Source organism: Flavobacterium polysaccharolyticum (assembly GCF_038739875.1).
Taxonomy (GTDB): Bacteria; Bacteroidota; Bacteroidia; order Flavobacteriales; family Flavobacteriaceae; genus Flavobacterium; species Flavobacterium polysaccharolyticum.
This window is the reverse complement of the sequence record NZ_JBCGDP010000002.1, coordinates 230,686-288,356: the sequence shown is the minus strand read 5'-3', so window position 1 is coordinate 288,356 and position 57,671 is coordinate 230,686. Positions and strand designations below refer to the sequence as shown.

Genomic DNA, 57,671 nt, shown 5'->3' with positions numbered 1-57,671 from the left:
TCTGTGGGTACGCCACCCGATGAAGATGGTAGCGCCGACTTAAAATATGTATTGGCAGTTGCGAGAGATTGCGGAAAATATATTAATGATTACTTATTAGTCGTAACCAAAAGTACTGTTCCTGTAGGAACTTCTCAGAAGGTAAAAGAGGCGCTGCAAGAAGAGTTAGATAAGAGAAACGTTTCCATAAAATTTGATGTTGCATCCAATCCCGAATTTCTAAAAGAAGGAGCAGCTATCGACGATTTCTTAAAACCTGATAGAATTGTAGTGGGCTTAGAGAGCGAAAGAGCCGAAGAGCTAATGAAGAGTTTATACAAACCATTTACCCTTAATGGTCACCCAGTGATTTTTATGGATATTATTTCTGCAGAAATGACCAAATATGCTGCAAATTCTATGCTTGCGGCAAAAATTAGTTTTATAAATGACATCGCAAATCTTTGTGAAATTGTTGGTGCAGATATTAATAAAGTTCGTAAAGGAATTGGTTCAGACTCCAGAATTGGAAATAAATTTATATATCCAGGAATAGGTTATGGTGGGTCATGTTTTCCTAAAGATGTTCAAGCATTAATTAAAACTGCTGGTGAATACGATTATGAATTACGTGTATTAAAAGCAGTAGAAGCCGTTAACAATGACCAAAAATTAGTGCTTTTTCATAAAATCATGAAGTATTTTAATGGAGATGTCAAAGGCAAAAATATTGCGCTGTGGGGCCTTTCCTTTAAACCACAAACCGATGATATGCGCGAAGCGCCTTCTTTGTATATTGTGAATAATCTGCTGAAAGCGGGTGCCATAGTAAAAGCATACGATCCAATCGCTATTAATGAAGCGAAACATCATTTTGGAGACACCATTTCGTATTACGAAGATCAATACGAAACTCTTATTGATGCGGACTGCTTGGCAATTCTAACCGAATGGCCAGAATTCAAATTTCCAAACCTAAAAATTGTTCAAAAATTACTTCATAGACCTGCAATTTTTGATGGACGTAACATTTACGATAAAGACGAAATGAAGCAAAACGGTTTTGATTATTTCTGTATTGGAGTCAATACTTCAAAATAGGTAATCTCTCGTAAATAGTAATTCGGTTTTAAAAACACAGGTTATGGCAATGAAAAAAATTTTAGTAACTGGTGGTGCTGGTTTTGTAGGCTCGCATTTGTGTGAGCGCCTATTAAACGAAGGCAATGAGGTGTATTGTTTGGATAATTTTTTTACTGGGCAAAAAAAGAATGTGGTTCATTTGTTAAAGAACCCCTATTTTGAATTGATTCGTCACGATGTGACCACTCCATTCTTTATCGAAACGGATGAGATTTACAATCTCGCTTGTCCAGCTTCGCCAATACATTACCAACACAATCCTATAAAAACCATCAAGACCTCTGTGATGGGGGCTATTAATATGCTTGGACTTGCTAAACGTGTAAATGCTAAAATATTACAAGCATCGACTAGTGAAGTCTATGGAGATCCATTGGTACATCCGCAGCCAGAATCGTATTGGGGACACGTGAACCCAATCGGGGAGCGCTCTTGTTATGATGAAGGCAAGCGCTGTGCTGAAACATTATTTATGGATTATCACAAACAGAATAATGTTAAGATAAAAATCATAAGAATATTTAATACGTATGGTCCAAGAATGGATCCTAATGACGGAAGGGTTGTTTCTAATTTTATTGTTCAAGCCTTACAAAACCAGGATATCACTATTTACGGAAAAGGACAGCAAACCAGAAGCTTTCAGTATGTGGATGATTTAGTGGAAGGAATGATACAATTGATGGCTACTCCCAATCATTTTACCGGCCCTGTCAATGTGGGGAATCCAAATGAGTTTACCATTCTTGAATTGGCAGAAAAGGTCATACAATTAACCGGCTCAAAATCAAAACTGATCTACTGGCCTTTGCCTTCTGATGATCCAATGATGCGTCAACCTGATATAACTATTGCCAAAAAAGAGTTAGACTGGTCTCCAAAAATTCAATTGGAAGAGGGCTTAATTGAAACAATAAAGTTTTTTGAATCGATAATTTAATTGTGTTTTTTAAAGAATACTACTAAAAAGTTCCTGTTATGAAATTGTATAGTCTTCAATTGGTTGAAAAAATGTGTCGGGGCAATCAAGAACAAGTTTCACGAATGGTTGAAGTATTTGTTGAACAAATTATGGAATCCATTAACGAGATAGAAGCGGCATATATTGAAAAGGATTTTATAAGAATCGTTAGATTATCACATAAGATAAAACCAACGTTAACTTATTTTGGAACGGATGAATTAGCGGAAGAATTCCTTCTTACCGAAGATTTGTTGTCCAATGAAATTACCGCACCAGAAGTAGATGCAAAAGTGGCATCTCTGAAGTTGGTTGCACAAGAAGTGGTAAGACAAATGAAAAATGATTTTAATATAACTAATACCTAAACTTATGAAGAAAAAGATACTAGTAGTAGACGATGAAATAAGTATTTGCTTGTTGTTACAGAATTTTCTTTCTCAGGATTATGAAGTTATAACAATACACGATCCTATAGAAGCACTTCAATGGCTTGATGAGAGCCTTCCTGATTTAATAATTAGTGATATCCAAATGACCAATATAGATGGATACGAATTTTTAACCAAGGTCAGACAACGTGGATTTACCAAACATACGCCTTTTATTATGCTATCTGGTAAAGCAGAAAGTAAAGAGCGAATAAAGTGTTACAGATTGGGTGCTCAGGATTATTTAACCAAACCCTTCAATCCAGAAGAATTGGAAGAATTGGTCAAGAAAAATATTTACCCGATCCATTTTGCCTTAGAATGGTAAAAACTTAATCGATGTTTTTTGCAATTTAATTTAAGTCCCCATGAGCTCAAATCTAACTATTTTATATATCGGGAGTACAGCAGATTACTTTAACCAAAAAGAATTTGAAAATTGGTCTATAACTGTTTTAGAAAATAGTGTTAAGGCAACGAAATACCTACAGTCTTCCAAAAAAATTGATGCTATAATTTGTAATTATAATTTGCCAGGGAACAACGGATTTTTTTTATATGATTGGATTAGAGCACAAAACGAATACGATGCCATTCCTTTTATATTGCTTGTTAAAGATTTTAATCCTGAGATATATAAAACAGCATTTAGAAAGCAAATTGATGATTTTTATGTGATTTCAAGTACAGCAGCAAGTGCTATTTTAAATAGAATAGAATTTTTATTACAATACAGGAAGCCCAAACACAAAAAAGAAATATTACAGGACTTTAGAGAGGAAGTGTATAAAATGCCACTTTCAAAACGCATATTCGACATTTTTGTAGCCTCATCGGTACTTATTGTAGCTTCACCATTTTTATTACTAGTTATCGCAGCCATTAGACTAGAATCCAAAGGGAAGGTATATTATATTTCAAAACGAGTGGGTAGAAAAACCTTTGATTTTTATAAATTAAGATCCATGCGAACAGGGGCAGACGAATTGCTTAAAAAGCTAGCCGCTGAAAAAAATCAATATAAAAAAGAAGCGGCAAAGACTTCAGATAATCCTTTGGATATTCCTTGCCCTAAATGTAGCGAGCTACCCGAAGGACAAACATGCTCCCCAATGATGTATTTAGATTCCTATGAAATATGTGATTATTGGTTTACTGTTCAAAAAAAGGAAGCGGCTAAAAATAATTCAACTTTTGTAAAAATTGTGGATGATCCTCGAGTTACAAAAGTGGGTAAGTTTATCAGAAACACTAGCATTGACGAGCTACCTCAACTGATCAATGTGTTAAAAGGTGACATGTCTATTGTAGGCAACAGACCTTTGCCGGTTTATGAGGCAGAAATGCTAACAGGTGATGAGTTATCTAAACGGTTTTTAGCACCTCCAGGAATTACAGGTTTATGGCAAGTAGAATTAAGAGGGAAAGGGGGTAAAATGTCTGAAGAAGAAAGAATGCGTCTGGATAATGAATATGCAGATCAATTTAAGGGAGATAATTATTCCTTTTGGTACGATATGAAACTCATTCTAAGAACTATTCCAGCACTGCTTCAAAAAGGTTCTGTTTAATGCCTAAGATCTGACCCTAATTTAATTATGAAAAAACAACTTAAAATAATATCCATTATTAGTGTTTTTGTTTTATGCTTGCATAACACGCAAGCTCAAACCGTTCAAAATAAAGACACTTTACTAACAGGTAGTGAGTTTCATTTTCCGCCGCTAAAAGTGGTTATAGATTCTGTATTGAAAAGAAATGCAATGCTTAAATTCAGGAAACATCATATTGGTGTAAAAGAATCTACATTGAAGTCTGAACGTATTTTTTGGACAAGGAATATTGGGGTGCAGGTTGATGGTAGATACGGTACTTTAAACAATTTCTCCAATAGTGATGATGGGGTTTCTAACACTGCTTTTTCAACTCTTTCAACACAATACAATTATAGTGTAGGGTTGTATTTAAAATTTCCTGTATTTGACATCTTAAATAGAAAAAATCAGCTCCAACTAGCAAAACTAGAGATTGAAGAGGCAAAAAGCATGGCAACATTTCAAGAAGATGAAATACGGCAAACGGTTATTAAACTATACCAAGACGTTATTCTAAAGCAAAAATTATTGTTGATCAAGTCTAAAAACTATGGCAACGGAAAAGTAAATATGGAAATGGTCGAAAAAGAATTTAGAAATGGAATTGTACCAGTAGCAGAATATGTTAGGATCACAAGTATTACTTCAAATTTTGAGGCTGATTACGAATCAGCAAAGTCTGAATTTATTATTGCAAAGCAATTGCTCGAAGACATGTCTGGACTCGTATTCGATTTAATAAATTAAACAAGAAAGATGAAAATAATTGATTTTGTAAGATTGATTTTAAAGCATCTGTTGCTCCTATTATTGGTTCCAATAGTACTTGCTTCATTGGTAGTATTCCTAACCAAGAATCCATCTTTTGAATATTCTTCTCAAACTGTTTTGTACACGGGTATTGCTACGGGTTCTTCAATTGAAATGGATAAAACATTCAATTATCAAGCATCAAACGCAGCCTTTGATAATTTGATTAATATTATAAACTCACGAGAAACCCAAGAAGAAGTTGCGGTCAGATTATTAGCTCAGCATTTAATGCTTCCAAAGGCAAATCCTAAATACATATCCAAAACGTTTTACGACCAATTAAAAAGTAAGGTTCCCGCTTCTTTGTACAAGTATGTGGTGCGTGAAAACAAACCCGTGCCTGCATCATTGGATATAAGTGATACCGATAAAGCGCTATTTCCCCCTGAAATCAATAGATCAGATTATGAAAAGACTGTTAAAAATTTAATGAATTTAATGAAGAGTAGCAATACTAATTATGTATATGAACTATTGAATTACGGTAAAGATGACCATTATTCTCTTAAGGCGATTGCTACTGTAACTGCTATGCGAATTTCAAATAGTGATTTGATAAAGTTAAGTTACACGGTAAATGACCCAGGGATTTGCCAGCAAACACTTGCTATTTATAATCGAGTTTGTATTGTTAATTATAAACACATTAAGGAAAATAGATCCGATGCAGTTGTAAAATACTTCGAAGGTCAGCTAGAAAATGCTAGACAAAAATTAACAGCAGCTGAAGATATTCTTTTAGAGTTTAATAAATCTTCTAATATTATCAATTACTATGAACAGAGTAAAGCTGTTGCAGTAGTAAAGGAAGATATGGATGTGGATTATAATAAAAAAATAGCTGAATTAGCTGGAATCGAAGCTTCGACGAAACGATTAGAAGAAAAATTGAAAATACAAGAAGCAATCCAACAAAAGACTGCTACTATTCTTGATAAAAAGAAACAAATCGGGGACCTTAATTATAAAATAGCCTTGACTAAAGCGAGATTTGAATCTACTAATAATAAGGGAGATTTGGACAAAATAACAGAACTAAATAAAAAAACAGAGGCCTTGTCAAATGACATAAAAAGAAATGTCGCTGAATTGTATTCCTATCAAAATTCAATAGATGGTTTGCCCGTATCCAAAATACTTCCAGAGTGGATGGATAATGTAGTCGAAGCAGAAAATATTAAAGCAAAAATTAAAGTTATAAACGGACAAAACAAAGATTTTCAGACAAAATACGCGAATTATGCCCCAGCAGGTGCAACTATTAAAAGAATTGAGCGAGAGATTTCGGTATCTGAGCAAGGATATTTAGAGATTTTGCATGGATTAAATTTAGCGAAACTAAAACTACAAGATAGTGAGCTTACCTCCAATTTGAAGGCCGTTGATCCTCCTTATTATCCCTTATCTCCAAACCCCACTAAACGAGCGCTATTAATCATTGCAGCAGCTATTTTGGGAGGTATTCTAACGCTGGCAATTCTTTTTATAATGGAGTATTTTGATGATACTTTGAAGAATGCTAAAATTGCAAGTAAAAAGCTAGGCATGAATTCGTTGGGTATGATGCCTAAATTAATTTTGGATCCAGGCAGTATCAATTTAGCATACATTCAAAAAAGACTCATCGAGATTATTACGCAAAATGTGTTGTACTATTTTGAGACACACCCCACAGATAAAAAGACAAATACTATTGTTGTTTTTAGTACTCAAAAATTAGAAGGTAAAACGGTAATAGCGGGGAATATCGCTAAAACATTAAAGCATGAGGGTAAAAAAGTGGTCATGCTTACTTATGAAGGTGCCAAAAAACCAGTAAAAAAGCTAATGAAATTTTCTAGACTAAATAAAATTTTAGGATATACAGATCCTCGCATTGATTATAATAATCCATTTTTAGCAGATGTTTCTAGTTATCTTGATCCTTCAGATTATTATACCTATGCAATGAATAATACTTTTTATAATGCTAAAAACGTCACAGATATTTTAGAGCATAACAATATTATTTTAGATTTTATTCCAGATTTTGTTATTATTGAGTTGCCCTCCTTAATTGATTACATTAATCCAATTGAATTAATAAATAAAGCCGATTTAGAAATTCTAGTATGTCGTTCTAATCGAGTATGGTCAGATGCGGATCAATCTGCTATAAAGAATGTAGTGGCAGCTTCTCAGTCAAAAATTAATTTCATAATTAATGGCGTTGCTATCAATGAAGTTGAAGCGGTTTTAGGGGAGTTGCCTAAAAGACGAAGCTTATTAAGAAGAAAATTAAAAGCGATGTTCAAATTTCAATTTTTTTCTAAGAACCAAATTTAATTCAGGAGCAAATGAAAACATTCAAAGCTATAGTGCGAGAAGATAATTTTCTGTCATTAACAGGGAATCTTGTCATTGCGGTTTTAGGCATTGCTGGTTTTGCATTGTTGGCGAGAAGTTTGTCTTTAGAAGTTTTTGGTAAATGGGTTTTGTTTATTACTGGTGGTTCGTTTGTAGAAATGTTTCGATTTGGTATTACGAACAATGGTTTAATACGTTTTTTATCTGGAGCAGACGCTTCGTCTCGAATTGAACTAATTGGTTCTAATGCTTTGATTGGCTTGCTGGCAACTCTTGCAATAGCAATTATTTTGGTTGTGTGTTATGTACTATTTAATCATGAAATTAATAATTCTGGATACCATCTGTTTTTTAAATGGTATCCACTATTAGCCTTTCTAAATCTTCCTTGGAATAATGCTCTTGTTGTCTTGCAAGCTGACAGAGAATACGGGAAAATACTGCTATTAAAATCAGTAAATAGTGGCCTGTTTTTTCTAGTGATTTTAACTAATTTTTTCCTAGAGTTGTTGACATTAGATCAATTAGTAATAGCAATGTTGATCATTAACACTTTGACATCATTCATAAGTATTGTATTGGGTTGGGATGGTACTAAAAACATTTTCAAAGCCAACAAAAAGACCAATAAGACATTGTTAAATTTTGGAAAATATACTACGTTCACATTAATTGGCACCAACTTGTTGAGAAGTGCTGATACTATAATTATCAGTTTAAGTCCATTAGGTAGTTCCGCTGTTGCTTTGTATAGTATTCCATTAAAATTGACAGAATTACAGCAAATTCCGCTTCGAAGTTTTGTAGCTACCGCTTTTCCTAAAATGTCTAAGGCAAGCGTTCAAGGAAAGGTTGAAGAAGTAAGAGATTTGTTCTACACCTACTCCGGAGCTTTAACGTATCTTTTTGCTGGACTAAGTGTATTCACATTTGTATTTGCAGAATTTTTTGTGTTGCTCATAAGTGGGAAACAATATTTAGAAACGGATCCCCAAACAGGATTTAATGTTGTCAATATTGTTCGAGTATTCTCTATTTATGGATTGTTATTGCCTATCGATAGAATGACAGGTATTGGGTTAGATAGTATCAATAAACCAAAAATTAATGCTATAAAAGTATTCGTTATGGTTATGGCAAATATCATTGGGGATTGTATCGCCATTTTTATATTCCAATCGTTGTTGCTAGTTGCAGTTGCATCTATACTTTTTACTTTAGTTGGCATTTGTATGGGAATGTATTTCTTAGACAAAGAACTGACTTTGAATTATAAAGAAATTTTTTCAAGTGGAATTAATTTTTACAAGACCCTCATTCAAAAAGTGACAAATACGAATCTGAAAGAATCATGAAAAACTAAAAAAAGAGTAAATTGAACACAAGTAACAACAATATAAATCCCTTTGATAAAACATCTGGTTCTGCTAGTTTATCTAGCCCAAAGGGGCTTGTGCTATTGTTTATAGCATTAATGGTAATCGCATTATTAATTGCAAAATTAAAAATAGTGGGAATAGGCCTTTTGATTGCACTTATGTTTTTGGTTTTCTATTTGTATAAATTGTTTACAAATCCTATTCTTGGTTTTTACACAGCTATTGGTCTTAATTTTTTGATTCTTGGTTTAACGCGCTATGTCACTGGCTTACCCTTAGGCTTTGCAATAGACGGTGTAATGATTTTAACTTTTTTAGCGTTAATTTTTTTCAGATTTAGAGAAAGGGTGGATTGGTCTCCGGCTAATAAAGATATTACCATTTTTGCTGGGATTTGGTTATTGTATTGCATATTTCAATTAGTAAATCCGGAAGCCCGAAGTGTTGAAGCTTGGATTGCAGGTAGAGGTCTTGGGTTTTATTTCTTTTTCTTTATTATTCTCACATTTTTATTCATAAATACCCATAAAAAGTTAGATATACTATTGTATGTCTGGGGTGTTTTCTCCTTAATTGCAACCCTTAATGGGATGAAGCAGTTGTTCATTGGGGTAGATGCTGCCGAACAAGCATGGTTAAATGCAGGTGCTGCTCAGACTCATGTACTTTTTGGTAAGTTAAGGGTTTTTTCATTTTTTAGTGATGCGGGGCAATTTGGAGGAAATCAAGGATATACGGGGGTAGTGGCTATTATTTATTCTATGACCAAAAAAGGTTTTGCCAGAGTGTTTTTTATAATCGTTGGAATATTAGGATTCTACGGCATGTTGATATCCGGAACCAGAGGTTCAATTGCAGTTCCATTAGGGGGGCTAATGACTTTTTTTTTACTGAGAAAGAATATTAAAGTGTTGTCATTTGGGGTGCTATTTCTTGCCATGTTTTTTGTTTTTTTCAAATACACGACTATCGCCAATGGGAACGATCAAATACGACGAATGCGAAGCGCATTTGATCCTAATGAACCATCGTTGCAAGTTCGTTTGAACAATCAAAAAATACTGAAAGCTTATTTGGCATCAAGGCCATTCGGAGGGGGTATTGGGCATGCAGGTGACAAAGCCCAACGGTTTTTGCCTAATGCGTTTCTTTCTCATGTAGCAACTGACAGTTGGTATGTTTTGATTTGGGCAGAGTTAGGTATTGTGGGCTTGGTATTTCATTTGTTTGTTTTGTTTTATGTAATTGGGAAAGCATCCTACAAGGTTATGTTTACTATTAGAGATCCAATAACTAAGCTAAAAATGAGTGCGCTAATTTCTGGAATGGCGGGTGTTATGGCAGCTTCCTATGGCAATGCCGTTTTGGGACAAATGCCAACGGCCTTACTCATATATGCAACTATGGCTATTATTTCCAATCCTGAAATTTTTGAAGCAGACCAACAAAAGAATGAACTCGAATTGAGTCCAGCACAAAATCTATAAAATTGAAATTACTATGTAAGGCTAAACTAACGAATCAACCTTTAAACCTAAAAGTTATGTACTATAGAAATATAAAAGATCTAAATAATATCATACTTCAGCGATTAAGTATCATTCCTCGTGATTTTGATTTGATCGTTGGGGTTCCGAGAAGTGGGATGCTTCCAGCAAATTTATTGGCCTTATATCTCAATAGGCCTTATACAGATATTCATTCTTTTTTGAATGGACATATCTATAAAGCAGGAGCGAGAAGTCAGTTTTTTGATATTTCAGAATTTAAAAACATACTTGTGGTCGATGACAGTATTGCTTCGGGTGCTGCTATGGTTGAGGTAAAAGAAAGTTTACAACATCTCAATGATCAATTCAATATAAAATATTGTGCAGTTTATGTCATTCCTGGAAAAGAAAAAATGGTTGATTATTTTTTTGAAGTGGTGCCTTTACCTAGGTATTTTCAGTGGAATATTCTCAATCATACTACTCTAGAAAAAGCTTGCTTTGACATTGATGGGGTTTTGTGTGCAGATCCTTTGCCAGAACAAAATGACGATGGAGAAAAATACATCGATTTTATTTTAAATGCTCCACCATTGTTTATACCCGGGAGTAAAATTGGGACAATTGTTACTTCTCGTCTAGAAAAATACCGTAAAGAAACCGAAACTTGGTTAGCAGCCAACAATATCAAATATAATGAATTGGTTATGCTGGATTTACCCAATATGGAGGCCAGACAGCGAGCCAATAATCATGGCGATCATAAGGCAAAAGCCTATTTAGCAAAACCATACGTACTTTTTGTTGAAAGCGAATACCATCAGGCTGTTGAAATCAATAGGTTGTCCAAAAAGCCCGTTTTATGTACTGCTAATTTTGAAATGATATTCGAATCAGAATCTTTTATGTACAATCTTAAAAGTGGTAAGCACCTTCCTTTCTTAAGAAAATACGCTTTAAAAGCGAGAGATATACTGAGAAAGTTTAAATAATAAAATGAATAAAGCACCAACAATTTTTAATTAAAAATTTAAATTATGCTTCTATTTAATATCATACAAATTGTTCTGCTACTCCTTTTGGGTTTGGCAACTCTATATGTTTTACTGTTTTCAATAGCAAGCTTATTTTATAAACAAAAGAAATACGCTGATAACGGAAACATAAAAAAGATTGCAGTGCTTATTCCAGGTTACAAAGAAGATGAAGTAATTGTTGAAGTTGCAAATGCAGCTTTAGAGCAAGACTACCCATCTACTCATTATGATGTGGTAATCATTGCAGATTCTTTTCAAGAAGAAACAATTTCAGCCTTAAAAACGTTACCCATCATCGTTATCGAGGTAAGTTTTGACAAAAGCACAAAATCTAAAGCGTTGAATAAAGCCATGGCAACTCTCGAAAGAGATTATGATGTTGCAGTGGTTTTAGATGCTGATAATGTTATGGCAAATGACTTTTTGAAGCAAATAAATGCAGCTTTTGAATATGGCTTTATTGCGGTGCAAGGCCATCGTACAGCCAAAAACACGAACAATTCTTGGGCTATTCTTGATGCTATTAGCGAAGAAATTAACAATAATATTTTCAGGAAAGGGCATCGTGTTTTAGGACTATCTTCTGCAATAATTGGTTCTGGAATGGCTTTTCAGTACAATTATTTTAAAACACTTATGGCTACTGTTACTGCCGTTGGGGGGTTTGATAAGGAAATTGAACTCAAAATGCTAAAAGAAGGACATACGATTGTTTATCTCAATGACGCAATGGTTTTTGATGAAAAAATTCAAAAAGCTGAAGTGTTTGGCAATCAACGTCGCAGATGGCTGTCCGCACAATTGCATTACTTTAAGAAAGATATTTTAAATGCTTGCAAGCATTTAGTTATGAAAGGTAATGTCGATTATTTCGACAAGGCAATTCAATTTATTCAGCCTCCTAGAATATTATTGCTCGGAGCCGTTATACTGTGCAGCGTTAGTTTTGTTATGCTAAACTACTGGCTAGATAATCAAAATTCCTATTCGAATTATTGGGTGGTCTTGTTAATAGCCTGTGTGTTGTCTTTTGTTTTCTCTGTGCCAAAATCCTTTTACAATCGCAAAACTTTAAAAGCATTAATGAGTTTGCCAAAAGGAATGTTCATGATGTTGTTGTCTCTACTAAAAATAAAAGGAGCCAATAAAACATTTATTCATACGCAACATACGTCAAGTACATCAAAATGAGGTTGTTGTAATTAAAAAAATTGTTTCAAATTAGCTATGGAAACATCAGAAAAATATAATCGTTTAGAGAAACTCGAAGCCATTCGGGGTTTTAGCGCATTATATGTGATGCTCTTTCACGTGCTGCCGCAAAAGATAAATCTATTTGGAATAAATGTGGGCTTTCTTTTTCGTTTTGGGTCAGAAGCAGTTATTTTATTTTTTGTTTTAAGTGGATTTGTAATCAAGTATTCTTGGGAAAAATCAGAAGATAAATCGTTTCTCAATTATTTTGGGCGTCGTTTTTTGCGAATTTATATACCTCTCTTTTTCATCTTTTTAATCGGCTATTTTTTAAAATGTTATGCCACTGGAAATTTAGCCGACCCAGAATGGAGCACTTTGTGGGGTAATATTTTTATGCTACAAGATGTCATTTCTCTGAAGCCCAATGTAATTGTACCAACCTATATGGGTAACGGATTGCTTTGGTCATTATCTTATGAATGGTGGTTTTACATGTTCTTTTTTGTGTTTACTAAATATATTCATCCCAAAAACATTTCGATTTGGATAAGCAGTAGTATTCTAATAGCAACTGTTTCGTATGTTGTTTATCCATTTATCTTAAATAGAATTGTCATGTATTTTGGAATTTGGTGGATTGGAGTAGAATTTGCCTCAATTTATATAAAAAGCGATTCCTTTAGTTTTAAAGCGGTAAGTTCCTACGTTGGTGTTTTAGCAACTGTCATTGCGTTATTAGTATTGAATTTATACTTGAATTTTTCATACACAAAAATCTATAGTTACCCACTAGTAGCATATCCTATTGTAGAATTACGACATTTTGTTTTTGCCTTTTTATTACTGCTTACTTCTTTAATTTGGAATACATGCAATTGGTTTGGTTTTAATACTTTTTTTTGGGTATTCAAATACTTCGCGCCTTTTTCTTATGTGATATATATCTCTCATCATTATCTAGTTGTCGAAGCTACCTATTTGAAATTTATAAACGATAAAATAGTAGAATATTCACTGTATATCATTTTGATGTTCTTGTTTTCTTATTTCATAGAAGTGGTGATTTATACTAAAATTAAAAATCAGCTTATGGGATATTTTTCAATTCAATCTATTAAAAAAGCAGCGTTATGAAAATAGGTATAGAAGGGCAACGACTTTTTCGCAAGAAAAAACATGGAATGGACATGGTAGCTTTAGAACTGATAAAGAACCTGCAAGAGCTAGACCATGTAAATGACTATTTCATTTTTGTAAAACCCGATGAAGATCGATCTGCTCTTACAGCCACTTCGAATTTTACGATTATTGAATTAAATGGAGGACCGTATCCTACATGGGAGCAAATAGCGTTGCCCAATGCTGCCAAAAAATATGGCTGCGATATCTTGCACTGCACCAGTAATACTGCACCTTTTTTCACCTCTATTCCTCTAATAACGATTCTTCATGATATTATTTATATGGAAAGTAGTTATTTGAAAATACTGAGAAGTAGTGCAAGTACCTATCAAAAATTTGGAAACATTTATAGAAAATTGGTCGTACCTCGTGTAGTAAACAAGAGTAAAAAAGTGATTACTGTTTCTCATTTTGAAAAAAACAGAATTGGGGAGTTCTTTGGGATTAAAGACAATACAAAACTATATGCTATCTATAATGGAGTAAGCGAACATTTTAAACCCATTACTAATAGAGAAGAACTCAAACGTGTTAAAGAAAAATACAATTTGCCCGACAAGTACTTCTTTTTCTTAGGAAATACAGACCCTAAAAAAAATACAAAAGGTACTCTTAAAGCTTTTTCAGATTTTTTAAAACGTACAGCCTCTAATCATAAACTCGTTATGTTGGATTATGATAAAACAGAACTGAATAGCTTGTTGAATGAAATTAACGACCCCAATCTCATTCATCATATTGTTTTAACAGGCTATGTGATTAATTCTGATTTGCCAGCTATTTATTCTCAATGCGATATCTTTCTCTATCCGTCACTTCGCGAAAGTTTTGGGATTCCTATGCTGGAAGCCATGTCGTGTAACGTGCCTGTAATCACATCAAACACTTCATCAATGCCTGAAATTGCAGAAGATGCTGCCCATATTGTCAATCCGTTTCAATCTGAAGAAATTACAGAAGGATTAATTACAATTCTAAATAATGAAGCCTATCGCCAATCGATTTGTGAGAAAGGTTTAGAGCGAAGTAAACAGTTCTCCTGGAAAAATATGGCCAAAGAGTATTTGAAACTTTATGAATCAATTCATGTCGAACAATTAAAAAATATGAAATCATGATAAAAGGGAAAGATATTATAGTGGTAGGCATACAAGCCTGGGATATTGAAATAGGTAGTAATTGCAAGAATATAGCATTGGAGTTTGCTAAACACAATCGGGTTTTATATGTAAATCCACCGATGGATAGAGCTACGATGGGAAAAGATAAGCATAAAGAAAAAATTCAAAAAAGAATCAGAATCAAAAAGGGGCTTGAACCTGATTTATACGAGATTGGAACCAACCTATGGAATCTATACCCTAAAAACAGTGTTGAATCCATTAACTGGTTGCCTCTTCATATTGTTTTTAAAATGTTGAATAGGAGAAATGCTCGTTTATTTTCAGAAGATATTACATCGGCGGTCAAGCGATTGAATTTTAAAGATGTCATTCTCTTTAATGACAGTTCCATGTTTTTAGGAAGACATTTGAAAGAATTTTTACAGCCTAAAGTCTATGCTTATTATATGCGAGATTATTTGGTAAAAGTACCTTATTGGCAAAAACACGGAGAACAAATGGAACCCGAAGTCATACAGCAAGCGGATGTTTTATTGACGAATTCTGATTTTTTTGCAGATTTTGGTTTACAATACACGGCTTATAGTTATATGGTTGGACAAGGTTGCGATGTCTCTCACTTTAGTGACGATGAAGGTACCATACAAGTTCCCGCAGAATTCAATGATGTACCCTCGCCAATTATTGGCTATGTGGGGTCGCTTACCAGTTTGAGGTTAGACATCAATTTACTTGAATATATAGCCGAGCAAAGAAAAAACTGGAGCATTGTTCTCGTAGGGCCAGAGGACGACGATTTTAAAAAATCAAAATTGCATCAATTGCCAAATGTGTATTTTTTTGGGAGTAAAGATGGCTCAGAACTTCCAGCTTATGTAAAAGGTTTTGATGTAGCCATCAATCCGCAGTTGACCAACAACTTAACGATTGGGAATTATCCAAGAAAAATCGACGAATACCTTGCAATGGGAAAACCAGTAATTGCAACGCAAACCAAAGCAATGGAAATGTTTAGTGAGTACGTGTATCTGGCATCTTCAAATGAAGAGTACATTACCTTAACCGAAAAAGCTCTGGAAGAAAACTCAAAAGCACTAGAAGAACAAAGAGCCAATTTTGCTAAAAGTCATACTTGGGAAAACAATGTTAGTGCTATCTATAATGCAATAATTAAAGCAACCAAAAACAGAATGCAATGGGATTAAAAGAAAAAATCAAATCAAATGAACAATTAAAAAAAATGGTTCACTGGTCGATACTTATTCCTAAACAAACAAGACCAAGACTATGGATTAAGTGGTTCGTAAATCCTTTTTATCATAAAAAAGGAAAAGGAGCCCGAATTAGACCCCGAACAAGATTGGACGTTGTACCATGGAATAAATTTGAACTTGGAGAGGATTCAACTATTGAAGATTTTTCAGCAATTAACAATGGTGTTGGTCCTGTCATTATTGGAGATAGAACCAAAATAGGGCTTAGTAACACCATCATTGGTCCGGTCACTATCGGAAATGACATTAGACTTGCTCAAAACATTACCATTTCGGGCTTAAATCATAATTATGAAGATGTAAACCTTCCTATTCATGTTCAGGGAGTATCTACAGCACCTATAACTATTGGCGATGGTACTTGGATTGGTGCTAACGTGGTGGTTTTGGCTGGAGTTACCATTGGTAAAAATTGTGTTATTGCGGCGGGAAGTGTAGTCACAAAAGATATTCCAAACTATGCTGTTGCAGTGGGGAATCCAGCACGGGTATTGAAACAATACAATCCTGAAAAACAAATATGGGAAAAGGTTTAGCGTTAGTATAAATTTTAAGCAAGTAAAAATGATAACACTAAAGATACTATTCTGGATTTTGCTATCGGTGATAGTCTATACCTATGTGGGGTACGGTATTTTGTTGTATGCAATTATAAAAATCAGACGGTTTTTGAAGATGGGTAAAAAGCTAGCAATAGATACCTCTTATGAACCCGAAGTGACCTTGTTTATTGCCGCTTACAATGAAAAGGATTATGTAGCTGCTAAAATGAAAAACACCTTAGCACTCGAATATCCTAAAGAGAAAATCAATATCGTTTGGGTTACAGATGGCTCTGATGATGGCACTCCTGATGTATTAAGAGGATACCCCAAGACCACAGTCTATCATTTAGATGAGCGCAATGGTAAGATTGGAGCAATGAATCGAGGGATGGATTTTGTGAAAACTCCCATCGTAATATTTAGTGATGCCAATACCAATCTTGGGAAAGAATCCATAAGACGCATCGTAAACTTGTTTAGCAATCCAAAGGTGGGCTGCGTTTCTGGAGAAAAACGAATTGTGGATAAGGAAAGCGATGTCGCCTCTGGTGCAGGCGAGGGTATTTATTGGAAATATGAATCGGCATTGAAAAAATGGGATGCCGAATTGTACTCAGTGGTAGGAGCTGCTGGGGAACTTTTTGCCATTCGAACATCTTTGTACCGCCACGTTGAAAAAGACACCTTACTGGATGATTTTATAATATCACTGCGAGTGGCTCAAGAAGGGTATACCATTCAATATGATCCTGATGCCTATGCTATAGAATCAGCTTCGGCTAATGTGAAAGAAGAATTTAAACGCAAAGTCAGAATCTCTGCAGGAGGCATTCAATCTATTGTGCGACTTCGTTCTTTGCTGAATGTTTTTAAATACGGAACGCTTTCCTTTCAATACATTTCGCATCGCGTTTTGCGCTGGAGTTTAACCCCATTATGCCTCATACTTCTTATTCCTGTTTTGTCAATATTAGCCATCAACGAAGGGATTTTCTCTTTTGGTTTGTATTCCACACTCTTTTGGTTGCAGTTTCTTTTTTATGCTTCGGCCTTACTGGGTTGGTTTTTAGAAAATAGAGAAACCAGAGTCAAGATTTTGTTTGTGCCTTACTACTTTTTTATAATGAATGTATGCGTGGTTTTAGGCTTTTTTAGGTATATGAAAAAATCACAATCGGTTAACTGGGAAAGAGCACAACGAGCGAGTTAGCCTAAAATAAAGTTTGTAAACTATTAGATTTCACTTCAAAAAAGTATAATTATGAATAGAAGAAAAGCTATCGGCGGAATTTTAGCCCTCACAGGAATTGGGATTGCTACTTATACTGGATTTAATCTTTTTTATGTGAAATCCAGAAAAGGTCAGCTCCATGATTATAAAAATTTAGTTTCAGCCTTAGTCGATGTAATTATCCCTGCTACCGAAACTCCAGGTGCAAAACAAGCTAACGTTCAGGATTTTGTTATTAATTATATGGAATCCTGTTCTTCTGCAAAAGAATATAATAATTTCTTTGATGGCTTAATTGATCTTCAGGAAACATGCATCAATACCTATGGCTCTAATTTTGAAAAATGCACACCACAACAACAAATAGCCATCGTAAATGATTTTGACAGTAATTACGACGCTTCGAGTTTGTTTTCTAAAATAAGAAATAAGATATCAGGACGTCCTTTTTATACCATTTTAAAAGCATTAACTGTAGAAGGATATTGTACGTCAGAATTGGGAGCGACACAACATTTAGTGTACGAACCTATTCCTGCTAGATACAAAGCAATCACCACCATACAACCCAATCAAAAAGCTTGGGCAACAAAATAGCTATAGTATGAAAAACCAAACAGAAACAAACACCTTTGATGCTATTGTTGTAGGGTCAGGAATCAGTGGAGGATGGGCTGCGAAAGAACTCACAGAAGGCGGCTTAAAAACCTTGGTGTTAGAAAGAGGCGGAAAAGTTGAACACGTAACGGGCTACACAACCGCTTTTCTGAATCCTTGGGATTTTAAGAATAGAAAGCATTTGACCAATAAAGAACTCGAGGAACGACCCGTACAAAGCAGTCATTGTAATGCCGCCGACAAGCATTTTTATGTAAATGACAAAGAGCATCCCTATATTCAGGTGGATCCATTTAAGTGGATTAGAGGCTATCAAGTTGGGGGACGTTCACTCACTTGGGGTCGACAAAGCTATCGTCTTTCAGATTTAGATTTTGAAGCCAATAAAAAGGATGGTTATGGAGTCGACTGGCCTATACGCTACGCAGATTTGGCTCAATGGTACGATTATGTTGAAGATTATGTAGGTATTAGTGGAAGTTCAGAGTCCATAGCTCATTTACCAGATGGTGTTTTTTTGCCTCCGATACCACTCAATGCAATAGAACAGTATTTAAAACAAAAAGTAAAAGAGCATTATTCCGATCGGGTTATTATAAATGGTAGAGTAGCAAATTTGACCCAAGCCAAAAAAGGAAGAGGCCCTTGTATGTATCGCAATTTATGCAGCCGAGGTTGTCCTTTTGCGGGCTATTTTAGCAGTAACTCGGCAACATTGATAGATGCGCAAAATACTGGGAATTTGACTTTAAGAGCCAACTCTATTGTGAAAGAAGTGCTGTATGATGCCAATACTAAAAGAGCCATTGGGATAAAAATTATTGATGCTATTTCAAAAGAAGAGCAGACGTTCTATGCCAAGCTAATTTTCTTAAATGCCTCGGCAATTGCCACAGCTGCTATCTTATTGAATTCTGTTTCACCGTCTTTTCCTAATGGTTTAGGGAATTCTAGTCAACAAGTCGGGCACAACTTAATGGATCATATCGTCAATGAAGGCACCTACGGGACTTTTGATGGATTGTTGGATAAATATTATGAAGGAAGGTCGCCAGGAACCATTTATATTCCAAGATTTCAAAATATCAATAAGCAAACGCAAAACCCTGATTTTGTCAGAGGATATGGAATTCAGGGAAAAGGAGAACGGGAGAATTGGGAATCAAAAGCTACGCAAGGTTTTGGCGCATCTCTAAAAGCACAATTGCAAACTCCCGGTAAATGGACGATCTCTCTTGGTGGTCGAGGTGAAGTATTGCCAAATTGTGAAAACAAAATTTCTCTTGACACCCAAAATCTGGACCAATGGGGATTACCATTGGTTAAGGTTCATTTTAAATATGGTGATAACGAACTGGCAATGATGGAACATATGACCAAATCAAGTGAGGAAATTTTAACCAAAGCAGGGTTTAAAAATGTAGGAAGTTATAGAACGAGTCCGCCCCCAGGATCTGCTGTACACGAAATGGGAACGGCAAGAATGGGGAATGATCCAAAAACATCCGTTTTGAACAAATACAACCAAATGCACGATGTGAAAAATGTATTCATTACAGATGGTAGTTGTATGACGTCATCTGCTTGTCAAAATCCTTCTTTAACGTATATGGCACTTACTGTAAGAGCTTGCCGATACGCAATCGATCAACTTAAATCTAATCAGATATGAAAAAAACAAAATACATAGTGTTCTTTTTTGCTTTGCTATTTGCAGGCTCCATAATTGTTATATCATTTCTGGTTAAACAGCCTTCCTATACCATTCATACTAGTGGGAAACTGTACATATTTAGTAAATTAAGCAGTGATTATAAAGTTATTGATTTAAAAAACGGAGAAGAATTAGCAGAATACCCTATTCAGATTGAACCGCATGAAGCAGTTGCAATACCAAATCAAAATAGAATTGTTGTCACTAATTATGGTAATCCTGAAGAGCCTGGAGATTGCATAACAGTTATTAATACAAAAACAGATAAAGTCGAAAAAACAATAAATCTAAAAGGGAGTTTACGGCCTCACGGTATTGCTTCTCTTCCAAATTCTAATAAGGTTGGAGTGCTAACTGATGTAGGGAATGATTTGTCAATCGTTAATATTAAAACAGGTCTTGTAGAAAAAAAAATACAAACACAGCAGGAAGTTAGTCATCTTATTGTACTTCATCCTTTTAAATCAGTAGCTTTTGTCACGAATATAAAATCGGGTTCAGTTAGTGTTATTGATCTCGATCTGAATAAGGTAATTCAAATTATACCTTGTGGTTTAGGAACAGAAGGTATTGACATTACACCCGATGGTTCGGAACTTTGGGTAACTAATAATAAAGACAATTCTATCAGTGTAATTAACACCTCTATTTATAAAGTTACAAACACTTTAAATACGGGAAAGGAGCCTTTACGGCTTAAATTCTCCATAGACGGAAAGTATTGTCTGGTTGCAAATTCTAGCGGAGGAACTATTTCTGTGTTTGGTCAGCAATCTAAAAAACTAATTAAGACCATAATTATTCGGGGCAAAAATAATAGTATAGAACGATTGCTTTATCATACACCACGTCCGGTTGGAATTTTAATGCATCCTAATGGTTTATTTGCTTTTGTTTCGAACTCAAATGCAAATGAAGTTGAAGTAATTGACATGAAAACTTTCGAGATAGTAAGCACCATTGGCACTGGGAAAATTCCAGACGGTCTGGCTTTTGTAAATTAATTTGATACTATGAATATGAAGTATTTAAAATATATTTTACTGTCGTTTGTTGTTTTCTTCATAGTCATAAAGCTGGCACTTTTGATTTTCAGATTACCTGCTTACACGATAAAAACTAGTGGAAAATTATATATTGTGAGTAAGGTGAGTAAGGATGTTCAGGTATTTGATTTGTCTGCTGGTAAAGAAATAGAAGAAATTCCTATTGACATATTATCTCACGAAGCTGTAACAACTTCGGATGAAAAAAGAGTGGTGCTTACTAATTATGGGGCTAGTGATGGCAATGTTATTAAAGTCATAGATACGAAAACCAGTACAGTAAAAGAAATAGATTTAAAGAGAAATATAAAAGTAAATGGGATTGTTGCTTTTCGTGAACCAAATAAAGTAGGTGTTATTGATTTTGTTAGTAATAATATATTAATCATAAATATTGATACCGAACATATTGAAAATCAACTACCAACTAAACAGAAAAAGAGTCATCTTATAGTACTTCATCCAACTAAGGCAATTGCTTATGTAACCAATATCGATTCAGGTTCAGTAAGTGTTATTGACCTGAAGTTAAACAAAGTTATTGCAATTATTCCTTGTGGATTGGGAAGAAAAGGTATCGATATAACGCCTGATGGATCAGAATTATGGGTGACCAACAATAAAGAAAACAATATTACTGTAATAAATACCTCGACTTATAAAGTTACGAATACTTTGATTACAGGCAAAGATCCGTTAAAACTTAAATTTTCTATAGACGGTAAGTATTGTTTAGCTGTCAACGCTATTGATGGTAATATTTATGTATACAACCAAGAATCTAAAAAGAGAGTAAAAAATATTATACTTCACGGCAAAACAACGCTATTAGAGAAAATACTTTATCATACACCACGCCCTGTCAATATTTTGATGCACCCTAATGGTTTATATGCTTTTGTCGCTAATTCCAACGCGAACAAAATTGAAGTGATTGATATGAAAACTTTTGAGATCGTAAGTACTATTGGAACAGGAAGAGTCCCAGATGCTATAGTATTTGTGGAGTAATGTATTGTATTGATTTTTAGTTAATTAAAATTGTTTTTGAAATAATAAAGTTCCAAAAAATGGAAAAAAAATCTAATTTATGGAGATCAATAAATCTTCGTATGGGTTAAAAAACGCCTAATTATCAGCGTTTTAGAAGGATATTTTTTTTGGTGTTTTTTTTGAATCGTAAAACATCAAAATAAAGCACATTGCGATATAAAGATAAAACTCAACCTAAACATTCTAAATTATAGGATATGAAAAAGTTAAACCCCTTCATTAAAAAGACACAAAAGAATAGTAATCCATTAGTAATGATATTGTTATTCATAATATTGATTTTGCTCAACTCTTGTAGTAAAGATCCAGAAGATTTTGCTCCAGATTCTCCTACGGATCCAGGACAAGTTACAATTGACAATTTAAAAGCTTCTTCAACATTTAGCTGGAAAAATACGCAGGATACCAAAGTAACCATTCGAGCAAAGGACAATCAAGGGAATGCAGTTCCTGATGTTAAAGTTAGTGTTTGGACGAATTTTGAAGAAGAAAATGGTAAAGAAATTATCAACGGTATAACGAATCAGCAAGGTGAATTTGTAGTTGATTATACTTTCGAAGCTGATATGAAAGAAGTTGTTTTAAAAACCAATTTTGTTGGATTCGTATCAGAAACAAAAGTGCCAATAGAAAACGGTTCTGTAAATTTTACTTTTGGAGGTACAAGAAATACACAAAAAAGTCAAAAATCTAGTGAGAAACCCTTTTATGCAAAGCTTGAATCCGCCATTAAGAGTAAAATGAGCGCTAGTGTAAAAATTAACTATATCGGGACTTATAACAATAATGGGGTGCCAAATTATTTATTAGCCAAACCTGATGTAATAAGCAAAGATTTCCTAACGGATGTAAACAATGCGTTACCAGAAAATATGCCTGTTCCTAGCTATCATCCAGAATACCTTTTAGGGAATAGCCAGCACAATTTAGTGATTTTAGATAAAGCAGAAGTATGGATTACTTTTGTGTCTGAAGGTGCAGGTTATAAAAATGTATTGGCATACTATACTTATGATCGAGATTTTCCGCCTAAAACCCCAGCTGACGTAAAAGAATGTTTTGTGGTTTTTCCAAATGCCTCATTTGCTGGTTCGGGAGGAGGCTTGTATTCTGGAGACAAAGTATCTCTTGGTGTTTTTGAAAAAAATACTGTAATTGGTTGGATGCTAATGCGTAATGGATGGAGTGATACTACTAAAAAATCAACAGAAGGTTTAGGGTTATTATACTCTAACTTAGAGTTAAATCCAGAGGCAGATATTAAACATCGTCAACATACGGTTATGCTGTATGATGATAAAAGAAGCTTATTCTTACTTGGGTTTGAAGATTTAATTCGTCCAGGCGGAGACAATGATTTTAATGATGCTGTTTTCTATGCTACTGCTAATCCAATTAAAAATGTTGAAATATTTGATGTTCAAAAAATAAACCCTGCACGAATAGATACCGATAAAGATGGCATAATCGATAGCTCAGATGATTATCCCAATGATCCGAAACTAGCTTTTAATAATTATTACCCAAGTAGTAGCACTCCTGGAACACTAGCGTTTGAAGATTTGTGGCCATCAAAAGGAGATTATGATTTTAATGATTTAGTGGTTGATTACAATTTTAATAGAATTACAAACGCTCAAAATAAAATAGTTAGCTTGAAAGGAAAATTTACAGTAAAAGCTATTGGGGCAAGTTATCAAAATGGTTTTGGTTTCTCAATTCCTGGTGTTACTCCCTCGCAAATTGCATCCGTAACTGGAACAAAATATACAGAAGGCTATATAAAAACAAATAGTAATGGAACAGAAGCAGGTCAAAAAAATGCAACCATAATTGTTTTCGACAATGCTTGGAAACACGGAACGGGTAATACTAACCCCAGCCAACCATATGTTGCCTCAGAGCCTATTGAAGTCACCATAGATTTAGTCAACCCAATTGATGTTAGTGCCTTCGGAATGGCACCTTTCAACCCATTTATTATTGTAAATAAAGAAAGAGGTAAAGAGATTCATTTAGCAAATTACCCGCCAACAGATTTGGCAGACAAAGCCTATTTCGGAACTTCTTTTGACAACACTCAGTCATCAATAGGGAAATATTACAAAACAAAAGACAACTTACCTTGGGCTATAGATTTTCCAAATAGTTTTGACTATCCAATTGAAAAAGCAAAAATCGATGCCAGTCACTTGAAATTTATAAATTGGGTTTTAAGTAATGGCGTAGAATACAAAAATTGGTACAGAAACGAATCTGGACATAGAAACAGTTCTAATATTTTTAACAAATGATAAAGATTTGATGCAACACTTCATTTTATTCAAGTAAACAAAAAACTCCTTAAGCAATTAAGGGGCTTTTTGTATGCTATAGCTTGTTCCGATGCGACCGGAATGCTCTGAACCATTTTACTTAGGGTCTGCTGAAAAATCCAAAATTATTGAATTTATTAGTGTTTAGAAGTTTTTTTACAATAGCAAGTGCAAGGAAATTCTAAAAAATACTTCAAAAACATTGCTCTTGTTTTTCTGGTTAAAAATAAAACACCTAAAATCCGAGGTAATTAAGTTGATTTAGATCAGAATCCTTATACCTAATTTTGATGTGCGACTAATCGTTAGAATATATTATCAAAAATAGAATCTATGTAAATAGACCTATTGAATCGATAAAAATATTCATCTAAATATTTTGGAGATGTTCCTTTTTGACATGTGATTGAATCGTTCTTATTGCAGTTTTTACCTGATGAATGATTGCGTGCATCTCTTTAATGTTCTTAGGAGGAACACTCTTTTCTTGAGTAATTTTATAGGTCTTTGCTATTATTTTGTAAGCTGTCCATTGGTCTGTTTTAACATTTGTATCTTTACTTATATGCTCTTCAAACAATAGTTTTATCGACTTTACAGAATAATCATCAATAATATTTGCATAACCTCTTTTTATCTTTCCATCAGCTGTCAACTCAAGAACACAAGTAATTTTTGATTTTTTGCTATTGTAACTTCTACCTTGTTTTCCTATTTCTTTTCCACCAACTACAAATTCATCAACTTGTACTTTTTCTGTCATAGGATACAATTTTGAGGATTTCATCGCAAGTCTTACTTTTTGTATAAACAACCAAGAAGTCTTTTTATTTATTCCATAGCGTTTTCCAGTTTGGATTGAGGATGTTGATTTGGTTGTACAAGTCATTTCAAAGGCAATACAAAATGCTTTTTGAATTCCAAATTTAACTCCATGAAAAAGAGTTTCAGCAGTTGCAGTCTCTTTATCGCTACATTTGGCACACTCTCTTTTATTGTGTTTTTCCAAATAAAGATACTTCGTATTGTCGCAACGTTTGTATCTATAGTTGTCTTTTCACTTCTCATTGGCTATAAATCCTGGGCAACTTTGGTCGTCTAGGAACGTCTTTATGAACTCTAAAATATTCTCCTCCTCAAATATCTTTTCCATATCCTCAATATTTAGTATAAATACAGGTGTTTTTTTATGTAAATAAGTCTATTGATTTTTATAAAAACCACTAATAGTTATTAGCATGATTACGGTTAGATTTTTTATCTTAATTATTATGTCTTGATTTATGTTGGAATTTTTGTTTGTACAGGAATATTTTAGAGTAAAAAACACTATAGGAATAGAAGTGAAAATTATTTATTCATGATATTATTCTGTTTTTAATAATTTCCATAAAACGGCTGAGCTTCCATCGTTTGGGATGTATTTGGCAAATCGCCCGTCTTTTTTACCCATACAATCGCCTTTGGCGGAGTTGCTTTTGATTATATATGCTTTTTTAGCTTCATTATACTCTATTACAAAACTATCTTTGGGATATTCTTTTGTTTTTCCTATTCTTGGATTGTTATATTTATTGACAATGGCATTGGTTTCGTCTGCAAATAAATAAATCGAGAAAGTTCCATTTGGTTTTTTTGTTTTTGTATTCAAATTTTCTCTAATCACCCATTTTTGTATCGCAGAATTATCCAATTTAGCAAGATTTAAATCGGTTAATGATCCATATTGTCTTTGATAAGGTTCCAATGCTAAATTTTCGCTTGTATTCAGTAAAAAATAAGTGCCATTGATCATTTTACCTTCGGCATATTTTGATTCTTTTTTCTCTGCTTTTTTCTCGGTTTTGGTAGAATCTACTGTTGTTTTTTGGGTTTGACAACTCAATAACTGAAAAGTAAATAGCACTAATAATAGTGTTTTTGATGTTCTCATACCTATTAAAATTTAGTAATATCATTGGTCTCAAATGTGCCTGAAATATTTTTATATACAAAAGACCCAGAAGCATTGTTGGCCACTTGTCCCGAAAATATTCCTTTTACAGTTGTCCCATCGTAAGAAGTAATAGTCATAGTATTTAGCGATGCCTTGCGTACCCATTGCACACCATTAATTTGAATAGTAATTGCTAGTCCTGTAATTGGAGTTCCAACAGCAAATAGCTTTGCAGAACCATCGCCAATTCTTGTTTTGCCATCATTATTGGCAATATCTCCTATTTTGGTTTCATTGTCAAGAATTGCTGTGGAAATGCCGTCTTCAATTCTGGTTGTGACCCCATCTACTGTGTAGGTGATATTGCCACCTTTTGTTGCCGTTTTGTCATCCTCTTTTGAACAAGAAAATTGAATCGAAATAAGTAGTAATAAGATTATTTTTTTCATAGTATTTTAAATTTAATTCATAAAACTTCCAGATATTTTTCCGGATGATTGTTCAGCTACTTTTGATTTTTTTTTATTGATTTCATATAGTTCTCCTGCAAAAGTTCCTGTAATTTTTTTACCCGAAACTTTCAAGTTTATCGTTCCTCTAATCTGATACGCTTTTTGATTAATTTGTAAAACACCCGCTTTCTTGTTGTCATCAATAGCATAGGTTCCTGTTTTTTTGCTCGGAGCTATTAAACTTATAAATACATCGGGGGTTGTATCTAGTGTGAGGTGTGACGAAATTAGTAAGCCTCTTTTAGCATCTTCTACAAATGAGGCTACTTCATTCATCGTTTTACCATTCATCGTAAATGAAATTTTGCCAGGTGCTTTTTGCAGTTCTTTCAACATTTCGTCCACTTTTGGATCTCCGGTTTGGGCATAAGAAAAGTAGGAAAACAGGATTGCGAATAATAGGATTGATTTTTTCATTTTTTTAAATATAAGGTTGTGAGAAGTAAGTTCTAAAGTCATCATGTTTTAAAGTTTTGTCGATTTTGAGTTACACCCATTTGGTGAAGTAAAAACACTGACTAACCTTACATTTTTTTTACGACTTTACAAATTTTAAGGTGTTTGACTTGCGACTTTTGGGTTTGCTTTAGCTTATTTGACAACAACTGCTGTTGTTTTCTTTACAATTTAGTTTTCGTCCCTACTATCTCAAACGGGAAATCTATTTTTGTTTGTTCTGTTCCACCATTATTGAGAACTGACCAAGTGCTTCCAATTTGCTGAATTGCATTAAATTTTGCATTTAGGGTTGCATTATTTGTTTCATTGTTTGGAAAATAAATAAAGTTATCATTGTTTTTGCTCTTCCATGCAATCCAATAAGTTCCAGGCATTAAAACAAGGTCGGTTGCACTTGTCGTAATTTTAAACACTTTTCTAGTAGTTTCTGATGAGTTTTTTACAATTCGGTATATTTTCGCTTCTTCGCCAGAAACATATTTGTTTATTGTAAAATCGCCATAAATGGGTGTAGCACCAGCAATCGATGGATTGGTGTCATACAACGAGTATTTAATCTCATTGATTGGATTACTTGTACCCGTATAACCCGTTTGATAGGCATAGAAAATAAATTTATTAATAGTCCATTTTTCTCCAGTAGGAACAGTAAAATCATCTGCTAATTTTGAGTCTCCAGTAGCATTAAATCCTATGTTAGTTGCTCCCGAAGGAAGCTCACTCCATGAATAACCTGCTTGGGCAACTGCTCCACTTGTAGAAGTTGTTCCAGTAATTAAACTGCCATTAGAATATTTTAATTCAGTAGTTGTAGGTTCTGTTTTTGTTTCTTCATTGTCTTTGCTGCATGATACAGCAACTAGAGAAACGGTTAAGAATGCGAGGATTGTTTTTATTTTTTTCATTTTTTTAATGGATTAATTCAAATTTTATAGAACTTATTTGGTCGTTGAATGTGATTGTAAATGTGCCATTTGCATTTTTGCGCCAGCTTTCGGGTTTTTGTATTGTTGCAGCTGTATAGGCAGGGTCTTCTTCTAAGATCGCTAAATCTGGGAATTTTCCCGTGTGTTCTGCTACAGAATTTAGGATAGATAAATATTCGCCTTGAAAATTATCGTCTTTAAAAAAATAAAAATATATGTTCCCTTTTTTTGGAACTAAAATACTCGATACCTTATCATTCCATTGAAAACCCAATTCTTTCAAAGTATAGCTTTTCTTGATGCCTATATGTAGTACTTTCTTTTCTCCTTTATAATTGGCATCCGAAAATAACCAGACTTCATCGCCATTATAATTAAATTTTACATCTTCGGGTAACCTCTCTGGTTTAACACCTCCTGTAACCCCTGTATTTCCGACTAATACAGGTTTATTGTTTTTAATGGGGATTACATTTGGCTTTTGATCATTCACCGGGTTCTGTTGAGCCAAAGCCGCTGTGGCTAGCATCAATAGTAAAAAAAGTGTTATTGTTTTCATTTGTAATTGTTTTTAAATATTAATTCATCACGGCAGCCACTGCTTAACTTTAGTAACCATAAAGTTTTTATTACCACTCGAGTCGCCACAATGTCCTGAAGAATTATAAATAAGACATTCGCTAAGTGTTTTCACATTCGTATTGGGATTGTTTTGCAAACCATTTTTAAATTCATTAGCATCGGCAACGCCCATCGTGTTATCAATCTTGTTAGACATCCAAGCCACAGGAAACAGCACCGCCGAGCCTTTCCAAGAATCACCGCCTGCACATTGCAGCAAAGCCCCTTTTATTCCCGAAAATGGAGCGATATAAGTAAACTGCCCTGGTAAGATTAACGCCATAACCATATTGCCTCCTCGTGATTGTCCGCCTATGATGGTTTTATTAAAAGGAAGTCCGTAATCATTATCTGCTTTGGTAATAACTGCCATCATATCTGCTCTAAATAGCGCACCTTGTTCCTCCCATGTTATTCCTGCACCATCCAATGATCTGTAAGTAGTGGTAATAGCCACAAAACCTTCTTTTGCCAATGCTGTGCATTGATCGTTGAGCAAACCGTCATTTTCAGTACCTCCGTCTCCCACTGCCAATACCACCAGTCCTTTTGCTGTGGAAGATGAAAGGTCTTCTTGATAAAAAACTTTGTACTTAAAATTGAAAGTTGGTTCTGTAATTATCTTGCTGATGATGCTTGAATTTGTTGTAGTAGTGGAATTGTCATCATCGCTGCTACAAGAACTTATTCCAATGGTGATAACCAATGCCAACGAAATGTTTTTTAAAACTGTTTTCATTATTTTTAATTTGAGTTTTTAAAACTGATAAACCGCCCCTACTTTTGCACCATACCATATATCACTTCCCGATGGAGAAATAGGAATGTTAATATTTACAGAAGTTTCCATAGTAATTTTATCTGAAACCGGAATACGATAACCGCCTTCTATGGTACCATACGTTAAATTAGCAGTTGCTTTTTGAGTTCCAAAGGGACCTAAATCAATTTTATAAGAACTCATATTATAATTAATTCCTGCTCCTGCAAAAAACTGTTTGTAATAATACCTTCCGAAAGCACCTATTTCAAAATTTGAAACATTGCTTCTAAATATTGTTCCCGTTTTTATTCCTAACAATATTTCGTTAGTAATTTTATAACCTGCAAATGCCGAAACTCCAAAGTTGGTACTGTTAGCACCACTTTGACTGCTAAAATCTCCTTGTATGTTACCACCTACTTGTAATTTGTTGATATCAAAACCTGTATGCGATTTTTTGCTTACTGGAGTGGTTTTGGTTACTGGTTTTGTCAAGTTAAAATTGTTTTTTTTCTTACTTGTTTGAGCATTCCCGCTTAGGAGACAGAAGAAAGAAAAAAGAAGAAATATTTTTTGTATTACTGTTTTCATTGTTTTTTGTTTATCAGTTTTTATTATAGATTATTTGCCGAGAGTTTTTTAATTATTTACTGTTAATTACTGTATGTATTAACTACCATATCTACAAATGATGAATATTCTAATACATCAGGAACTATGTTTACTGTCGTGCTGTTTTTCCAATATTTAGCAGCTTTGTAGAACGTTACACCATTCTCATCACCAGCAACATATACATCATTATTTGATACTGCTATAGAATTTGCAAAAACATTGCTTTTTCCATCACTTAAATTTGTTGCGATACCATTCTTCCAGTATTTGGCAACTATATATCCTGCCGCATTGTACTCATATCCTGCTACGTATATATCATTACCCGATACAAATACAGATTTAGCATAAGCGTTTTGTATTCCATTGCTTAAACTTGTTGCTACACCATTTTTCCAATATTTGGCGACATCCCTACTACCATTGCCCTCGTAGCCTGCTACATAGACATCATTGCCAATTACAATTATACTTTTAGCATAAGCGTCTCTTTTTCCATCGCTTAAGTTTGTTGCAATGCCATTTTTCCAATATTTGGCGATATCCCTACTACCATTTCTCTCTTTGCCTGCAACATAAACATCATTTCCAACTATAAATATGCTTTCAGCAACTGCAGTATTTTTTCCATCTGTTAAATTTGTCGCCACACCATTTTTCCAATATTTTGCGACATAGGCAATGCCATTATCCTCGTAGCCTGCTACATAAACATCGTTGCCAGATACAGCTATGGAATAGGCATAAGCATCTTGTGTTATATCACTTAAAATTGTTATAGTGCTGTTTTTTGAATATTTAGCAATGTATTTTCCAGGTGCAATGTTTTCATTTGCAGTTATATATACGTCATTTTTGGATACAAATATTGAGCTAGCAATACCAAAGGTTTCTTTATAGTTGGATGGTATAGGTGCTCCGTTTTTATATACTACAGGGCCATTTGGTTCGTTACTCAATAAATAAATATCGGTAATGGTTGATGTTGGTGCCGAATCTGAATCATCGTTTTTACTACATGATAATATGGTCATAGTGAATAAAAATAGGATTGAAAGAGTGTTGATCTTTTTTAGTTTCTTCATGATTTTTGTTTTAATTGCTAAGCAAAGATGATATAACACTTAAGAATTTTAATCTGTAAATGAGCAAACAGAAAGATTGAGTTAGTAAACAGTTATAAAACAAAAAAAACTCTCAATTTTTACATCAAAAGTTTTCTTTACTAGTTGTTTTCGGAGTGGTAAGTCTATTCAATAATTATTTTTTTGTTGATTATGCTTCCATTTTCAAGTTCTATTTTTAGTAAATAAACCCCTCTTTGTTTTATAATGTACTGTCCTTCTGAGACAAAATTTAAAGCAGTTTGTTTTCCTAGCACGTTAAAAGCAGCAATTTTAGTTATTTTTTGAGGTGTCTTTATATGAAAGATATTGTGCGATGGATTAGGATAAATGTTTATATCTAAACTGTTTATAGCAAAATCTGAATTCGATAATAGATTCGTAGCGCCACATCCATTTATAGCTTTTAGTCCATAATCTACATTGTTTACAATATCATTTCCAAAAGTGGTTAGATTATTTATATTGCTTGTGGTACTCATAACTCTGAAAGTGCTGTTATTGTGTGTAGCACTATATTGTGTGCAATCGTGATTGAAAGTCCATGCTAGCCAGCCAATATTTCTGCTACACGCTTCGGTTAGAATTTGTGGATATAATGTATATAAGCCTAAATCGCCGCAGCTAGCATCGTCTTGATTGTTTGCAATTTCTCCTAAGACGAAACATACATTGGCATTTTGTGCTTCGTTCAGTTTTGTTTGTACTTGAGCAAGAGTCGAGGCATAACCACCCCAATACGCATGTGATGAAAAAATAAGATTATGTTGAGGATCATTAGTATTCATATTGGCAGCTATTGATAAAAGTTCTGTTGATGATTGTCCGCAATCAGGTGCATCAATCATAATGGGTACAGTAACGCCTGCATTTCGTAAAGTAGTAATGGCTGCATTATAATTAGCTTTAAAATTATTTAATGCGGTTGCTTGATTTCCTGTCCATCTCACATAATCAAATTCATTGGCTAGATTGATGATTATTTTAGCTTTATTGTTCTCTATCAGGCTTAAAACAGCTGGACTGGTCCAAAAATTCATGACAGTGGAGTTGAAATAATTCCAATCCGCATTACAAGTAATATAATTATCGTCGTGAATGCTTAGTATAGGAATCATTCCTTTGGTAATACAATAAGCAATTATGTTGTTTAGATGACCACCCGTTACATAGCTATTTACAGTACCTATTGCCCCTCCATTTGCAGGTTGATCTCTCCAGCTTTTTCCGCTGGTATACCACGGAATCCTAATTGCATTTGCTCCTGTTTGTGCTACTTGATCGATGTAGGCTTGGTATTGTACTGGGTTGTTTAAGGAGATACTTCCTTCGTTGATAATGGGATAATTGACACCCCGTAAAACAACCGTTTGTCCTGTAGTTAAGGTTAAATTCCTCCCCACTACTTTTAATGTAGTTTGTGAAAAGGAATATAGATGTAGAAGAATTACAGCTAGTATTGTTGTTTTTTTTATTGTCATTTGATTCTATTTTTTTATTCAAATTGTACCTTTTTTCATTTTCAAGATGCAATGATTTTGACTTTTTGATAACTATGTAAAAAAAAAATTATTCTTTGGTTTGTTGTTGAATAAACGTATCAAAATCGGGCAAGTTTTTGTCTTCATAAATTTCTATAAACTGCTTGAACTGCATATAACCATATACATAAGGATTCGAAGAGGCTTCTTCATAATTTTTACTAAAATACTCTTCGATGGTAGAACCTTCAGGAACAGGATTAGGTAATTGGGCAAATATTTTTTTGGCAGCTTCATAACATTGCTTCAGCTCTTTGTTTCGATGGTACTTTTTCCACCATAAAATGGCAACAGTATTAGCAAAATATTCTCCTTGATAGGAACCATTAGTTTCTCCTTTTAAGACAAATTCGAAGGCATGACCCAATTCGTGAGGTAAATAGAAGCCATTAAAAAACAATCCGAAAATTCTTTTACCCTCCGCTTCGTTTCCTGCAATTTTATAAAAAAATTGTTTTTGTTCTGGAATGACTTGTTCCCAAAGCGGAATGTTGGCGGTATCTTTATAAAAATAAATCAAATAAGGTGTGGTATGCAATACTGTTTTTATATCAAATTTTATTTTTGGAACTCTTTTTTGGATGTCTTTAGTAAATGATTGGGTTATCATTTGAGCCTCTTTTACGAGAGCAATAGAATCAGGAAAAGTGGTGAACCATTTTTTTTGCGCCATTCCAATTTGAACGGATAACAAAAATGAAAGTAAAACTATTTTTTTCATATCTTAAATTTATAATTAGTAGTATTCAAACCCATTTTGGGTGTAATTGAATAAAATCTATTTTTATTTTTTGACATTATTTTACTTGATGAAGAAGTTATAAACATTTCAAAATTAAGGTAATCATTGTTTTACGATGACAACCATAAAATTTTGTTACCGCTCTCCTTTCCACAATGTCCATTTGAATTATAGATTAAGTACTTGTTTTGTGTTTTTATTGATAAATTTGCATTGTTTTGTTATCCATTCTTGAAATCTGGTTACACCTGTTTTCCTCTGCCTGCGGCGGTGTCTCCTGGGATTAGAATATAGCGAAACTCAACAGATGTCGAAATTGAAACACCACCAGTCCTATCGTGCTTAAATCGAAATAATCTAATATTCTTTAATTCTGGAAAAAGTCAATCTGTTAGCACTTCCTCCTGCATAGGAAGCATAAGGCAAAGGAAAAACTGTTGTAGAGAATTTCCCGTATACTAAAACCGTTCCTTTGTCTAAAATTTCTTGATTTAGTTGAGTGGCGACAATTAATGCAGTAGTACCATTTGTACCATCAATCGCTATTGGTGTCGATGCTGAAGCACTAGCCCAGTTGCTATAAATGACATTAGCAGTTCCTATTGCGCCGTCTTCGGGCTTACTACAAGAAACAAGAGTAAATGAACTGGTAAAAAGAGTAAGTATAATTATGATTACAATAGATTTGGTAAAATTGAAATTTGTCTTCATATCTTTTAAAGATTATTGATACTTCAAAGGTATTCAGCCTATTTACTTTTCTATTTTAGAAATATGTGAACTGCGGGTTTGAATTAGTGAATGGAGATATTTTTACACTCTTGTAAATAAATCCAAAAAATCTTGTTTTTTGGTTCGGCTTAATGGAATGTTTTTTCCATCCAGCATGATGAGTTCTCCTCCATCTCCACGAATATATTGTTTGATAAATTTTAAATTTACAATGTGTGACTTATGGGATCTAAAAAATAAAGTGTTGTCTTGTAAAACATCTTCAAAAGTGGCAAGTGTTTTACTAGCCAAATGTTTCGATTTATCTTGCATAACAATCATAGTATAATTACTACTGGCTTCTAGATACATGATGTTGTCAATCTTTACAAACAATAAACCTTCTTGGGTAGAAAGAGCTATTGTGTCTTGTAATTTTCCATTAGTAAACAAATGCAAATTTTGAACTTGTTCGGTTGTAATGGCAATTTCTTTATTTTTAAATTTATCTAAGGCAATAGCAATTTCTTCTTCATCAATTGGTTTTAATAGATAATCTAACGCATTCAATCGAAGTGCTTTTAAAGCATATTGGTCGTAGGCGGTGGTAAAAATGACTTTAAAAGGTACTGGATAAAATTGTGTAATTACATCAAACCCATTCATTTTTGGCATTTCAATGTCCAGAAAAACCAAGTCAGGTTTGTGCTCTTCTATAAGCGCTTTGGCTTTTGTACTGTCTTGAGTAGTAGCCACGACCATTACATTTTTATTTTGTTTTAATAGATGTTCTAATGTAATAATGCAATGTTTTTCGTCATCTATAATTATTGTTTTTATCATTTTTAACTAGATATATTTAGTAATACTTGTGTTCCTTTGGGTTGGCTTGTTTCATCATACAAATCGATAATGGTAACTGAATTACTTGGGTTGAGAATTTTTAATCTATCAATGGTAATCTCTAGTCCATAAGATATGTGTGTGGTTTGGCTTTTCTTTAACAGTGCCGATGCCTTTCTGCCAATACCATCATCGGTAATACTGATTTTTAAACTTTCATTTTCATCACTGTTGATTTGAATAATAATATGACCTTTACTGTTTTTATTTTGGATGCCATGCCAAATTGCATTTTCTACAAATGGTTGAATGATTAATGGAGGAATTTGAACTGTTTCTCGATCAATTTCGTCAGAACATTGTATAGAGTAAGTGAATTTGTGTTCTAAGCGAACGGCTTCTAGTTGCAAGTACCAATCTAAGGTTTTGATTTCTTTCTCTAACTGAATGGTACGATATTTAGAATTGTCCAAAATACTTCGCATGAGTTTGGAAAAAGTACTTAAATATTTACTGGCTTCGTTCGATTTGTTTTGGATAATATAACTATTGATAGAATTTAAAGAGTTGAACATAAAATGGGGATTCATTTGGGAACGTAAGGTTTGCATTTCCGCTTCTTTAATGTTGCTTTTTAGTATTCCTTTTATTTTTTCTTGATTAATAAAATAACGACTTATAAAATATACCATTGCAAAAAGTAGTACTATAACAATTCCAAAGAACCAATAGGTTTTGTAAAAGGGGGGAGTTATTGTTAAAGCTATTTGTAATGTTTTAGATTGCCAATTGTCTAGATTATCTCCAGCAGCAACGGTTATATTATATTTCCCAGGTGATAATTTAACCAAAGATAGTTTAGGATTAGTTCCTAGATAATTCCATGTTTCATCTGTGTTAAATTTGTATCGGTAAATAATTTTTTCTTTTTCGGAAAAAGACAAAGCTGAGAAATAAAGGTCTAATTCTGTAAAATCATAATTTAGTTCAATGTTATTGTTTTTATGAGGCAAAATTTTGCCATCCTTTTTTACAACTGTAATTTTTAATTTATTAATTAGTTGTGTTTTAAGAATGTCTTCTAGATCAATAATTTGACAACCGAAGTTTGTTCCTAAAGCAATTTTGTTATCCGAAAGTTTACAAAATCCATAAATAAGCTCATTCGTTGCTAGTCCATCAATCTGAGAAATTCTGACGACTCTGTCCGTTTTAAAATTATAATGATTCAATCCTTCGGCACTTGTAAACCAAATATTTCCATTACGATCTTCTGCTATTCCTTCAATATGATCATTGGTTACATTATGTTTTTCTGTATTAAGGGAAAATATGATTTTGCCATTTGGATTGACTAAATTCCATCCACCGTATCCTGAAAAGAGAAGATTGCCGTTATGAGTAAAAGCGATTTTATTATAATAATCGGTTATAAATAAAGATTCGTTTTTAAAATATTTTAATTGGCTAATCTCTACAAAACGACTTTTTCGGTTGTCAAAATAGGATATTCCATAATCCTTAGGCATCCAACTTGCTAACCAGATAGTTCCATTTTTTGCTAAAGATATATCGTTAAATTTATTTTCTTTCCAGTATTTGGAAGGATTTAATATGAAATTTTCTTTGGGTAAAGTAGTTGCCAAGTCGTAAACTTTTACAGCACCTTTATTTGGCAAAATCCATAATTGATTTTTATTATCTACTATTGCCTTTTTTACGCCTGTATCTATTTTTATTAGTGGTTGTAGATTGTTTTTTTTTAGTATGTAAACACCTTTATTGGAAGATACTATGATGTTTTTTTCTTGAATAAATAATTCAGAAAACTGCAAGGATTTGTCTGGATAGCTATACGTTTTCCAACTATTTTTCCCGTATGAATAAATTATATTAGTTGTGTTACACATCAAAAGCTGTGCATTGTCATCTTGTACTATTGAGGTTACCGTTTTGTTGTTTTTAAAAAATGCCTTTAAAGTAATAATGCTTTTGTCTTCCCGCATTAGTTTAATAAGCCCGTGGTTAGTAGCTACCCAAATAATTTTAGTTTCGGCATCATAATAAACATGATTGATTTTGTTCTCTGTTTCAAAAACAAGTTTAGAGTTTGTTTTTGTTGTGAAAAAATAAAGTTGATGTTCGTTGTATAATAATGTATTCCCTACTTCGTCTTCAAAACTGCTAGCTATCGAGAATTGTCCTTTTGTTGAAGAAATAGCTATTTTTTTATATCTATTTTGAAGTAAATCATATAAAAAAAGGCCTCCATTTTTGTTTGTATATATTAAATTTTGCTTGTCTTGCGATAATTTTGCAGAAATAATGTGCTCTTTTTTTAGGAATAGATTAGGATGGTGCTTTAAATGGTTATTCTTTCTGTTCCAGATATACATTCCTTTTCGAGTGGCAATCCATATTTCGTTACTATTAGGTTCTATAAAAATATTCTTTGCATCAGTTTCGGATATGTTCGTGTCAAATGAAAAAGAAATCATTTTTTTTGCATTAGGAGAATAATATTTTATGTTATTATAATCAGTACACCAAACCAATCCTTTTTGATCAATATAAATATTATCATAGTGATCATTATAAGGAGATGAATCTTCAAAATTTACTTTTACCAATTCCTTAGGAATGTCAAAAATATTTTCAATATAAACTAGGCCTAAATTGTGATCATAATAGTATAATTTGTTTTTGCTTATTGCTAAGGAGTTGATTTCAGAATTGATTTCAGAGTTTTTGATAAATTGATAACCGTCATATTGACATAGACCTCGTTGCGTGGCAATATATAAATAACCCTCTTTTTTGATAGTGCTATGCACAAAATCGGAAGGTAAGCCTTGGTTGAATTTAATTGTTTCAGCACGATACAACGGTTGTGTAAAACCGCTATTCGGAAGAACAATTAGGATAAAACCAATGATAAAGTATCGCACTTGTCATAAAATTAGAATGTAAATTTATATCTTTTTTGATGGATTGTAAATTTTAAATAAGTGAATTGCAGGTTTGAATGCGTAAACGGTAAGAATGCGATGCGACCACAGATTAAACAATATGTTTATCCGCAACTAATGCTATCTCGATTATAAGGTGATAGTTATAATCTTCTCCGATAGGCTATTCCAAAACATCTTCTGCTAAATTTATAGATGAACTAGCCAAGATCGTTTTATATCTATTGTTGCTATGGGTTAGCTAACTTGGCTATCGCAAAAAGTTAAGAAATAATCTTGTTTCATACCCTATGAAAGAAGTCTGTAAAATTTATTACAAAACGTTTAAAGAAAAAGCAATCCAATTGACTTAAGAATTGAATACCAGCGAAACCATCGCTGACAACAATGTTTTTTTTATTTATGATAAAAGCGTTCAATTCGATATGAATTAAGCCCAATTACAAGCCTTGTTTATATGGCTTCTGTGATTTCTAAATGAAGACCCTGAATTTCTTCGTTTATGAGTAACTGACATGAAAGGCGTAGATTGTCTCTTTCATTTTTGAATTTTGATAGGGTGTTTAATTCGTTTCTGTAGTAATCACTTTTTGAATACGATTTATTTATTGCAAGAATCATACAAGTGCCACATTTTCCTTCGCCTTTGCATTCGCCAAAATCATCTAAAACTAATCGGTCGGCAAGCAATTGCATCAAATTTCGATACTCATTTTTATATGTGATTATGTTGTGTACCTCGTTGTTGAAAAAAACTTTAATATGGATTTTGTTTTCAATCATTATCTTCCTGCTAACAAAAACGGGTCTCCATTTTCTAGATTATGTGCTAGTATTCTAATGGTTGTTTTTTCAAAAGTACTTAACATTGCATCTCTCAAAATTTTATAATCATTATGAAAAGGACACGGATTTGTCTCGGAACATTTTTTTAATCCCAGTCCACATGATTTGAATATTTGTAGTCCATCAATAGCGTTTACAATATTGAGAATTGGTGCATCAAGCTGATGTTCCTCAATAAAAAAACCGCCGTGTGGCCCTTTTAAAGAAGTAATAATACTGTGCTTATTTAAAATTTGTAATGTTTTTGCCGTAAAAGCTTCTGGAGCGTCTATCTCTTTTGCAATTATTTTGACATTCATTTTTAGATTCTCATCTGCTCTTGAAGCCAAAAAAACTGCTGCTCTTATTGCATACTGGCAGGATTTTGATATCATTTTTTTTAAGATTAGTTTATCCGAATATGCAAAAATACTATTTTAAATTATTTATGCTTCCCAAAAATTATCTGTCCACAAGGTATCTATTTCATTTTGATTATGAAATGCCTTTTGTTCTGATGTATAAACGGTATCGAGGTCAATAGATTTTTGCAAATGCGGAAAAAATTCTCGCTCTTCAAAACGAATGTGCGCTTCTAGCAGATCTGCAAACGCTTCTAAAGTTGCATTATAGATTTTATTGTTTTCAATTTCAAATAAATACTGTCGTAATTCTAAATGTTGGTTTTCGACTTTTATTCTAAAAATATCATTTGGCGAAAGCAAATTCAGCAAGAATTTTTCTTCTTCATCAAAATGAGGTAACAGTTCTTTTTCTGCAAATAGATTGATGTACCCAGCAATTCTGTGAGGTTCAATGCTTTTTTTTAAACCTTGTCTTATTTTCCAAACCAACAGTAACCCATAATGATGGTCTTTAGAATATTCTATAATAAACGGATGACGTTTCAATGGCTTGTTCATAATATTAGTTTTTTACGTTTTTCTAAATCAATCGCTTTTGGAAACAAAATATTGTTTTCTAAATGGATGTGCAAATGCAAATCTTTTTCGAATTCTTCGAGTAATTTAAATGCAACTTTATACGTATTACAACCGTCTGCTGGCGGTGTATAATCGTTACTCAAGGCTCTAATTTGTCTAAAACGTTCGCCTTCGTCAGTGTGATCTTTCATCATTACTCCAATTGGATTTTCGAAACTTCCAAAAGGTGGTTCACTTATTTCCGCACTTTCTTTATGACTAATAACCATTTTTCTGACTTGTGGAAAAAGCATTAATTCCTCTTTTTTCATATGTAAAGCCAACTCTGATGCTGTGCTTTCAAAAAGTTCTAGAATATCGTGTAATTCTTTATGGCGGTTGCCGTGTGCCGAAATGATTTTTTTGAGATACCCTTTCAGAATTGGAATTTGAGTTTCAACATATTTGTGGTGTTTTTGTTCAATATATTGGGCTAAAAAATCAATAGGCCAAGTATCGTAATCTAGATTCTTATTGCTTTCATCAAGCAAAATAGCATCTAAATCTAGTACTACATTATCCGCATTCAAATCACTTTCTATACAGGCTTCTTGGATAGTTCTATTACCATTGCAACAAAAATCGATCTTGTGTTTTTGAAAAACGGAAGCCATTCTGTAATCGTCAGCAACCAACTGACCAATGTTGTCCTCTTTTGTGATTTTCATAATTTTTAATTTTTAGCTTCTATAACATCATTAACATGTTCCACTTTATCTTGCATTGAAAGCGTTAAACGAATGATAGAATTTTCTTTAGCGTTCAAGTCGTGAGGTACATTTCCCTCTAATGCTATAATGGCACCACTTTTTAACAAATGTGCAGTTCCGTTAACACCCAATTCTATTTTTCCTTCCAAAACGTGGATAATAATTGGAAATGGCGTTTTGTGTTCTTTCATAATTTGTCCTTCTTTCAATAGAATTCGTATTTCTTTTGAAAATAAAGTTTCTATGATGACTTTGGTTTTAATTCGATTATCGTCAAATTCTAACTCTTTATTGAACGATGCAATATTTATGGGTTTGCTATTTTCTGTTGTATTTGGCATAATTTCTTTTTTTTACATTTTTCTGCAATAATTGCAATTGCGTTAATTCCGTTTAAAAAGGGGTCACATTGTTGGAATGAATTTTCTTTCTTTTTTTTAAAATATTGTACAAGACATTTAATAAAACGAAAAAGCTTTCGATTTCATTAATAAAAATGGTGTGTTCATTTTTACTTTTAAAAAACTTGTCCTTATTCAAATTATGATTTGTATTAAGAGACTGAGTGGTCAAAATTCTCATAAGGACAAGCGATTTTGTTATTTCCAATAGTTATTGGCGGCAGCAATTGTTTGAAAATTTACTGCAATAACGTGTGATGCGGCTGTTAATGCTGATGGATCGCTAGCATATTCAGGACGAAGTTTTTTTAGTACTTCGGGATCGGGTTGCGTATAACGAACTCCTTTTCTTGAGAGCGTTATTGCCAATTCAAAACCTTGTTGAGGTGTTTCTGTAATCAATGATTTTAACCAAATGTCTTCCATAATTTCAAGTTGTTTAATAGATTAATAAATTATTTTTATTAGCAAAATGCCTGTGGCTATTAATAATGTGAGTTTTATAAACTCTAAAAAAATGTAGTATAAATGTAGGTTTGAAGGAACAACGGATTTACCGTTTATATAATCATCTGCACGGCTGTCTAATTTTGGGAGTAGCCATAAAGTTTGTAATAGGACTATTAGAATTTGTCCCAAAAAAAACGAAATACAAGCTGAATTAATTGAAGATTTTTCTATAAAAAAGCAAATTGAGATCAGTGTAATTAATATCCATTCTACTTTGTTGAGTGTGCCAAAAACAATTTTTCCAATCCCGAGACCTATTGGTATTGTAACATTTGGTGCTTTAAATTTGAGCCAAGCTTCCATAAAACTAATTCCAATTATTAGTCCACTCCAAATGAAAGAAAAGGCGATGCTGAGAATTAGGCTAAATGGTATCATAACTCGTTATTTTTAGAAAGGAATTCCTTTTACGTTTCGTATTAATCTGCTGATATTATCGGCTGTTTCTTTGGCATCATTGGCAACTTTGCCTTCAAAATAGTCATCTACCGTTTCTTGAAATAGATAAATCCATTGCTCAAAATGCTCGTTTGAAAGAGGCAAGGGCAAATGTTTTGACATTGGATCTGACTTGTATGTTCTTGTATAAAGCAACATTGTACTCCAAAACCGGCACATCGTTTCTAGATGTTCGCTCCAATCGCCAGTGATTATTTCATTGAAGATGGGGGCCAACAATTCGTCTTTTCGTACTTTGGTATAAAAACTATGAATGAGTGTTTTGATGTCTTCATCGGTTTTTATGTCGGTTTTTACTTTCATAGTATAGATTTGGTTTGATTCTCAACATTTGAACCAATTTTTTTTAAAAAAACTTCTGCCATAATTGACGCTCTCCATTTAGCATTTTCGGCATATTCGCCAAAAAAATTAGCATCGCAAGTTTCATTAAAAAGCTGTAACCATCTATTTATCAGCTCTTGTCTTATCGGTAATGTTGAATGTTTTAAAAAAGGATTTCCAGTATATCCTCTAATTCCGAACAATGCTGCATTCCAAAAGAGATACATTTTGTCTAAATGTGGTTGCCAATCAGTTGAAATTATTTTGAAAAAAATAGGAGCCAATAAATCATCTTCTCTAATTTTTTTATAGAAACCATCAACTAGAATTTTTATATCATCTATATTCTGAATATCTTTTTTGAAAGTCATAATTTGAATACTAAAGTGAGAAGTTTGTAATTAGATAATAGAGTGCCCAACCCACAAACGACATAATGAAAACCCATAACCAAGTTGGCACAGATTGTGGTGTTTCGATGCCTTCGATATTGAATTTAGTCTGATTTCCTTTTCCGTAGGCATTTATCATCAAGGAAATAATTCCATCTACTTTTTCGTGATCTTTCAAACCTTCGACTGCGATTGCTGGACCATTTCTAACTTCAAACGGAATTTTACGAATACCTTCTTTTCCAGAAATATCTTTACTTACGATGGTTAAAATATGTTCTCCATCAACTATTTTTTTGGTGTCTAATTCAAAATTTACAGGCGCAGAAAATGATGCAATAGGTTGTTTCTCATCGTCTAAAAAAATCATTATTTTATTTTTATCTTCCATAATTCCTTAATTTAGAAAAGCATTTTTGATATGTTCTTTGTTCATTTCATTTGGTTTTATCAATCGAGAAACTGTTATGTACCCACAGTATAAAACAATAATTGCCGTACAACCAATAATCAAGTAGTCCCAATTGCTATCTGGACCTGCACCGTGAGTAATCCCTCTAAAAATTTTAGGTTGTGCTTTTTCACACGTTGGACAAGCGATGCTCATAGATGAGATTAAAAAAAGTACAACTGTTATAAATAAATTTTTCATAATTATTATTTTTCAGTTTTAATAATGTCCATTATCTTTTTGACATCTTCGGCAGAAACTTTCTTGGCATTGTTGCCCCAACTTGTTTTTTCGTGGTTCATAATGGCAGCTATTTGTTCTGGAGTAAGATTATTGTTTGTTCCTACGGCTGGCATAACGGCGTATTCTTCTCTTGGATTGTAACCATTCATTATGATACGAACCATCAAATCAATATTGTTATCAAGAACTATTTTACTGCCTTTAAGTGGAGGAAATGCTCCCGATAATCCTTCGCCGTTTGGCTGATGGCAACTCATACAATTTACGCTGTATAATTCTTCGCCATCAGGTAAATCATCTGTCGAACCAGCGACTTTAACTTCTGATGTTTTTTCTTGCTTGTATAAGAATTCCTGTGAAACCGTTCCAGTAGGAAGTTCAACTTGTTTCAATGATTGCAAATAAGCGACTAAATTCAAAGCCTTTTGAGTGGCGACAATTTTTCCTTTCACGCCAATCATATAAGCATCTGGTAAATTCACAATTACATCTTCTTTAGTTGGATTCTCTTTTTCTTCAAAAAGCCAAGCATAAGATGGCATCATTGATGCGCCAACTGCTGCTCTAGGTTGATACAAGTGCAACAAATGCCAATCAAGACTGGGTTGACGATTGCCAATATTGGTTAAATCTGGCCCCGTTCTTTCAGTACCCATTAATGTTGCGGTATTAACCAAAAAACTCATTCGCTCGTTTCGGGCATAATCGGCTGCAATTCCTGGGCGATTTCCCCAAGTTTTATCCATATCTACATTTCGAACTTGTTGTGTATGACAAGCCACGCAACCATTTTCGATATAGGTGTTTTTGCCGTCCAATTCTTCGGGTGTCAATGCTACAGAATTGGGTAATGGTTTGTAATTTTCTTGGTTATTTAATGCTGGAATTATCGCTACAAATACTGTGAGTACTAGAAAAAGCAACAACGCAAGACCATATAATTTTTTGTGATTATTGAAGATTTCCATATCTTGTTTTTATTAGAATACTATTTTTTATGCTATTGGTTCAATTTCTAATGCTGTATTTTTGAACTGTTCTACACCCTTTTTACGAATATTTGTGGCTTCTTTCCCAGCAATCATTTTGTATAAATTATAGGCGAAAACCAAATGCGAAAACCACATCATACTGCCACCAATAGCACGCCAAAGCCAGTAGGGTTTCATCATAACAACACTATCTATAAATGGTTTTGCTTCCATCCACATCAAACCTTTTAGCGTTCCTCCAATCATTAACGGAATAGTGTAAAATAGCATTCCTATAAAAGCCATCCAAAAGTGTAAACCCACGGAAATATGAGATGGTTCTTTTTGCGTAAGTCTTGGTACTACTGCATAAATGGAACCCCAGAGTAAAAAAGCAATAATGCCATACATTGTAATATGAGAGTGTGCCGTTGTAAAATCAGTAAAATGCCAAACTAAATTTGTGTATCTAAAAGCTTCAGCTGTGCCTTGCATTGATCCCGTGAAATAAAATACTATTCCAACCAAATAAAACGGTAGGGTATAACTGTTTTTGATTTTGTACCAACTTCCTTTGAAAGTGTAAAAAAAGTTCGTTGTTCCAGCAAATACTGGAATTAACATTCCGACGCTTCCTACAATTGCAACGGTCTGCAACCACCACGGAATAGCACTAAAAACGAAATGATGCGTTCCGATAACGGTATAGAAAAATATTTGAGCCCAAAAAGCCATAATTCCTAAACTGTAAGAGTAAATAGGTTTGTTGAGTTGTTGAGGTAAAAAATAATAAACCAATCCTAGATTAAAAAGCATAAACCACATTCCAACGCCTTGATGCATATAATATCCTTGCACAATTGTTTCGCCTAGTCCATCTTGCCAAAAAGGCAAATAAGCGACAAGCGAGATAACCAATGTGAAAATTATAGCAGATACGATGTACCAATTCGAAATGTAAATTTCTTTGATCGTTCTGTTTGCAATAGTTTTGATGAAGTTTTGAAGCGTAATTATAAGTCCTATTCCGAACAAAGCCATAACAGGCCATATGTATTCACGGTATTCGCCACCAGCATTATTAACGCCTGCCATCAAACAAAGACTTCCTAATATGACGGTTGCATTGACAAGGTATAAACTCTGCCATCCTTTTTTTAAACTCGCTATTTTAGTATTGCTTACCATTGGAACTATATAATAGCCTAATCCTAGCATTGCTAACGAACTCCATCCCCAAAAAACCGCATTGGTATGCACAGGCCTTAATCTTCCGAAGCTCAACCAACTTTGATGATCTACATCTGGTGCGACAAATTTTATTCCTAAATATTCTCCAACTGTAGTTCCAAATACTAACCAAAATGTGGCAGTTATGAGATACCAAAGTATCAATTTGGATAAATCTGGGTCGATATTGGGTCGTTTAAGTGCTTTTTTTTTAGAAGCAATAAAACCAATATGCGCTTTTTCGTCCACATTTGCAATTAAACCTTTATTGTCTAATGGATTTTCGTTTCCTGATAATTCATTATTTGATAATTTAAAATCAATTGCTTTTTTTCTGGTCTCTAAAACGGTTTCGATTTCTTCACCATCGAGATTAGATAAATACTTTGCAAAACGAGTTTCTTCATCTAATTCTTGATCGGTTACCATTTTGTCTGCTACTTTAGATAATTTTAGAATTAAAATAAATACTCCAATCGTTAATGGAATAATAAGAAGTATAATCATTATGATTATTCCGGGTTGCGAAATCAAATCATCTGATGCAGTTTTAGTTTGTCCAATTGCTTTGCTGCATAAGCCCAGCATAAAAGTAAAAGCGAGTATTAGTTTAGATTTTCTCATAGCGTAAGTATTAATTTCGGGTACAAATATATTATTTAATCTAAAAAAGATAAACTTATCTTAAATAAATTTTATTATTTGTATTTGTCCTAACGAGTAATCCTAAATTTCGGATAGTCAGTTCCAAATAGTTAATTATGATTTCAGGTAATAATAATTTGAGGAGATTGATAAAAGAGGCTTTTATTTTTTAATTTTTAGAAATACAAAAATCTGATTTTTACTATTTCTTCAAAATTTTTTGTTTTGATCCTTAATTCATCTTCGGTTTCTAAAATACTTTCATACAAAAAAAACTCCTTAAGTACCTAAGGAGTTTTTTTGTAGGGGACAGCCACTTCCGATGCTATCGGAATGCTCTGAACCAGCTGAGCTAATCTTTGTTTAAGTTCAAATCTTGAAATTTAATTCTCCTATTCCAAGATTTTATTTGTAATTCTCTTTGATGAAATACAAGAACAAAAAAAAACTCCTTAATTTCTTAAGGAGTTTTTTTTGGTGGGCGATGAGGGGTTCGAACCCCCGACCCCCTCGGTGTAAACGAGGTGCTCTGAACCAGCTGAGCTAATCGCCCTATTTTACTAGGTTGCTATCATTTCGTGATTGCGAGTGCAAATATACAACCCTTTTTGGGATGTGCAAGCAAAAATGAAAAAAAATTACAAAATTTCTGCAACCACAAAAGTACTTCCGCCAACGTAGACAAAGTCTGTAGGAGCTGCGTTTTTCAATGCTGCTTCGTAGGCTTCTGAAACAGAAGAATATACTTGTCCGTTTAAACCAAATAACTGCGCTTCGGATTGTAGTGTCGTAGCTTCTAATCCACGTGGAATATTTGGCTTACAAAAATAATAAATCGCATTTTTTGGAAACAAAGGCAACACTTCTTTCAAATCTTTGTCGTTGACTACTCCCAAAACGAGGTGCAATTGGTCAAATTTCTCTTTTCGAATTTGACGCATCACAATTTCAAGTCCATTTTTGTTGTGGGCGGTGTCAGCAATTACTTTGGGTTGCTCTTTCAACTGTTGCCAACGACCTTGGAATCCTGTGTTTTTTATTACGTTGGCCATTCCCGTTTGGAGTTGTTTTGGCGTAACCGCAAGGGTCTTGTTTTCGTTCAAAACGGCTATGGTCTGCATTACGGTTTTTTTGTTGTGCACTTGGTAATCGCCTAATAAATCGGAGGGATAAGTGCTCGAAATCAAATCCGAGGCCAAATGAATTTCTGCAAAACAACTTTTGGCTTTGCTAATAAAAACAGGTAAGGTTTCTGGAGTGTATTCGCCAATCACTATGGGAATGCTTGGTTTTATGATGCCAGCTTTTTCGCCAGCAATTGCAGCTAGTGTATTTCCTAGAAATTGAGTGTGATCTAATCCTATATTGGTTATGATCGAAACTAATGGCGTAATAATATTGGTAGCATCCAATCGGCCACCCATTCCAACTTCTATGATAGCAATGTCAACTTGCTCTTTTACAAAATAATCAAAAGCCAAACCTACGGTCATTTCGAAGAAACTCATATCTTGTGCTTCAAAAAACGAACGGTGTTGGTTCACAAAATCACAAACAAAGGCCTCTGGAATTTCTTCCCAAGCTTGTTCTGGATTGGCATTCGAAATAATTTTGATACGTTCTCTAAAATCGGTGAGGTGAGGCGAGGTGTACAAGCCAACTTTTAGCCCTGCTTCTTTGAGAACAGAGGCTAGGAGGTGAGAGGTAGAGCCTTTGCCATTAGTTCCTGCCACGTGTATGCATCGTAATTTTTGCTCTGGATGCCCCAAGTATTCAGCTAACAAATGTACGTTGGTCAAATCTTTTTTATAAGCCGATGCGCCTTGTAATTGATACATTGGCAACTGATTGTATAGCCAGTGAAGGGTTTCTTGATAATTCATTTTTTGAGCAAAAAAGAGGGGTTTAAAATAATTTTCATTTTTTTTAGTTTAATACTAGAACGAAAAGTATCTTTAGTGCAAAATTGAAATATTTTTTAGAATTAATTCGTAAAAATCAAGAATAAAATATGTTTACTTTACTCTCTCTGCAAGCCGACTCACTTACTGCTGCGACTTCTACTGCTGTTATTGAAAATGTTGCTCCAAATACTGAAATTTCGGTATTGGAATTTATTTTGAAAGGTGGGTTTTTCTTAATTCCGATTGCCATTTTGTTGCTCTATACGTTTTATGTAATTGCCGAGCGGTATTTGTACATAGACAGAGCCTCAAAAATAGACGATCGTTTGTTGCGCGATGTGGGAGAGCAATTGCAATCCGGAAATATAGAATTGGCTAGAGCTATCGTAGAGCGTTCTACTAATGCTTCGAGTACGATTATAAAAGAGGGAATTCTGGTGATTGGTCGTCCCATCGCAGAGATTGAATCGAATATGGATCGCGCTGCCGATATCGAAATTGGTCAAATGGAGAAGCATTTAGGCCATTTAGGATTAATTGCAGGTATTGCCCCAACACTTGGATTTATCGGAACCATTTCGGGGGTAATCAAGATTTTTTACAGCATTTCAGTTACAGAAAACATCAGTATCGGAAACATTTCTGGTGGATTGTACGAGAAGATGATTAGTAGTGGTGCTGGATTAATTGTTGGAATCATCGCCTACAGTGCCTACCATTTGCTGAACGGAAAGATTGATAATTTTGCGCTAAAAGTGCAAAAACAGATTTTAGAATTCGTTAATATTATTCAAAGAGCATAGTTATGGCGATCAAAAGAAAAAGAAGATTTCATGCCGAAGTAGCGACCTCTTCGCTCAGCGATATTATGTTTTTCTTATTGTTGTTTTTCCTGATCATCTCCACATTGGCCAATCCAAATGTGATCAAAATGACCTTACCCAAAGCCAAGTCCAACGAAAAAACGAATAAGCAATACATTAGCCTTTCGGTTACCGAAGACAAAAAGTTCTATCTCGATAAACAACCCGTTGCATTCGAAGACCTAGAAACCACTTTGATGGGAAAAATTAGTGGAGAAAAAGACCAAACGGTCATCGTCCGAATTCCATTCAACCTTCAAGTGCAAGATTTAGTAGACGTACTTCAAATCGGTGTAAAAAACAACCTAAAGTTTGTCATAGCCACCAGTCCAAAGTAAGCATAATTTGGGCATGACCCCATAAAAGCAAAGGGGCGAATAGCATATGTGTTATTCGCCCCTTTACTTTTCTGCGGTCGGGCTATCCGCGCTACTTCGGTAGCTAGCTCCTATCCCAATTTCATTAAGTTAAGGAATTACTCTTTTTGTTTTCACGCAGGTTTCTGCAGAAAAATGAGTGAAAATCTGATGAATCTGCGTCCTATTTTTTCTTTTTCCCCTTAACTTAATGACATTTGCTCCTATCCCTCACGCATTTTAGCTAGTGGTAAGAGATGCTGTTGTTAAAACAGTTAATTCAAATTGAAATTATAAACAATCTTACCGACTTGTTTCTCTGGTGCGTTGCTGCTAGCATCCCATTTGGTGTTCATTGCTGCAATTTTGGCTTGGTCCAAAAGGCATTTGGCCGTATTGGTGGTTCCTTTGCTTCCTGCAATGGCGCTTATGGTGTTGCCGTTACGGTCTACGGATACTTCTACTACTACTTTGCCTACTTCGTTGCAAGTGTATTTTGGAACAGGTTTTGAGATGGCTCTGCGATTGCCTAGAGAATAGCCTGCTCCACCACCAGAGCCTCCACCGCTTCCTGCTCCATAACCGCTTCCGGTGCCAATGCCATTTCCGGTTCCGTTGCCGCCGCCTGTTCCTCCACCAGAACCTCCGGAGCCATAATAATCTTTGGCGCTTAAGCTTCCGTTAGCTTTTCCTTTATTGCCAGCTACTTTATCGTCGCCATCGCCTCCTTTGTTGGAGCCTTTTAAAATACTTGACAAGGCATCGTTGGTTGTATTAGAAACTTTTGGTTTTTCGACCACGGGTTTTGGGATTTCTTTTAGTGCAGACGTGGTGTTTTTTATTTTCTCTTTTTTAGGGATAACTACGCTTTCCTCTGTTGCGGTTTCTTGCGATAAGATGGCCTCGTCTGGAGTTGCCGGTGTGGGTGTAACTTTGGTTTGGTTTTTTACATCCAAAACCTCGCTTTGGTAATCGGCACCCTGTCCCATTTCGCTATCGCCAAAGTTAACCGTAAGCCCGCCGCCACCTCCGCCAGCAAGTGCTGTAAAGGAATCGGGGTTGTAGGGAGGCCAAAAACGGATAAAAAATAAAATCAACAGCAGTATTCCGTAGAGGACTAGTGAAACGGCTATGGCTTTTTTCTTATCTGAGGTAACTGGGGATTGCATTGTTGCTTTGATTTTTAAAGTATGGGTTAAAAACGCTGAAAAGTACTAAAAATTGTTTGAAGTAAAAAGTAGAAATGTGGTATTCGTGGCAAGATAAAGTTCAACTTTTGAGTTCTTTATTGTATTGGTATTTAACTCTAATACAAATTTATTTTTGTCTTTTTGGGGCTGCTTTTCAAAGCTTTACCTCCACTGATTTTATTGTTTGGTGCCAATCTGAGCCAATTTACAAATTGTTTATCTGTCTTGAATTTAAATATATCAGTACGTATTTCCGCAAGAAAGCTTACAACTGTTCTTGTGCAGACAGATTCTATAGCGAATAGATCTACCCCAAGCAGATTTAGACTATACTTTACTTCCTAAAACTTTCCATGTAGGTTTTCATTAAAACAATCGTCTTTGGTGTGTCTGAATTTCCGCATTTGTTCAATATTTTTATAACTGACCCCAATATTAGAATGCTGATGTTTTTACTATCAAATTTCCAATTCATCCTATCTAGCTCCATAATTAAATCAAGGTTGGTTATAGTAAATCGAATACCAATGTGTTATTTGTTTTAGAGTATGAGTAAAATTTCTTCATGAATCTTTGCGTTCTTCTGTAAGAGCTCTTTTTTTAGCCGTTGTGTCAAATCTAGATACTATCTATCATAATTAATTGTCTCTATTTTGCATAAAGCTGTTATAAATAAAAAAGAGTTTACCCCTTTAAATTGAGTTCTCCTTTTAAATGACCTTGTAAAACCGAAATAAGCTCTGTATCTTTGTACTCAAGATTGGCATTCTTAATTATAAAAATATCTGTTAATAACTTTATAATGTGCTAAATATCAGTTTTTTTTAATGAATTAATTTCTGGTATTTTATTGTTTTTTAGTAATATAAATTTGTCATGTACTAAAGTTTTTAATCTAATTGCAAAGATCAAAGAGTTGTATAGTACGATACATTTTTTTAATATTGTGTAATATATACATTCAAATAAAAAATTTCCTCACATAATTCAAAATTACATATATGAAAAAGCAACTAACACTAACCATATTCCTTTTGCTAGGGGTAATTGGGTATTCTCAATCTCTTGATTGTAGTAAGTTAAAAAATGTTAAGGCGGTAGATCCAGATTATCCAAAAAAGATTTTTGTAATTAACGGTGCAATTCAAGAAAGTTTTGACAATGGAGTGTTGAAGATGGTATGGAGTGTAAAATGGATAACAGATTGTCAATATGAAATAACTTGTACGAAGAAGATCGCTGAAAGTCAAATAGAAGTAGGTGATCGAATAGTAATTGATATTGTAAGTATTGATGGCGACTGCTTTACTCTTAAAAGAACACTTTATTGTAAAAACTTTCCTGAAGGTGATGTTGATAGCGGAAGCACATACTGCATAGCCAAATAGTTTAGAACTTTGGCAACAGGTTTTAGAAAGCAATTTTTACTTATGGCAAGTAGAAATTGCTTTTTTTTTATCTTCAAGTAAAAATTCTTAGTCAAGGCAATGTATTATGGTGGGGTGTCTTGAGGTTTCGATAATTAATTTATCTGTATATAGTTGCGGTTTCATGGTTTGAAATTTTATAGAAACAAATCTTCATGAAGAAATACAATAAAATCACATAAAAAATGTTATAATTTCAAAGGAGAAGTTGTTTTTTGAGCAAATGTAGTTTTTGATTATTAATTTTTTATAGGTTCATCTTTTATGACGTAAAACCTAAATTTATTAGGATCTTGTATGCCCCTTGCTATACTTGAATTTTTATTTTTTTATGAAAACATTAACACATTGGAGTGATATTTAGATAATCTAGCCAATTATATTTACATGTATTTTCTTGTTTTAGTTTTCTTTTTTAGTAAAATTTCATGATACAGTATGGCTAATTCTTTTTTTTAAAATGTCTAAATTGGTGAGAATTTACAGAAATTAGTGAGCATGTGAAGTTGTTTGAATTAAGTGAAAGTAAAGAACAAATCTTTTATAAAAAAGATTTGTTTGGTTCAAGTTTGATACTATTAAAAGCAATCTTGTAATAGTAGATTGAATGTTCAACTGTCTTCAAATGATTGAGTTATTATTCAAATTTTTAAACTAAAGTTGTATTAAAAATCCTTTTAAAATTAAATGGTGCTCAGAAACTGAGTAAAAAATAGCGAAAGAATGTAAATGACGGCTCTATATTAGTAATGATTTGTGTTCCTGAACTTCCATTTGCAGTTAAGTCGATTACGATGGTTGGCGACGATTAGAGTATTACTTTAGGTTTTGTGTTAATTTATAGCAATTTTTTTTAAAGACCCCGTATGGGAGACGCTTTGGTATTTTTTGCTAGTTTTTTTTAAATATTGGAGTATGTTTTTACGAAAGACTGTTTTTTCAAGTCTCAGTATGTTTTATATACAAGATTACTGTTGTGCCAAGGAATCGTAATGTTGAAATAAGTTATATTTTTAAATAAGATTTGCTGTTATAGTAATTAGTTTTATGATTAGATTGATTAATAAATATCTAGATTTAAATTTATACCAAGGTAAAAAAAGTGAATTTGAAGAGCTTTTTCTTTCCCATCCCAATTATCCAAGTGTATTTGCATTAACGGATTCCTTGGACATGTTGTCTATAGAGAATATTGCTGCAAGAGTCCCAAAAGAACAATTTGAAGAATTGCCTGATAGTTTTTTGGCATTCTTTAATAGAGATTTAGTTCTTGTTGTAAAACTTGAAAAAGAAGTAGTTATAGAAAACGAAAAAGGAATTAAATCGAAATTGACTATTGATGATTTTTGTAAAGATTGGGACGGAATTATTATTGTAATAGAGCCCAATCAGATTATATCATCTGAGGTAAAATTTAATGCTAAATGGATATTTTACAGCTTTCCTATCGTTGCTTTAGTAATATTGTCTGTTGCTTATAATAAGTATAGTATAAGTAATTTAATTCTGCTTTTTACTTCATTAGCTGGAATTTTGGTTAGTGTTTTTATAGTTCAAGAAAAGTTTGGATTAAAAAATGAAATAGTTTCAAAATTTTGTAATATCAATTCTAATACTTCCTGTGATTCAGTTATTCAATCTCAAAAAGGAGATATTAATAAATGGATGAGTTTTACAGATTTACCATTACTATTTTTTAGTACTAGTATAATTTCCATTTTATTAAGCCCAGAATATTCGAGTAAAACAATTGGATTACTTAGTTTGTTTTCAATTCCAGTGATACTATATTCTGTATGGCTCCAAAAATTTCAAATCAAAAAATGGTGTGTGCTCTGTTTAGTTGTTTCTGCTATACTTGTTTTGCAAAGTTTGGTGGGCTACTTTTTAGAAGAGTCATTGTTTTCTAATGTGATTCTTTTTGATTTTACGTATTTATTTTCTACAGTTTTCTGCATTTCATTATGGTATATGATAAAACCAGTATTAACTTCTAAGTTTAATATGGAAAGCGAAATAAAAGAATTAAAAAAGTTTAAAAGAAGTTATAGTGTTTTTGATTTTCTTTCAAAAAAAGTCCTTGTAATGGAGGGGTTTTCTAAACTGCAAGGAATACAGTTCGGGAATCCAAAATCGGATACTTCACTTACGATTATCCTTAGTCCAAGTTGTGGGCATTGTCATAAGGCATTCGAAGAGGCTATTGACTTAGTTCATAAATTTCCTGAAAAAGTGTTTCTCAATATTCTGTTTAATATTAACCCAGAAAACAATGAGAATCCTTATAAGGCAGTTGTTGAGAGCTTGCTGGAAATAAACGCTTCTTTTCCGGACAAAATTGAGGAAGCCATTACGGATTGGCATATTCATAAAGTAGGATTAGAATCTTGGTTAAAAAAATGGAAAGTAGCTGTAATCTCAATGAAAGTGAATCAACAATTACAGCAACAATACGATTGGTGTTCAGTAAATGAATTTAATTACACTCCTGTTAAGATTGTAAACGAGAAACTATTTCCAAATGAATATACCATTAGTGAATTAAAGTATTTTTTAAATGATTTTTCTTAGGTGAATGATGCTAAAGAAATTCAACGTTTAGCTCAAATTTAAAATATATAAAGCATTTTTGCAAGGATAGACATAAGCTTCAAGTGTCTCAAAATGATTGAGGTATTAACCGAATTTTTAAAACTTTAAATTATGTTAAAAAACATTTTAAAATTAAAAGGTGCTCAAGAATTAACTAAGAATGAGCAAAAAAGTATCAGTGGAGCTGGTTTATTAACTTGCTTCGGTCACGAAATTGTTATTTGCTGTCCAGATTCAGAAATATGTGCGTGCGCTCCAATAGGAACACCATGTATGTTAAATTAATTAATACTGGATACAAACCCCAAGTGTCTTAAAATGATTGAGGTATTAACTAAATAATAAAAACTATAATTATGTTAAAAAACATTTTAAAATTAAAAGGTGCTCAAGAATTAACTAAGAATGAGCAAAAAAGTATTAATGGAGGTTATTGGTGTTCAAGAGGTTGTTCAGCTGATCAATACTACTCAAATACTCCTTGTAAACCGACACAAGCTTGCTAATTTTTGACGAAAGTAAGAGCAAAGAGTAAAGTGTTTATGTCTAAAAACTAATGTTGTTTGAAAGGTGTTTCTGCTTTATCTTTTCTTTATTTAACCACAAAATTTTAATAGAGAGAAATTTATTTTCTCTCTATTTTTTTATAATTTTTATTGCAAATATTTGTATTAGTTTGCTTTTAAAATAATTGGTTAAGTACATGACAAAAATATAAAAAGATTGTTTTATAAAGACTTATATCCTGTCAAAAGAAATTTTGACAAGTAATCTAATTCATACTTTAATACGGTTACTGCTCTTCTGCCATGTTTTATTATTATTCGAGTATTTTCATCCATATAGTCACTAATTTTATAACACCATACCCAGAATTTGCAATAGATTTTAATGCAGATTCAGGGTTTGAATTGGAAGAAAAAAAAACGGATTATACTATTTATAAATAGTCTAATCCGTGTTGTGAGTAAAAAAATATTATTATGTCAATTCTTTTAATGCTATTTCAAAGGCAGTAGCGCTAATGTTCTTTTTAGAAATGTTTAATTCATGAGTCTTTTCTATAGCATTTTTGATGGTTTCGGAAGTGTCTTGAAAGATAGCTTCGTCGGTCATTTGTACTTTTTTCTCCATAAAATAGGCGAAAACTCTAGCCATTCCACAGTTGGAAATAAAGTCAGGAATCAAGCTAACTTTGTGGTCTACATCTTCCATAATTGGGCCAAAGAAGATTTCTTTGTCGGCAAAAGGAACGTTCGCACCACAAGAGATTACTTCGAGTCCGTTCGCAATCAAACTGTCAATTTGAGATTGGGTAACCAAACGAGAGGCAGCACAAGGCGTGAAAATTTCTGCCCCAATAGTCCATATTTTTTCGTTGATTGCTTCAAATGGAATCATATTTTCGGAAACCAATTTGTTGCCGTCTTTGTTTAGGAATAAAGTTCTGATTTCTTCGAAAGAGAAGCCATTTTCGTTGATTAATCCTCCGTCTCTATCAATGATTCCGACGATTTTAGCTCCCATTTCAGCCAGATAAAAAGCGGCGGCCGAACCTACGTTTCCAAAACCTTGAACGATAGCTTTTTTACCTTTGATATCGCCACCGTAAATGCTGTAATAATGTCCAACTGCTTGCGCGACACCATAACCGGTAATCATATCTGCAACAGTGTATTTCTTAGTTACATCGGGAGAGAATTTAGGATTTTCGATTACTTTGATTACGCCTTGACGCAATTGCCCGATGCGATTGATTTTGTCTGCTTCGGTAGGTTTGAAATGTCCGTTAAACACCCCTTCTTGTGGGTGCCAAACCCCACATTCCTCGGTCATTGGGATAACTTCGTGGATTTCGTCTACATTCAAATCACCACCAGTTCCATAATAACTTTTTAATAAAGGAGAAACTGCCTTGTACCAACGTTGCAAAACGCCTTTTTTTCTTGGGTCGTTAGGGTCAAAGTTGATACCTGATTTGGCACCACCAATTGCTGGTCCTGAAACAGAGAATTTTACTTCCATTGTTTTTGCCAAAGACAAAACCTCGTTCATATCCAATCCTTTTCTCATTCTTGTACCGCCACCAGCAGCACCTCCACGTAAGGAATTAATTACAGTCCATCCTTCGGCCTCGGTTTCAGAATCTTTCCAATTGAAGATGATTTCAGGCTGTTTATTTTCGAATTTCTTTAATAAATCTTTCATTAAAAATGGGTGTTATTTTGTTAAGCAAATTTACTTTTTTCGACATACGAAAAAAAAAATTTGGCATTTTTCGAATTATTTGATACCAATCGGTATCTTTGCATATGAAGTCGTCAGAAATTACCAAAAGCAAGGTGTTACAAGAAGCGATTACTCTTTTTAATACAAAAGGGTATCGGGCTACTTCATTGAGTGACATTACCAATGCCACAGGATTGACGAAAGGTGCCATTTATCGCCATTTTGAAAATAAAGAGCAATTGGAAATCGAAGCGTTTCAAAATATGATGCATTCGATTTTTAATACGTTACAAAAAAGAATCAAAGCAGAAAGCAACACAAGAGATAAGTTGTTCTGTGTTTTGGAGCTATTTCAAGACTACATCAATAATCCTTTTTTTAGTGGTGGTTGTCCTTTACTGAATGTGTCAACAGAGGTTGATGATACCACTATGGTACTTAAAGACAAAGCTTTACAAACTTTAACCGTATTTAGGAATTCTATCGAGACGATTGTTATCAATGGTAAAACACATAAAGAAGTCAATGCTATTGTGAACGAAAAATTGGTAGCAATTGTTATGATTTCTTCGCTTGAAGGTGCTATTATGATGAGCAAGTTACAGGATTCTAATAGTGACATTGAGGCGGTAGTGAAGCATCTAAAAAATTGGATCGTAGCCGATGTATTATTGTAAAAAAATTTACCTAAAACGATACCGATTGGTATCAAAAAATCAAAAATAAGATTA

The 57,671-nt window shown here is 33.6% G+C and carries 58 protein-coding genes, 1 tRNA gene and 1 pseudogene (1 of these 60 running past the window's edge); 28 read left to right on the top strand and 32 right to left on the bottom strand.

Translation table 11 applies throughout. The features are described from left to right. The 21 genes from WFZ86_RS03165 to WFZ86_RS03065 form a co-directional block, all read left to right on the top strand. A protein-coding gene (locus tag WFZ86_RS03165; protein WP_342690575.1) for a UDP-glucose dehydrogenase family protein crosses the window boundary here: on the top strand, nucleotides 1–1,080 show its 3' portion. Its footprint begins 246 nt before the window's first position; only the last 1,080 of its 1,326 coding nucleotides appear in the window; its start codon lies off the left edge, out of view; the stop codon is at nucleotides 1,078–1,080. A 49-nt stretch (nucleotides 1,081–1,129) separates the two neighbouring features. Then, complete coding sequence (locus WFZ86_RS03160) at nucleotides 1,130–2,062, top strand: UDP-glucuronic acid decarboxylase family protein (protein WP_342690643.1); 933 nt, start codon at nucleotides 1,130–1,132, stop codon at nucleotides 2,060–2,062. A gap of 38 nt (nucleotides 2,063–2,100) precedes the next feature. Then, nucleotides 2,101–2,451, top strand: a complete 351-nt coding sequence (locus tag WFZ86_RS03155) for an Hpt domain-containing protein (RefSeq protein ID WP_342690574.1) — start codon at nucleotides 2,101–2,103, stop codon at nucleotides 2,449–2,451. Between the two features lie 4 nt (nucleotides 2,452–2,455). Continuing rightward, on the top strand, nucleotides 2,456–2,842 hold the full coding sequence (locus WFZ86_RS03150) for a response regulator (RefSeq protein ID WP_342690573.1): 387 nt from the start codon (nucleotides 2,456–2,458) through the stop codon (nucleotides 2,840–2,842). 40 nt (nucleotides 2,843–2,882) lie between these two features. After that, nucleotides 2,883–4,085 (top strand): sugar transferase, encoded by a 1,203-nt coding sequence (locus tag WFZ86_RS03145; RefSeq protein ID WP_342690572.1) that lies wholly within the window; start codon nucleotides 2,883–2,885, stop codon nucleotides 4,083–4,085. 27 nt (nucleotides 4,086–4,112) lie between these two features. Beyond that, nucleotides 4,113–4,856, top strand: a complete 744-nt coding sequence (locus WFZ86_RS03140; protein ID WP_342690571.1) for a TolC family protein — start codon at nucleotides 4,113–4,115, stop codon at nucleotides 4,854–4,856. Between the two features lie 9 nt (nucleotides 4,857–4,865). Next, entirely contained in the window at nucleotides 4,866–7,247 is a 2,382-nt protein-coding gene (locus WFZ86_RS03135) for a hypothetical protein (protein WP_342690570.1), read from the top strand. A gap of 11 nt (nucleotides 7,248–7,258) precedes the next feature. Further along, nucleotides 7,259–8,623 (top strand): lipopolysaccharide biosynthesis protein, encoded by a 1,365-nt coding sequence (locus WFZ86_RS03130; RefSeq protein ID WP_342690569.1) that lies wholly within the window; start codon nucleotides 7,259–7,261, stop codon nucleotides 8,621–8,623. Between the two features lie 20 nt (nucleotides 8,624–8,643). Further along, the gene (locus WFZ86_RS03125) at nucleotides 8,644–10,134 is read left to right on the top strand and encodes an O-antigen ligase family protein (protein ID WP_342690568.1); all 1,491 of its coding nucleotides are present in this window, start codon (nucleotides 8,644–8,646) and stop codon (nucleotides 10,132–10,134) included. A 56-nt stretch (nucleotides 10,135–10,190) separates the two neighbouring features. Continuing rightward, complete coding sequence (locus WFZ86_RS03120; RefSeq protein ID WP_342690567.1) at nucleotides 10,191–11,129, top strand: phosphoribosyltransferase family protein; 939 nt, start codon at nucleotides 10,191–10,193, stop codon at nucleotides 11,127–11,129. Nucleotides 11,130–11,174: 45 nt separating this feature from the next. Next, a complete protein-coding gene (locus WFZ86_RS03115; RefSeq protein ID WP_342690566.1) occupies nucleotides 11,175–12,365 on the top strand; it encodes a glycosyltransferase family 2 protein in 1,191 nt (396 codons plus the stop codon). 36 nt (nucleotides 12,366–12,401) lie between these two features. Continuing rightward, entirely contained in the window at nucleotides 12,402–13,505 is a 1,104-nt protein-coding gene (locus WFZ86_RS03110) for an acyltransferase family protein (protein WP_342690565.1), read from the top strand. Continuing rightward, nucleotides 13,502–14,671 (top strand): glycosyltransferase family 4 protein, encoded by a 1,170-nt coding sequence (locus tag WFZ86_RS03105; protein WP_342690564.1) that lies wholly within the window; start codon nucleotides 13,502–13,504, stop codon nucleotides 14,669–14,671. The genes WFZ86_RS03110 and WFZ86_RS03105 overlap by 4 nt, the downstream gene beginning before the upstream one ends. Beyond that, complete coding sequence (locus WFZ86_RS03100; RefSeq protein ID WP_342690563.1) at nucleotides 14,668–15,882, top strand: glycosyltransferase; 1,215 nt, start codon at nucleotides 14,668–14,670, stop codon at nucleotides 15,880–15,882. The genes WFZ86_RS03105 and WFZ86_RS03100 overlap by 4 nt, the downstream gene beginning before the upstream one ends. Further along, nucleotides 15,873–16,487, top strand: coding sequence for an acyltransferase (locus WFZ86_RS03095; RefSeq protein ID WP_342690562.1), 615 nt, complete (start codon nucleotides 15,873–15,875; stop codon nucleotides 16,485–16,487). Before WFZ86_RS03100 ends, WFZ86_RS03095 begins: the two co-directional genes overlap by 10 nt. A gap of 28 nt (nucleotides 16,488–16,515) precedes the next feature. Next, on the top strand, nucleotides 16,516–17,706 hold the full coding sequence (locus WFZ86_RS03090; protein WP_342690561.1) for a glycosyltransferase family 2 protein: 1,191 nt from the start codon (nucleotides 16,516–16,518) through the stop codon (nucleotides 17,704–17,706). 51 nt (nucleotides 17,707–17,757) lie between these two features. Continuing rightward, entirely contained in the window at nucleotides 17,758–18,324 is a 567-nt protein-coding gene (locus WFZ86_RS03085) for a gluconate 2-dehydrogenase subunit 3 family protein (RefSeq protein ID WP_342690560.1), read from the top strand. Between the two features lie 7 nt (nucleotides 18,325–18,331). Next, the gene (locus WFZ86_RS03080; RefSeq protein WP_342690559.1) at nucleotides 18,332–20,017 is read left to right on the top strand and encodes a GMC oxidoreductase; all 1,686 of its coding nucleotides are present in this window, start codon (nucleotides 18,332–18,334) and stop codon (nucleotides 20,015–20,017) included. After that, complete coding sequence (locus WFZ86_RS03075) at nucleotides 20,014–21,063, top strand: beta-propeller fold lactonase family protein (RefSeq protein ID WP_342690558.1); 1,050 nt, start codon at nucleotides 20,014–20,016, stop codon at nucleotides 21,061–21,063. The genes WFZ86_RS03080 and WFZ86_RS03075 overlap by 4 nt, the downstream gene beginning before the upstream one ends. A 135-nt stretch (nucleotides 21,064–21,198) precedes the next feature. Further along, a complete protein-coding gene (locus tag WFZ86_RS03070; RefSeq protein ID WP_342690557.1) occupies nucleotides 21,199–22,116 on the top strand; it encodes a beta-propeller fold lactonase family protein in 918 nt (305 codons plus the stop codon). 239 nt (nucleotides 22,117–22,355) lie between these two features. Then, nucleotides 22,356–24,452 carry an LruC domain-containing protein gene (locus WFZ86_RS03065; RefSeq protein ID WP_342690556.1) on the top strand — a complete coding sequence of 699 codons (2,097 nt, stop codon included), beginning with the start codon at nucleotides 22,356–22,358 and terminating at the stop codon, nucleotides 24,450–24,452. 326 nt (nucleotides 24,453–24,778) lie between these two features. Here WFZ86_RS03065 and WFZ86_RS03060 read toward each other — a convergent pair. The 29 genes and pseudogenes from WFZ86_RS03060 to WFZ86_RS02920 form a co-directional block, all read right to left on the bottom strand. Further along, nucleotides 24,779–25,626 (bottom strand): annotated as a pseudogene (locus WFZ86_RS03060) (IS1595 family transposase). Between the two features lie 213 nt (nucleotides 25,627–25,839). After that, nucleotides 25,840–26,406 carry a hypothetical protein gene (locus WFZ86_RS03055; RefSeq protein ID WP_342690554.1) on the bottom strand — a complete coding sequence of 189 codons (567 nt, stop codon included), beginning with the start codon at nucleotides 26,404–26,406 and terminating at the stop codon, nucleotides 25,840–25,842. A gap of 5 nt (nucleotides 26,407–26,411) precedes the next feature. Then, nucleotides 26,412–26,858 (bottom strand): hypothetical protein, encoded by a 447-nt coding sequence (locus tag WFZ86_RS03050; RefSeq protein WP_342690553.1) that lies wholly within the window; start codon nucleotides 26,856–26,858, stop codon nucleotides 26,412–26,414. Between the two features lie 12 nt (nucleotides 26,859–26,870). After that, nucleotides 26,871–27,338: a hypothetical protein gene (locus WFZ86_RS03045; RefSeq protein WP_342690552.1), complete on the bottom strand. Its 468-nt coding sequence runs from the start codon at nucleotides 27,336–27,338 to the stop codon at nucleotides 26,871–26,873. Nucleotides 27,339–27,541: 203 nt separating this feature from the next. Next, nucleotides 27,542–28,285, bottom strand: a complete 744-nt coding sequence (locus WFZ86_RS03040) for a hypothetical protein (RefSeq protein ID WP_342690551.1) — start codon at nucleotides 28,283–28,285, stop codon at nucleotides 27,542–27,544. A 4-nt stretch (nucleotides 28,286–28,289) separates the two neighbouring features. Continuing rightward, on the bottom strand, nucleotides 28,290–28,865 hold the full coding sequence (locus WFZ86_RS03035) for a hypothetical protein (RefSeq protein WP_342690550.1): 576 nt from the start codon (nucleotides 28,863–28,865) through the stop codon (nucleotides 28,290–28,292). Nucleotides 28,866–28,892: 27 nt separating this feature from the next. Then, nucleotides 28,893–29,666, bottom strand: a complete 774-nt coding sequence (locus tag WFZ86_RS03030; RefSeq protein ID WP_342690549.1) for an alpha/beta hydrolase — start codon at nucleotides 29,664–29,666, stop codon at nucleotides 28,893–28,895. A gap of 18 nt (nucleotides 29,667–29,684) precedes the next feature. Then, nucleotides 29,685–30,281 carry a hypothetical protein gene (locus WFZ86_RS03025; RefSeq protein ID WP_342690548.1) on the bottom strand — a complete coding sequence of 199 codons (597 nt, stop codon included), beginning with the start codon at nucleotides 30,279–30,281 and terminating at the stop codon, nucleotides 29,685–29,687. A gap of 62 nt (nucleotides 30,282–30,343) precedes the next feature. Continuing rightward, nucleotides 30,344–31,390 (bottom strand): hypothetical protein, encoded by a 1,047-nt coding sequence (locus WFZ86_RS03020; RefSeq protein WP_342690547.1) that lies wholly within the window; start codon nucleotides 31,388–31,390, stop codon nucleotides 30,344–30,346. Nucleotides 31,391–31,554: 164 nt separating this feature from the next. Beyond that, nucleotides 31,555–32,910 (bottom strand): cellulase family glycosylhydrolase, encoded by a 1,356-nt coding sequence (locus WFZ86_RS03015; protein WP_342690546.1) that lies wholly within the window; start codon nucleotides 32,908–32,910, stop codon nucleotides 31,555–31,557. Nucleotides 32,911–32,998: 88 nt separating this feature from the next. After that, nucleotides 32,999–33,691 (bottom strand): hypothetical protein, encoded by a 693-nt coding sequence (locus WFZ86_RS03010; protein WP_342690545.1) that lies wholly within the window; start codon nucleotides 33,689–33,691, stop codon nucleotides 32,999–33,001. A 378-nt stretch (nucleotides 33,692–34,069) separates the two neighbouring features. Then, nucleotides 34,070–34,423 (bottom strand): hypothetical protein, encoded by a 354-nt coding sequence (locus tag WFZ86_RS03005; protein ID WP_342690544.1) that lies wholly within the window; start codon nucleotides 34,421–34,423, stop codon nucleotides 34,070–34,072. Between the two features lie 102 nt (nucleotides 34,424–34,525). Beyond that, complete coding sequence (locus WFZ86_RS03000; protein WP_342690543.1) at nucleotides 34,526–35,266, bottom strand: LytR/AlgR family response regulator transcription factor; 741 nt, start codon at nucleotides 35,264–35,266, stop codon at nucleotides 34,526–34,528. A 2-nt stretch (nucleotides 35,267–35,268) separates the two neighbouring features. Next, entirely contained in the window at nucleotides 35,269–38,214 is a 2,946-nt protein-coding gene (locus WFZ86_RS02995; RefSeq protein ID WP_342690542.1) for a sensor histidine kinase, read from the bottom strand. Between the two features lie 474 nt (nucleotides 38,215–38,688). Further along, nucleotides 38,689–39,018 (bottom strand): 2Fe-2S iron-sulfur cluster-binding family protein, encoded by a 330-nt coding sequence (locus WFZ86_RS02990; protein ID WP_315172251.1) that lies wholly within the window; start codon nucleotides 39,016–39,018, stop codon nucleotides 38,689–38,691. After that, complete coding sequence (locus WFZ86_RS02985; protein ID WP_315172249.1) at nucleotides 39,018–39,455, bottom strand: RrF2 family transcriptional regulator; 438 nt, start codon at nucleotides 39,453–39,455, stop codon at nucleotides 39,018–39,020. Before WFZ86_RS02985 ends, WFZ86_RS02990 begins: the two co-directional genes overlap by 1 nt. A 51-nt stretch (nucleotides 39,456–39,506) precedes the next feature. Continuing rightward, entirely contained in the window at nucleotides 39,507–39,983 is a 477-nt protein-coding gene (locus tag WFZ86_RS02980; protein WP_342690541.1) for a hemerythrin domain-containing protein, read from the bottom strand. Continuing rightward, nucleotides 39,980–40,711, bottom strand: coding sequence for an iron-sulfur cluster repair di-iron protein (gene ric, locus WFZ86_RS02975; protein ID WP_342690540.1), 732 nt, complete (start codon nucleotides 40,709–40,711; stop codon nucleotides 39,980–39,982). The genes WFZ86_RS02980 and ric overlap by 4 nt, the downstream gene beginning before the upstream one ends. A 5-nt stretch (nucleotides 40,712–40,716) precedes the next feature. Next, nucleotides 40,717–41,094 carry a cupin domain-containing protein gene (locus WFZ86_RS02970; protein ID WP_342690539.1) on the bottom strand — a complete coding sequence of 126 codons (378 nt, stop codon included), beginning with the start codon at nucleotides 41,092–41,094 and terminating at the stop codon, nucleotides 40,717–40,719. Between the two features lie 258 nt (nucleotides 41,095–41,352). Beyond that, on the bottom strand, nucleotides 41,353–41,580 hold the full coding sequence (locus WFZ86_RS02965) for a hexameric tyrosine-coordinated heme protein (RefSeq protein WP_315172243.1): 228 nt from the start codon (nucleotides 41,578–41,580) through the stop codon (nucleotides 41,353–41,355). Nucleotides 41,581–41,601: 21 nt separating this feature from the next. Further along, nucleotides 41,602–42,042 (bottom strand): hypothetical protein, encoded by a 441-nt coding sequence (locus tag WFZ86_RS02960; RefSeq protein WP_342690538.1) that lies wholly within the window; start codon nucleotides 42,040–42,042, stop codon nucleotides 41,602–41,604. Between the two features lie 12 nt (nucleotides 42,043–42,054). Continuing rightward, entirely contained in the window at nucleotides 42,055–42,426 is a 372-nt protein-coding gene (locus WFZ86_RS02955) for a group III truncated hemoglobin (protein ID WP_342690537.1), read from the bottom strand. Then, nucleotides 42,423–42,818, bottom strand: coding sequence for a group III truncated hemoglobin (locus tag WFZ86_RS02950; RefSeq protein ID WP_342690536.1), 396 nt, complete (start codon nucleotides 42,816–42,818; stop codon nucleotides 42,423–42,425). The genes WFZ86_RS02955 and WFZ86_RS02950 overlap by 4 nt, the downstream gene beginning before the upstream one ends. A gap of 10 nt (nucleotides 42,819–42,828) precedes the next feature. Next, complete coding sequence (locus WFZ86_RS02945; protein ID WP_342690535.1) at nucleotides 42,829–43,230, bottom strand: cytochrome C; 402 nt, start codon at nucleotides 43,228–43,230, stop codon at nucleotides 42,829–42,831. A gap of 6 nt (nucleotides 43,231–43,236) precedes the next feature. Continuing rightward, the gene (locus WFZ86_RS02940; protein ID WP_315172231.1) at nucleotides 43,237–43,491 is read right to left on the bottom strand and encodes a hypothetical protein; all 255 of its coding nucleotides are present in this window, start codon (nucleotides 43,489–43,491) and stop codon (nucleotides 43,237–43,239) included. Nucleotides 43,492–43,496: 5 nt separating this feature from the next. Continuing rightward, the gene (locus WFZ86_RS02935) at nucleotides 43,497–44,501 is read right to left on the bottom strand and encodes a cbb3-type cytochrome c oxidase subunit II (RefSeq protein WP_342690534.1); all 1,005 of its coding nucleotides are present in this window, start codon (nucleotides 44,499–44,501) and stop codon (nucleotides 43,497–43,499) included. Between the two features lie 27 nt (nucleotides 44,502–44,528). Continuing rightward, nucleotides 44,529–46,358 carry a cbb3-type cytochrome c oxidase subunit I gene (locus WFZ86_RS02930; protein ID WP_425402852.1) on the bottom strand — a complete coding sequence of 610 codons (1,830 nt, stop codon included), beginning with the start codon at nucleotides 46,356–46,358 and terminating at the stop codon, nucleotides 44,529–44,531. A 496-nt stretch (nucleotides 46,359–46,854) separates the two neighbouring features. Further along, a tRNA-Val gene (locus WFZ86_RS02925) sits at nucleotides 46,855–46,932 on the bottom strand. An 85-nt stretch (nucleotides 46,933–47,017) separates the two neighbouring features. Further along, on the bottom strand, nucleotides 47,018–48,262 hold the full coding sequence (locus WFZ86_RS02920) for a bifunctional folylpolyglutamate synthase/dihydrofolate synthase (RefSeq protein ID WP_342690533.1): 1,245 nt from the start codon (nucleotides 48,260–48,262) through the stop codon (nucleotides 47,018–47,020). 128 nt (nucleotides 48,263–48,390) lie between these two features. Between WFZ86_RS02920 and WFZ86_RS02915 the strand changes: the two genes are divergently transcribed. Together WFZ86_RS02915 and WFZ86_RS02910 are read left to right on the top strand one after the other, a co-directional pair. Next, nucleotides 48,391–49,086 (top strand): MotA/TolQ/ExbB proton channel family protein, encoded by a 696-nt coding sequence (locus tag WFZ86_RS02915; RefSeq protein WP_315143827.1) that lies wholly within the window; start codon nucleotides 48,391–48,393, stop codon nucleotides 49,084–49,086. A gap of 2 nt (nucleotides 49,087–49,088) precedes the next feature. Further along, nucleotides 49,089–49,484: an ExbD/TolR family protein gene (locus WFZ86_RS02910; protein ID WP_298297689.1), complete on the top strand. Its 396-nt coding sequence runs from the start codon at nucleotides 49,089–49,091 to the stop codon at nucleotides 49,482–49,484. Nucleotides 49,485–49,777: 293 nt separating this feature from the next. Here the strand turns inward: WFZ86_RS02910 and WFZ86_RS02905 are convergent, their stop codons facing one another. After that, nucleotides 49,778–50,671 (bottom strand): energy transducer TonB, encoded by an 894-nt coding sequence (locus WFZ86_RS02905; RefSeq protein ID WP_342690532.1) that lies wholly within the window; start codon nucleotides 50,669–50,671, stop codon nucleotides 49,778–49,780. Nucleotides 50,672–50,808: 137 nt separating this feature from the next. Then, nucleotides 50,809–50,988, bottom strand: coding sequence for a transposase (locus WFZ86_RS20390; protein WP_425402853.1), 180 nt, complete (start codon nucleotides 50,986–50,988; stop codon nucleotides 50,809–50,811). Nucleotides 50,989–51,693: 705 nt separating this feature from the next. Between WFZ86_RS20390 and WFZ86_RS02900 the strand changes: the two genes are divergently transcribed. The 4 genes from WFZ86_RS02900 to WFZ86_RS02885 all read left to right on the top strand — a co-directional run bounded on the left by WFZ86_RS02900 (nucleotide 51,694) and on the right by WFZ86_RS02885 (nucleotide 55,217). Then, the gene (locus WFZ86_RS02900; protein ID WP_342690531.1) at nucleotides 51,694–52,080 is read left to right on the top strand and encodes a hypothetical protein; all 387 of its coding nucleotides are present in this window, start codon (nucleotides 51,694–51,696) and stop codon (nucleotides 52,078–52,080) included. A gap of 1,086 nt (nucleotides 52,081–53,166) precedes the next feature. Then, the gene (locus tag WFZ86_RS02895) at nucleotides 53,167–54,690 is read left to right on the top strand and encodes a vitamin K epoxide reductase family protein (RefSeq protein ID WP_342690530.1); all 1,524 of its coding nucleotides are present in this window, start codon (nucleotides 53,167–53,169) and stop codon (nucleotides 54,688–54,690) included. A gap of 132 nt (nucleotides 54,691–54,822) precedes the next feature. Continuing rightward, a complete protein-coding gene (locus WFZ86_RS02890) occupies nucleotides 54,823–54,996 on the top strand; it encodes a hypothetical protein (RefSeq protein ID WP_342690529.1) in 174 nt (57 codons plus the stop codon). Between the two features lie 71 nt (nucleotides 54,997–55,067). Beyond that, a complete protein-coding gene (locus tag WFZ86_RS02885) occupies nucleotides 55,068–55,217 on the top strand; it encodes a hypothetical protein (protein ID WP_342690528.1) in 150 nt (49 codons plus the stop codon). 475 nt (nucleotides 55,218–55,692) lie between these two features. Here WFZ86_RS02885 and WFZ86_RS02880 read toward each other — a convergent pair whose 3' ends face one another. Further along, nucleotides 55,693–56,919: a Glu/Leu/Phe/Val dehydrogenase dimerization domain-containing protein gene (locus WFZ86_RS02880; protein WP_342690527.1), complete on the bottom strand. Its 1,227-nt coding sequence runs from the start codon at nucleotides 56,917–56,919 to the stop codon at nucleotides 55,693–55,695. Between the two features lie 104 nt (nucleotides 56,920–57,023). Between WFZ86_RS02880 and WFZ86_RS02875 the strand changes: the two genes are divergently transcribed. Beyond that, on the top strand, nucleotides 57,024–57,617 hold the full coding sequence (locus WFZ86_RS02875) for a TetR/AcrR family transcriptional regulator (protein ID WP_342690526.1): 594 nt from the start codon (nucleotides 57,024–57,026) through the stop codon (nucleotides 57,615–57,617). Nucleotides 57,618–57,671: the final 54 nt, after the last annotated feature.

Excerpts from the sequence above, each read along its gene's own strand:
- WFZ86_RS03160 (WP_342690643.1), top strand. The coding sequence starts at position 1,130 with ATGAAAAAAATTTTAGTAACTGGTGGTGCTGGTTTTGTAGGCTCGCAT.
- WFZ86_RS03155 (WP_342690574.1), top strand. The coding sequence starts at position 2,101 with ATGAAATTGTATAGTCTTCAATTGGTTGAAAAAATGTGTCGGGGCAAT.
- WFZ86_RS03150 (WP_342690573.1), top strand. The coding sequence starts at position 2,456 with ATGAAGAAAAAGATACTAGTAGTAGACGATGAAATAAGTATTTGCTTG.
- WFZ86_RS03145 (WP_342690572.1), top strand. The coding sequence starts at position 2,883 with ATGAGCTCAAATCTAACTATTTTATATATCGGGAGTACAGCAGATTAC.
- WFZ86_RS03140 (WP_342690571.1), top strand. The coding sequence starts at position 4,113 with ATGAAAAAACAACTTAAAATAATATCCATTATTAGTGTTTTTGTTTTA.
- WFZ86_RS03135 (WP_342690570.1), top strand. The coding sequence starts at position 4,866 with ATGAAAATAATTGATTTTGTAAGATTGATTTTAAAGCATCTGTTGCTC.
- WFZ86_RS03130 (WP_342690569.1), top strand. The coding sequence starts at position 7,259 with ATGAAAACATTCAAAGCTATAGTGCGAGAAGATAATTTTCTGTCATTA.
- WFZ86_RS03120 (WP_342690567.1), top strand. The coding sequence starts at position 10,191 with ATGTACTATAGAAATATAAAAGATCTAAATAATATCATACTTCAGCGA.
- WFZ86_RS03115 (WP_342690566.1), top strand. The coding sequence starts at position 11,175 with ATGCTTCTATTTAATATCATACAAATTGTTCTGCTACTCCTTTTGGGT.
- WFZ86_RS03110 (WP_342690565.1), top strand. The coding sequence starts at position 12,402 with ATGGAAACATCAGAAAAATATAATCGTTTAGAGAAACTCGAAGCCATT.
- WFZ86_RS03105 (WP_342690564.1), top strand. The coding sequence starts at position 13,502 with ATGAAAATAGGTATAGAAGGGCAACGACTTTTTCGCAAGAAAAAACAT.
- WFZ86_RS03100 (WP_342690563.1), top strand. The coding sequence starts at position 14,668 with ATGATAAAAGGGAAAGATATTATAGTGGTAGGCATACAAGCCTGGGAT.
- WFZ86_RS03095 (WP_342690562.1), top strand. The coding sequence starts at position 15,873 with ATGGGATTAAAAGAAAAAATCAAATCAAATGAACAATTAAAAAAAATG.
- WFZ86_RS03090 (WP_342690561.1), top strand. The coding sequence starts at position 16,516 with ATGATAACACTAAAGATACTATTCTGGATTTTGCTATCGGTGATAGTC.
- WFZ86_RS03085 (WP_342690560.1), top strand. The coding sequence starts at position 17,758 with ATGAATAGAAGAAAAGCTATCGGCGGAATTTTAGCCCTCACAGGAATT.
- WFZ86_RS03080 (WP_342690559.1), top strand. The coding sequence starts at position 18,332 with ATGAAAAACCAAACAGAAACAAACACCTTTGATGCTATTGTTGTAGGG.
- WFZ86_RS03075 (WP_342690558.1), top strand. The coding sequence starts at position 20,014 with ATGAAAAAAACAAAATACATAGTGTTCTTTTTTGCTTTGCTATTTGCA.
- WFZ86_RS03065 (WP_342690556.1), top strand. The coding sequence starts at position 22,356 with ATGAAAAAGTTAAACCCCTTCATTAAAAAGACACAAAAGAATAGTAAT.
- WFZ86_RS03055 (WP_342690554.1), bottom strand. The coding sequence starts at position 26,406 with ATGAGAACATCAAAAACACTATTATTAGTGCTATTTACTTTTCAGTTA.
- WFZ86_RS03050 (WP_342690553.1), bottom strand. The coding sequence starts at position 26,858 with ATGAAAAAAATAATCTTATTACTACTTATTTCGATTCAATTTTCTTGT.
- WFZ86_RS03045 (WP_342690552.1), bottom strand. The coding sequence starts at position 27,338 with ATGAAAAAATCAATCCTATTATTCGCAATCCTGTTTTCCTACTTTTCT.
- WFZ86_RS03040 (WP_342690551.1), bottom strand. The coding sequence starts at position 28,285 with ATGAAAAAAATAAAAACAATCCTCGCATTCTTAACCGTTTCTCTAGTT.
- WFZ86_RS03035 (WP_342690550.1), bottom strand. The coding sequence starts at position 28,865 with ATGAAAACAATAACACTTTTTTTACTATTGATGCTAGCCACAGCGGCT.
- WFZ86_RS03030 (WP_342690549.1), bottom strand. The coding sequence starts at position 29,666 with ATGAAAACAGTTTTAAAAAACATTTCGTTGGCATTGGTTATCACCATT.
- WFZ86_RS03025 (WP_342690548.1), bottom strand. The coding sequence starts at position 30,281 with ATGAAAACAGTAATACAAAAAATATTTCTTCTTTTTTCTTTCTTCTGT.
- WFZ86_RS03020 (WP_342690547.1), bottom strand. The coding sequence starts at position 31,390 with ATGAAGAAACTAAAAAAGATCAACACTCTTTCAATCCTATTTTTATTC.
- WFZ86_RS03015 (WP_342690546.1), bottom strand. The coding sequence starts at position 32,910 with ATGACAATAAAAAAAACAACAATACTAGCTGTAATTCTTCTACATCTA.
- WFZ86_RS03010 (WP_342690545.1), bottom strand. The coding sequence starts at position 33,691 with ATGAAAAAAATAGTTTTACTTTCATTTTTGTTATCCGTTCAAATTGGA.
- WFZ86_RS03005 (WP_342690544.1), bottom strand. The coding sequence starts at position 34,423 with ATGAAGACAAATTTCAATTTTACCAAATCTATTGTAATCATAATTATA.
- WFZ86_RS03000 (WP_342690543.1), bottom strand. The coding sequence starts at position 35,266 with ATGATAAAAACAATAATTATAGATGACGAAAAACATTGCATTATTACA.
- WFZ86_RS02990 (WP_315172251.1), bottom strand. The coding sequence starts at position 39,018 with ATGATTGAAAACAAAATCCATATTAAAGTTTTTTTCAACAACGAGGTA.
- WFZ86_RS02985 (WP_315172249.1), bottom strand. The coding sequence starts at position 39,455 with ATGATATCAAAATCCTGCCAGTATGCAATAAGAGCAGCAGTTTTTTTG.
- WFZ86_RS02980 (WP_342690541.1), bottom strand. The coding sequence starts at position 39,983 with ATGAACAAGCCATTGAAACGTCATCCGTTTATTATAGAATATTCTAAA.
- ric (WP_342690540.1), bottom strand. The coding sequence starts at position 40,711 with ATGAAAATCACAAAAGAGGACAACATTGGTCAGTTGGTTGCTGACGAT.
- WFZ86_RS02970 (WP_342690539.1), bottom strand. The coding sequence starts at position 41,094 with ATGCCAAATACAACAGAAAATAGCAAACCCATAAATATTGCATCGTTC.
- WFZ86_RS02965 (WP_315172243.1), bottom strand. The coding sequence starts at position 41,580 with ATGGAAGACATTTGGTTAAAATCATTGATTACAGAAACACCTCAACAA.
- WFZ86_RS02960 (WP_342690538.1), bottom strand. The coding sequence starts at position 42,042 with ATGATACCATTTAGCCTAATTCTCAGCATCGCCTTTTCTTTCATTTGG.
- WFZ86_RS02955 (WP_342690537.1), bottom strand. The coding sequence starts at position 42,426 with ATGAAAGTAAAAACCGACATAAAAACCGATGAAGACATCAAAACACTC.
- WFZ86_RS02950 (WP_342690536.1), bottom strand. The coding sequence starts at position 42,818 with ATGACTTTCAAAAAAGATATTCAGAATATAGATGATATAAAAATTCTA.
- WFZ86_RS02945 (WP_342690535.1), bottom strand. The coding sequence starts at position 43,230 with ATGGAAGATAAAAATAAAATAATGATTTTTTTAGACGATGAGAAACAA.
- WFZ86_RS02940 (WP_315172231.1), bottom strand. The coding sequence starts at position 43,491 with ATGAAAAATTTATTTATAACAGTTGTACTTTTTTTAATCTCATCTATG.
- WFZ86_RS02935 (WP_342690534.1), bottom strand. The coding sequence starts at position 44,501 with ATGGAAATCTTCAATAATCACAAAAAATTATATGGTCTTGCGTTGTTG.
- WFZ86_RS02930 (WP_425402852.1), bottom strand. The coding sequence starts at position 46,358 with ATGAGAAAATCTAAACTAATACTCGCTTTTACTTTTATGCTGGGCTTA.
- WFZ86_RS02920 (WP_342690533.1), bottom strand. The coding sequence starts at position 48,262 with ATGAATTATCAAGAAACCCTTCACTGGCTATACAATCAGTTGCCAATG.
- WFZ86_RS02915 (WP_315143827.1), top strand. The coding sequence starts at position 48,391 with ATGTTTACTTTACTCTCTCTGCAAGCCGACTCACTTACTGCTGCGACT.
- WFZ86_RS02910 (WP_298297689.1), top strand. The coding sequence starts at position 49,089 with ATGGCGATCAAAAGAAAAAGAAGATTTCATGCCGAAGTAGCGACCTCT.
- WFZ86_RS02905 (WP_342690532.1), bottom strand. The coding sequence starts at position 50,671 with ATGCAATCCCCAGTTACCTCAGATAAGAAAAAAGCCATAGCCGTTTCA.
- WFZ86_RS02900 (WP_342690531.1), top strand. The coding sequence starts at position 51,694 with ATGAAAAAGCAACTAACACTAACCATATTCCTTTTGCTAGGGGTAATT.
- WFZ86_RS02895 (WP_342690530.1), top strand. The coding sequence starts at position 53,167 with ATGATTAGATTGATTAATAAATATCTAGATTTAAATTTATACCAAGGT.
- WFZ86_RS02890 (WP_342690529.1), top strand. The coding sequence starts at position 54,823 with ATGTTAAAAAACATTTTAAAATTAAAAGGTGCTCAAGAATTAACTAAG.
- WFZ86_RS02885 (WP_342690528.1), top strand. The coding sequence starts at position 55,068 with ATGTTAAAAAACATTTTAAAATTAAAAGGTGCTCAAGAATTAACTAAG.
- WFZ86_RS02880 (WP_342690527.1), bottom strand. The coding sequence starts at position 56,919 with ATGAAAGATTTATTAAAGAAATTCGAAAATAAACAGCCTGAAATCATC.
- WFZ86_RS02875 (WP_342690526.1), top strand. The coding sequence starts at position 57,024 with ATGAAGTCGTCAGAAATTACCAAAAGCAAGGTGTTACAAGAAGCGATT.